Below are 45,475 nucleotides of genomic sequence, written 5' to 3' on the forward strand. Positions count from 1 at the left end.
AGACGCAAAAAAAGGCCGGAAATCATTAAGAAATCCGGCCCCTCTTCTCCTTTCGGCGTTTCTTCTTGGGACTTTAATTTTTTACCTCTTTCAAGAGCTCATCGAGGGTGAGTCCCTGCGCTTCCACCACGGCGAACGGCTCCTCGCCCTTGCGGTAGAGGTCGAAGCGGGGGGAACGCTCGCCGTCGGCGCCGGTGAGCTTGGAGGCGACGACGCCGCGCTCGGCGAGCTGCGGCTGTGCGCAGCAATTGGGACACCCGGAGATGGCCCAGGTCTTCAGCATCGCCTCGGCGCCCATCTGGGCGACCATGGCCTCGGCCACCTCCCGCGTCGGAGCGAGTCCCATCAGGCATTCGTGGGTGCCGGGGCAGACCCGGAAGCGTACCAGGTCGCGCGGGGTATCGCCGCCAAGCCCGGCTGCGCTTAAGGCCTTTTCCGCCTCGTCGCGGCGGTCTTCTTGTTCCAGATGGATCACCAGGTTCTGGTCCGACGTCACCAGCACCATGCCGCCGCCGAAGCGCTCCGCGACCGCCGCGACCAGGGCCAGATCCGCCGCCTTTACTTCTCCCGCGAAAAAGGGAATTTCCAGGCGCAACGCCGGCGAGGCCACCACGCCGACCACGGTTTCCGAGAGGGTCGGGGCCAGCGGGAGCTCCTCGGAGGCCCCAGTGTCGGCGAAGACCATCTGCCGGAAGACCTCGCGCCCGGTTTCCCGGACCAGGTGCTTCAGGCGCTTTCCCGCCGGGGTGTGGATCCGGTAGATCCTGAGCACCGCTTCGATGAGCGGGATGACGTTGGTTTCGGCAACCCCTTCGGCCAGCAGGAAACCGGGGCTGGGCTCGCGTCCGAGGCCGCCGGCGGCCCAGACGTCGTAACGCGGTACCTCCCCCTCGGGCTGGGTGGGGACCAGCGCGATGTCCTGGATCAGGTGTCGGCCGCTGGAAATATCGGGCTCGACCGCGATCTTGAATTTCTTGGGGAGGCTTTCAAAACGGGGATTGCCGGTGAAGTGGCGGTGCAGGCGGCGCACCATCGCCTCCAGACGCGGCGAACCGGCGGTGCCGATGCCGCTGCTGGTGACCCCGCGCACGGCGCCGCCGCAGGCGCCCCGGCTGACCAGCCCCACCATTGCGAACTGCTTCGCGACGGGAGCGAGGCCGTCCTCGGTAAGCCAGTGCAATTCGATGCTTCCCCGGGTGGTGAGGTGCACCATGCCTCGGGCGTGGCGCTCCGCGATGCCGGCAATGGCTTTCGCCTGGATGGCGGAAAGCATGCCGCCGGGAAGCTTGATGCGCTGCATGAGAAAGCCCTTCTGGCGTTGCAGGTAGATGCCGTCTAAACGATAGTGACGCTGAGCGTCGGACATGGTGCCTCCAAATGCAGTTGGTGAGGGAATTAACGGACTAAAGGGGCGCCGGGGACCTGTTTCAAGAGAGATTCCCCCAGCGCCACAGGGAGATGATGAGCACGATCAGAAAGACCGCACCCAGGTTGAGGTATGCCATGAGGTAAAAGACCCGCTCGTGCAGCGGCCTCTTGCTGCCGGAAAGGAGCTTGCCGACCTCCCGGCGCCCGAGCATCTTCTCCGCTCCGTGGGGGGCGAGCTTCAGCGCCTCGGTCAGGTCGGTGCCGGCCTGGTGCCTTCCCATGTGGACTCCGTCTTTCCAAGCCCGGCTTCCGGTGGCGTCGTAAATCGTTCCGTCAAAGGCGAAGTAGGCGGGGCGCCTCTCCTTGCCGTCACACGCAGCGAGTTCGTCGTCGGTGAGATCCCCGGATTCGGGTATGGCTCCGGGCGCCTTGCGCTTTGCCTTCAAGCGGGGACCGATCACCGTGACGACAACCAGGGCGGTGGTGACCATGAACAGGTAGATCCCGATCTTGACCAGCAGCAGGACCCCGAAGCGGGTGTGCAGCAAAACGTCCAGCGAGGGGATGCGGAAATGGGTGAGGATGGCCCCGGTGATGCCCATCACCACCATGGAGAGGAGGCCGACGCGGACTTCGCCGCGCGGCAGCCCACCGGAGGCGTAAGCAGGCTTCAGGACGAGATGGACGTACAGGATGGTGCCGAACCAGAGGATGGCGATCAGCAGGTGGAGGTATCCGGCGGCAAAGCGGATGGCGCTGCGGGCGGAAAAGGCGGGTCGCACTTCCGCTTTGGGGAGGCGCGCGGCGGCGAAGGTCTTGCCGGCCGCGGTGAGTTCACCGCCGCCCGACGGGTCAACGTGGCAGGCGGAGCAGGGTTTGCCGGTCTCGGCGGCAAACTGCTCGGTGGCACGGGCAGTGGGTACGTTGAGGAAAAGAGCGCAAAGGAGCAGTGCAAGGGATACCAGTCTCATGTGCGACAGGTATAACCAGAGTGACGCCCAAAGTCAACGCTTCTCAGCACTCACGCGGCGGCACAGGCCCCCTTGACCAGAGGTTGCTCGTCAGGACGCGCCGGTACCATGGGGAGGTGCAGCGCCTGGCGTACCTGGCGGTCCAGGTCGTCAAGCAGGGCGTAGCGCCGCTGATAGGCGGCCCGTTTGTTGCTGCGGATATCGGCGATGGGGCGGCGGGCATGCTGGATCGGGAGGGTGAACAGCCCGGCCTGTTGCGCCGGCTCTCCACCGATCTCTTCCCAGAACCGGTCGTAGTCGAACTTGATCCGGTCCCGTTTCTTGGCCGAGCCTCCATACACGTGGGTGCGGCAGCTTACCCCTCTCAGGTCCTCCACCCCCAGATGCCGGCACAGGCTCTGCAGCAGGAAAAATACCAGGTTCTGGGGGCGCAGGCCGTGCAGACTCTTGGTCAGCTGCCGGATGGCATCCAGGTCCTGTTCCGAGGAGGAGCCGGTCGTTTCCGGACCGATCAGGCAGCCGACGATGGCGCTGCGCCGGCGGGAGCCGGCGAGCAGGGAAAAGGTCGCCGAGTAGAGGCGGCGCTCGGTATCGTACAGAGCCAGGGTAAGTTCCCCCTCCTTTTCAAACCGGTCCTGGTAGTGGAGACGGACGGCAAGCGGCGCAGTACCGGGAAGGTCGAGGGTCGCCAGGGTAAAATCGCGCTCCACGAAGATCGACCGGATCCAGGAGGGGGGGAAGGACTCCTCCACGAACCGGTAGCTCTCCTCGATCATGCGGACCCGCTCGGCGAGGCCGGTTCCGGTGAAAAGGTAATCGCGGTAGGGCTTTTCCACGATCCGGGGATTGGCCGCCATGATCTGAAAAAGCGACGGACGGGCGAAGATTGCCTCCACCTTCCGGTGGTGCCGTTGGAACAGAAGCAGGCGCAGTAGGAGCTTGACCCGCTTCACCTGGATCGAGAAGTTCTCCCCCGGGTGGGCGGCAACTGCCCGCGACCATGCCGAAAAACCTGCCACACCGCTGGGAAAAACCTGGGGGGATGCCTTGGCGAACACCGGAAAACCTCGCTGGACTGCTGATGAAAAACACAACTGGGTATGGGGCGGGAACCCCGCTCGATCAGGGGCTCCGGGAATTAGTGCGCGCAATAGAACATATTTTTAATCAAGATGCAACTTACGTTTTTCCTTCTTTTTTCCTTTTTGATTACACATTTGCGGGCGTTCAGACTGCGGCTCTCGGGGAGGGGGTGGTGGGGGTGGGAAAGGGCGGAAGTTCCGTTGCAGCGGTCGGTTCTCTATCTGCCGTTGTCTTTACTGTGTGAGTGTCCACATCAAGAACATTGAAAGATTGAAAAGATGGGCGCACCCCGGTACAATTGCCCCTTTCCCACCGGCAGGCGTCATCGTTGTGACAGTCCCCTGAAAGCCTTCTGGGAGCGCCGCCGGCACTTCAATCGTGAGGATGACCCCATGTCCCATACCCATGCCCATGTCGAGATCCGCAGAGAGGACTACACCCCGCCCGACTACCTCATCGAAACCGTGGAACTGCGGTTCGAGCTGGACGCGGAGACGACCCTGGTTTCCTCCCGGCTTGCCCTGCACGCAAATCCCGACCGAGTCGGCCGGGCCCCGGAGCTCAGGCTGGACGGCGAGGAACTGAAGCTGATCTCGTTGCAGCTGGACGGTGTGGAGCTTGCCCCGGAACGTTACCGGGTAGAGGAAAAGCACCTGGTGATCCCGGATCCCCCGGAGCGGTTCATCCTGGAAGCGGTCACCGAGATCAGCCCGGCGCGCAACACCGCGCTCTCCGGACTCTACGTCTCCGGCCCCATGCTCTGTACCCAATGCGAGGCGGAAGGCTTCCGGCGCATCACCTATTTTCTGGACCGTCCCGATGTCATGGCGGTGTACCGGGTGACGCTGGTTGCGCCCAAGAGCAAGGCTCCGGTGCTTCTGGCCAACGGCAACCGGATCGAGACCGGGGAGCTTCCCGACGGGCGCCACTACGCGACCTGGCTGGACCCGTTCAAGAAACCTTCCTACCTCTTTGCGGTGGTTGCGGGGGATCTGGTCGCCTTGAACGACCGCTTCACCACCATGAGCGGCCGTAAGATCAACCTGGAACTCTACGTGGAGCAGAAAAACCTCGGCAAGTGCGATCACGCGATGGCGTCCCTGAAGCGGGCGATGCGCTGGGACGAGGAGAAATTCGGCCGCGAATACGACCTGGACACCTACATGATCGTGGCGGTGGACGATTTCAACATGGGGGCGATGGAGAACAAGGGGCTCAACGTCTTCAACTCGCGCTACGTGCTGGCCAGCCCCGAGACTGCCACCGACGACGACTACCAGGCGATCGAGGAGGTCATCGGCCACGAGTATTTCCACAACTGGACCGGGAACCGGATTACCTGTCGCGACTGGTTCCAGCTCTCCCTCAAGGAGGGGCTGACCATCTACCGGGACCAGGAGTTTTCCGCCGACATGCAATCGCGCCCGGTGAAACGGATCACCGACGTCCGCCTGCTCCGCTCGTCCCAGTTCGCCGAAGATGCCGGCCCGCTGGCGCACCCGGTCCGGCCCGATGCCTACCTGGAAATCAACAATTTCTACAGCATGACCGTCTACCACAAAGGTGGGGAGGTGATCCGGATGCTTGCCACCCTGCTGGGGCCGGACGGCTTCCGCAAGGGGATGGATCTCTACTTCGAGCGCCACGACGGGCAGGCGGTGCGGGTCGATGAATTCGTTCAGGCGATGGCTGACGCCGGTGGGAGGGATCTGGGGCAGTTCATGCGCTGGTATGACCAGGCGGGAACGCCGGTTCTGACGGTGACCGACCACTATGACGCGGCTACCAGGAGCTACCAGCTGATCGTGGAGCAGAGCTGCCCGGCGACGCCGAACCAGCCGGAGAAAAAGCCCTTCCACCTGCCGCTGGCGATGGGGCTTTTGGACCGGCAGGGGAGGGAGCTGCCGTTGCGCCTGTCCGGTGAAACCGGTGGCGATTCCCGGTCCCGGGTCCTGGAACTTCGGGAGGCGCAGGAAACCTTCACCTTTACCGGGGTCCCGGAAAAGCCGGTCCCGTCCCTGCTGCGCAACTACTCGGCGCCGGTGAAGCTCCGCTACGACTACACGGAAGAGGAACTGGTCCTTTTGATGACCCACGACTCCGATCCGTTCGTGCGCTGGGAGGCCGGGCAGGTTCGGGCCGGCCAGGTGATCCTCGACCTGGTGGCGGACCGGCAGCAGGGGAGGGGGATGGCCCTCGAAGACTCCTTCGTCGCCGCCTTCCGGACCCTTTTGACCGATGCGAAGCAGGACCGCGCGTTTCTTGCCGAGGCGCTCACGCTCCCGGCGGAAAGCTATCTGGCCGAGCAGATGGAGGTGATTGACCCGGATGCCATCTTCGAAGCGCGGGAGTTCGTCCGGGCCACCTTGGGCACTCGCCTGGCGGCGGAGTTCCAGCAGACCCGCGCCGCCTGTGCCCCTTCCGGTCCCTATCGTCCCGACGACGGGCTGTCGGGCTGCCGCCGTTTGCGCAACCTCTGTCTTTCCTACCTGATGGCACCGGGGAGCCAGCCGGCGATCGACGCCGCCTTCGGACAGTTCCGCAGCGCCGACAACATGACCGACAGCATCGGGGCGCTGATGCCTCTGGCCGGCTGCGACTGCCCCGAGCGGGGCGAGGCGCTGCGGATGTTCTACGAGAAGTGGAAGGGGGACCGCGGGGTGGTGGACAAGTGGTTCACGCTGCAGGCAACGTCGCGGCTGCCCGGGACGCTGTCCGAGGTGATTGCGCTTCTCGACCATCCCGATTTCGAGTTCACCAACCCGAACCGGGTCCGATCGCTGGTGGGGGCGTTCAGCCAGTCGAACCAGGTCCGGTTCCACGACGCCAGCGGCGCCGGCTACCGTTTCCTGGCGGACCAGATATTGAAGCTCAACACCATCAACCCGCAGATCGCGGCGCGGATGGTGACGCCGTTCAGCCGGTGGCGCCGTTTCGATGCCAAAAGGCAGGAGATGATGAAGAAGGAGCTGGAACGGATCCTGGCCGAGCCGGGACTGGCCAAGGATGTCTATGAGATAGCGGCAAAGTCGGTGTAGGCAATGAGCAAAACAGCAATGAACAATGAGCAGTAAAACGAAACGGGGCCGCCTCAACTCTCATTGACGCGGCCCCGTTTGTAGGGAAGCGTGCTCTTTGCTCACCTGCCCCAGAGTTCTTTCAGCCGCCGGTCGCGCCCGCAGTTGGTGCGGTAGAACTTGTAGCGGATCGGATTCTTCTTGTAATAGTGCTGGTGATACTCTTCGGCGGGATAGAAGGTGCTGGCCGGGACGATTTCGGTCTGGATCGGGCCGGCAAAAGGCTTGTGCTGCTCCAGCGCCCGCTTGGACTGTTCGGCGAGCCGTCGCTGCTCCTCGTTGTGGTAGAAGATCGCGCTCCGGTACTGGTGGCCGACGTCGCAGAACTGGCGGTCCTTCACGGTCGGGTCGATGTTGTGCCAGTAGACGTCCAGCAGTTTCTGGTAGCTGATCCGGCTCGGGTCATACACCACCTGTACCGATTCGGCATGCCCGGTCCCCCCGGCGGAAACCTCCTCGTAGGTCGGGTTCTTCCTGGTTCCCCCCGTGTAGCCCGAGGTAACCGATACCACACCCGGCAGCTCGTCGAACGGGTGTTCCATGCACCAGAAACATCCCCCGGCGAAGGTTGCCTTCTCCTGCGTCCGGGGCGGCCCGGCCGCTCCCGCCTCACCTATCGTCAACAGGCAGCCCAGCCCGAGCAACGCCAGCAAGACCGCGACTTTCATGGCGAACTCTCCTCATCAAGGAGGATCGGCTGCGCACCGCTTTTCTCCGGAAAAGGTGCTGCAAACCCCATCCTCACCCTGTCCCTCTCCTTGAAGGAGAGGGGACGTCATGGCCACTCTTTGCCTCGCTTGACTAAAGAGGTGATCCAGGTCCCCGACCCCAGATCCCCGACCCCTGCCTTTACTTGGTCGGCACGAACTCCAGTGCGGCGGAGTTCATGCAGTAGCGAAGCCCGGTAGGCTTCGGACCGTCGTCGAAGACGTGGCCCAGATGCCCGCCGCAGCGCCGGCAGTGGACCTCGGTGCGCGTGGTGAAAAAGCTGCGGTCGGTCTCGGTCCCGATGTTTTCCGGCGCGATCGGGCGGGTAAAGCTCGGCCACCCGGTCCCGGACTCGAACTTGTCCTCGGAACGGTACAGGTCAAGTCCGCATCCGGCGCAGCGGTAGATTCCGTGTTCGTGGTTGTTGGCCAGTTTTCCCGTGAACGCCCGTTCCGTACCCTTCTCCCTGAGCACGTGGAACTGTTCCGGGGTCAGTTGCATTTTCCACTGTTCCTTCGTTTTGACGACCTCGTCACTCATGACGTAACTTCCCTTTGCTGCGGAATAGACTCTTATCCGGGCGGCGGCGTGGACCGTGCCGGGTTCCAGGAGGCGGTTTGCCTCCAGCAGGCTTCCGGTCACCAGCCCTGCCAGCGCCAGTCCCAGGAACAAAACCAGGTATCTCATGCCAGCTCCCCGGCCGCTCCCGGTGCCCCGCGGCCTCAAGCTGGCGGGGAAAAAGGCGGAAACGGCCAGTACCATTTGGGTACAGGGTTCATTATCCGCTCTTTCAACTGTCTTGCCCAGACTCTTTGTGTGAGTGAGGCAGCACCCCTTTCCGGTCCAGAAAGTGTCGGTAGGCCTGGTCCTCGCTCTTGATGTGATTGTAGAGCCATCCCAACAGGAAGTTGCGCAGGTGAATGGTCAGCCCCTCCCGGTCGGTTTCATAGCGGTTCTTGAGCTCATCGATCTTCGAGATGAAGGCTAGATGCTCCTGCCGGTGGTCAATGAGATCCGGGTAGTTGTGCATGCGGAGGAGTTCCTCCTCGTCGCTGAAGTGGGTATTGGCATAGTTGTAAAGGTGTTCGATTATCGGATAAACGAAGTCGGGTCCTTTGTCGTATTCCACCGCGAGCTGAAGCTCGTTGATGATCGCCATGAGCTGCTTGTGCTGTTCGTCGATGTAATCTATGCCAATGCTCAGTTCGTCGGACCACTCTATCATGGACATCGGTACCTCCTTTGTCTGTCGGGAAAGCCGTTCATTCAGCGGGACGGATCAACCTTACAACCGTTAAGTCAAAAGACAAGTTCGCCGGCCCCTCGGGGCGGTGGAAAATCATCGCGCCCGGAAGGGCGCTCCCACAATCTGCGTGACCTGCCCCGTTACCTGCCGGTCTTTTCCTGAAGACCGGTTCCGTGAGCGGTTTTTTCGATTGAATACGCCGGCAATATCCTCAATAATGTAGGGTCTGTTGATTTGGGGGAGGGATCTGATGAGAAGAGCGCTGGCGCTTTCGCTTTTGCTGGTAACGGTATCGACCGCTTCGGCCGAGATATTCACCTGGACGGACCGGGGTATCAGGCACTACACCAACAGCATTCATGAGGTTCCGGCGCGGTTCCGGAGCAGGGTAAAGGTGCTCGACGTTCCGACCGGAAAGAAGCTGAATCCGACTGCCGCCCAACTCGCGGGACAGACCCAGCCGGACCAGCCCGGTGGCCAGTCCGCTGCGGCCGCTGCGCCCGCTCCGACGCTGCCGGCTCCGGTACCGGTGGCCACCCCGGCCCCGGCAGGGACCGCCACCGCTGCGGCCCCTGCCCCGGCGCCCGCAGCACAGGCGGCTCCTACCCGGGTACCGGCGGTGCCCTATCCCGTATCGACGCCTACCGCGGCACAGCAGGCCCGCAGGGCTCGACACCATCCCCCCGGTGGCAGCCGCGAAGAGTAATCCATAAGGAGGAACGACATGAAAGGTATGGCAGCGGCCCTGGCGGCAATCCTGCTTTGCGCTGCATCGGCTTCGGCTGATGACGATCTGGTCTGCAACGGAACGATTACCAGTATCCAGGGCGAAGGAATGGTGGCACGCACCTACCGGTTCGACGTACAAAACGTGACCGGCTCAGATGTTCAGGACGTGCTCGAGAAGTGCAAGAAGATCGCGGCGGATCGGCAGGGGAAGCTCTACCGCAAGGACGCCTCTTTGTTCTTCAGGAAGAATTCGCAGGTGGAGCTTGAGTGCAGGAAGGGAGTGGAGAAGCTGAACGTCAGACGTCAGATCACCGTGAAGTGAAACTGCGGCGAACCGGCCAGGTGCCGGTTCAGCCGCGGGTCCGCAGTTCCTTGATGATCTCGCTTTGCTGTTGGAAGATGAACTGGCCGATGATGTTTTCGATGCGGGTGGTCGGATTCAGCCTCAGGATGTACTTCTTCCCGTCATCATCCTCCAAGACCCGGAGCAGCTTCGCCGGAACGTCCACCAGGGACCCCGACACCGCAATGCTTGCTTCCCCCTCGATTTCTTCATCGACCTCCGGACATTCGGCGGTCACGAAGGAAAGCCCGGACAAGGATATGTCCCGCAGTCTCCCCCCGAACGAAAAACTATCCCCCCGAAAAAAGACGTCGTGATCCCCAACCACCTTCACCCGCACGCTCTCGCGCCGTTCCGACCGGATCTGCGCATAGCTGAAGCGGGAGACTACGGCCTGTTTCGCTTCCGGACGTACCTTCTGCACCTTGGCGACCACGTCGTGGGGGAGGTGCGAGCTCTTCAGGAAGGTCATCTTCTGGTCGATCATGGCGACCGCCTGCGAGGGGTGGACGGTGAGTTCGGCGAGGTCCCGGTCGACAAAATCGACCTGCGCCGGGAAGTTGATCGGGATCTCCTTGAAATAGTTCAAGAGGGTGAGGTCGTTGGACAGTTTCTTGTTCTTGATGTCCATCAGCACCTGGATGATCGCAGCCTCGTCCTTCTGGACGGTATCTACGTTGAAGATTTGGTAATACTCCAACATATTCTTTCCTTTGATTACCTTTGCTCTCTTTTATGCCGCCGGGGCTCAGCCATCCCGCCGTGCTATCTTCGATTACTACCACGAACGGGATGGCTGATCAAGGAAATAGGTTGTGACTCCGCCTGGTTATGTCGGGGCCAGGGTCAGCGGCGCACCACCAGGGTCAGCTCGGCCCGCTCGCTGTCCGGGAGGTGCAGCGGGAAAAAGACCGCGACGCTGCCGGAGGGGACCGGCAACCCTTCCGGACCGGGACGCTGGGAGAGCGGCGGCAGGATCTCGACATCCTGGCCCTGCTGGGCCGCCTTGGCTGCCACGTTGCCGCAGACGATGTTGACGAACTCGAGCACCGTATCGTCCAGGACCGCTTCCGATTCGCCGGCAACGTCCTCTTCCATGAGCACCCCTTTGGCGATCTTCTCGCGCAGGGAGTCGGAGACGGCGAGGTGGTAGCGGGCGGACACGCCGCCGGCCAGGTCGATTCCGGCGATGAGCGCGTTGCCCGGAATCTTGTCCACGAGCATGCAGTCACCCAGCCGGCACTGCACCCCGACCACGCGAATGAACATCTTGGCGGTAAGGTCGGCGCAGATCTCCCAGACCGCGGCGTTGGGCACCTCGGCCGGAATGACGATCCGGGAGGTGGCGTACTTCGCCTGGTCCGCCGAGAACTCCTTCAGGTACCCGGGGAGCTCCTCTGCGGTCAGGGCTCCGACCCGGACCAGTGCTTCGCCGATGCGCAGGTGCGATTTCTGCTGGTGCTCCAGGATCTGGCTGATCTGGTCCTTGGTCAGGATGCCCAGTTTCACCGCCATGTCCCCGAGCATCAGGTCTTCGCTGCGCTGGGCGTCATGGATCTTCTTGATGTCCTTTTCGGTGAGCAGCTTGAGCTCGAGCGCCGTCTCACCGAACTTGAGATTCACCGATTCCTGCAATTCGACCGCTTTTATGATTGCCTCCCGCGAAACAACCCCTTTTTCGAGCAGGAACTGACCGAAAAATTTGACTGCCATCTGGTACCCCCTCCCTGGCTACGTGCCGCTGCACGACAAGATTCATCAACTAGGACGCCCCCGGTTCAGACCGAGCGGAGCAGTTGCAACAGCTCCTCGGCCTCGAACGGCTTGGAGATGACCCCCTTGGCCCCGAGCCGAAGCGCTTCGGTGAACTTGTCCCCGACGCCCCCAAGCGAAGTGACCATGACGACCTTGGCGTTTTTGTCCAGGGCCACCAGGCTTCTGAGGGCGGTGATCCCGTCCATTCCCGGCATGTTCATGTCCATGCAGACGAGGTCCGGGTGGTGCTGCTGGTACAGCTTGATGGCTTCAAGGCCGTTGCGCGCCTGAGCGACGACTTCGAACTCCCCCGAGCCGACCAGGATCTTCTCCAGCTGGCGCGCTACGGCGATGCTGTCATCGGCTATGACGACTTTTTTCATCGTTGACTCCCTCCGGGATTTCGCGACGCAGCGAGGCGTCGTTGTATTTGATAAGTTACTGATTGGTATCGGCAGGAACGGTCATTTTCTTTATTAAAAAATTGGGGCAGCTCTGAATTCCCTTCCGGCCGGGCCAACGGCGACCGGGGGGAGGCGGAAAATGCGGCGGCGCCCGGCGTAAGCCCCGGCGCAGGCGGTCCGTCTCCGCAAAAATGGACCTATTTTGCGCTTCCTGTGCTATGGTAGGGGGCCGGCCGAAAGGTGGGTCCCCGCCGCCGCTCAATCGAAGGGACTCCGCGCCCGGCCGGCATCTCGCGCTGCATCCGTTTTTTCTTCCCCGAAGCTGCCCGGGCGCCCACCTGGCGCCCCTGCTTTGGGTGCAGGAGCCACCCCAGGTTAACGAGTCGTTGATGAGCATTGATCTCCCGCCGGGGAACATCCGCCCCGGTCCCCGCATACCCTCGGCGTTGCCGCGTCTTAGCATGCTGCTCCTGGTGCTGCTCCTGGCCGTCGCTTTCCCGCGCCCGGGCCACGCGGCCTACGACGAGGCCAAACCGGCGGGGCCGCCGATTCTGGTCGGCGCGAACTACGCCTATCCCCCCTACGAATTCCTCGACGCCAACGGCCACCCGGCCGGCTACAACGTTGACCTTACCCGGGCCATCGCCGAGGTGATGGGGGTGAAGGTGGAGTTCCGCTTCGGGACCTGGTCCCGGCTGCGCGACGAGCTGCGCGCCGGGCGGGTCGACATCCTGCAGGGAATGTCCTTCTCCGACGACCGGACCCATGAGGTCGACTTCTCTCCGCCCCACACCATCGTGCACCATGCCATTTTCGCCCGCCGCGGCACCAAGGTGGTCACCACCCTGGAGGAGCTGCGCGGGAAAAAGGTCGTGGTGTTCAAGGGGGGGATCATGCACGACTCCCTGGTGCGGCTCGGGCTGGGGCCGGAGCTGGTCCTTGCCAAGTCCCCCGCCGACGCGCTGCGCCTTCTGGCTGCCGGAGGATGCGAGTACGCCGTGGTGGCGGCGCTTCCCGGGATGTCCCTGATCAGCCAGCTGCATCTTACTAACGTCGTCCCGGTTGCCCGCAGCGTCGCCGCCGAGAAATACTGCTACGCGGTCCGCAAGGGAAATACCGAACTGCTCACCCGTTTCAGCGAAGGTCTCGCCATCCTGGAGCAGACCGGGCAGTACCAGGCCATCTACGACAAGTGGCTCGGGGTGCACGAGCAGCCCCGGCTGAGCCGGGACCGGGCCCTGAAGTACGGCCTGGCCGTCCTGCTCCCCCTGCTGGGCGTCCTCGCCGGGACGGCGGTATGGTCGCGGACGCTGCAGCGGCGGGTCGCCGACCGCACCGCGGAGCTGGCCCAGGAGGTGGCGGAGCGCAACCGCGCCCTGGAGGAGTTGAAACGCCACCAGGACAAGCTGATCCAGGCCGACAAGATGGCGACCCTGGGGACGCTGGTGGCGGGGGTCGCGCACGAGGTGAACAACCCCAACGGCCTGATCCTGCTCAACCTTCCGATTCTGCGCGACGTCTTCCGCGACACGGAGGAAACCCTGGAGGAGCGCTACCAAAAGGAGGGGGACTTTCCGTTGGGGGGGATCCCCTACAGCAGGATGCGCGAGGAAGTCCCCAAGATGCTGGAGGAGATGGGGGAGGGGGCGAGCCGGATCAAGCGGATCGTGGAGGATCTGAAGGATTACGCCCGCCAGGATACCGTGGCGCGCAAGGAGCCCTTCGACCTGAACGACGTGGTGCAAAAGGCGCTGCGTCTGCTCGAGCCGACGCTGCGCAAATCGACCAGCCGCTTCTCGACGCAGTTCGCCGAGAACCTCCCGCCGGCCCTGGGGGTCCCCCAGCGCATCGAGCAGGTGATCGTGAACCTGCTGGTCAACGCCTGTCAGGCCCTCCCCGCCCCGGACCGCGCGATCCGGCTCGCCACGAGCTACGATCCGGAGCAGGCGCTTTTGCGGGTCAGCATCCGTGACGAGGGGGTGGGGATCCCCCAGGAGTTCCTGAACCGCCTCACCGACCCCTTCTTCACCACCAAGAGGGAGAGCGGCGGGACCGGGCTCGGGCTCTCCATTTCCGCCGGGATCGTCCAGGAGCACGGCGGCAGCTTGAGTTTCGACTCCCCCCCGGGTGGGGGAACTACCGCGGTCCTGTCACTGCCGACCGGACCAGGAGAGCAGCAATGACGCAGACCGTCCCTTCTTTCGGCATCCTCCTGGTGGATGACGAGCCAGCTTGGCTCCGCTCGGTGAGCCTCACCCTGGCGCGCGCCGGGATCACCAATATCCTCACCTGCAGCGATTCCCGCGAGGTCCCCGGGATTCTCGCCACCCGCAAGGTGCGCCTGGTCCTTCTGGACCTCACCATGCCCCACCTTCCGGGCGAGGCGCTCTTGGCCCAGATCGCGGAGCGGCACCCGGAAATCCTCACCATCGTGGTGAGCGGGATGAACCAGATCGAGACCGCGGTCCGTTGCATGCGGCTGGGGGCGTTCGATTACTTCGTGAAGACGGTGGAGGAAGACCGCCTGGTGACCGGGGTGCTCCGGGCCATCCGGGTCCTCGACCTCGAGCGGGAAAACCGCGCCATCTCGGATCGGATCCTCTCCAGCGAGCTGAGGCACCCCGAGGCCTTCGTGGACATCGTCACCAACGACCGCGCCCTGCGGGCCATCTTCTGCTACATCGAGGCGGTGGCGAAGAGCCGCCAGCCGCTTTTGATCTCCGGGGAGAGCGGGGTCGGCAAGGAGCTGGTTGCCCGCGCCGTGCACACCCTGAGCGGGAACACCGGTCCCCTGGTCGCGGTGAACGTGGCGGGGCTTGACGACACGGTCTTTGCCGACACCCTGTTCGGTCACGTTCGCGGGGCCTATACCGGCGCCGACCAGGCCCGGCGCGGCATGATCGAGGAGGCGACCGACGGGACCCTGTTCCTGGACGAGATCGGGGATCTGAGCATCCCTTCCCAGGTGAAGCTCTTGCGTCTTTTGCAGGAGGGGGAGTACTTCCCGCTGGGGAGTGACCGCCCCAAAAGGCTCAAGGCGCGCATCATCGTGGCGACCCACCGGGACCTGGTTGCCAAGGAAAAGGAAGGGGCCTTCCGCCGCGACCTCTACTACCGGCTTCGGACGCACCGCGTCCTCATTCCGCCCTTGCGGGAGCGCCCGGGGGACATTCCGCTGCTTTTGGACCACTTCCTCGGAGAGGCAGCGCAGGCCCTGGGGAAGAAGAAGCCGACCCCGCCGCGGGAGCTGGCCCAGCTGCTCTGCACCTACGATTTTCCCGGCAACATCCGCGAGCTGCGCGCGATGGTGTACGACGCGGTGAGCCTGCACCGGGAGCGGATCCTCTCCATGGAGACCTTCCTGAAGGCGATCGGGCCTGCCGGCGCCAAGCGCCCCGCCGCCCCGGCACCGGAGCGGAACCTCTTTGCCGGGGCGGACCGGCTCCCGACCTTCACCGAGGCGGCCGAGCTCCTGGTGGCCGAGGCGATGCAACGCTCCGGCGGTAACCAGACGATTGCTGCTCGGCTGCTGGGGATCTCGCAGCCGGCGTTGAGCAAGAGGCTGAAGAACCGGGAGTAGCAAGGCTGAACCCCATCCTCACCCTGTGTTGCCAGCTTGCGCTCTCGCGCGCAACCCCCTTGAAGGGGAGGGGACGTATCGATCACCACCATCCGCCCGTCCACCTTGTTCCCACCTTGTCCACCTCGTCCACCTGATGTAATGGGTATAACCTCGGTTATGGATATAACTGCGGTTATACGTGCCGCAACTGGTTGATGTCACAAGGTTTTTGGCCCTCACCCCCCGTTCTCCCGCAAACCGGTTATACCCTTTCGCTCTTCCTCACAGTCCTTTCTCCCCTTTTTTCTACGCACTTCCGGCATGTTACAGATTCGTTACCGGGCGGCACGCGGGTTGCTAACATTGTTTTAAGAATTTCGTATACGGTTGCGGGTTTCGGCTGCCGCGCAACTCTCCGCGAGACGTTTAACCCACTACGGTATCGACATAAAAAGGGGTATGACATGAAAGGGAAAAAGTTTTATCAGCATCTGTATGTCCAGGTCCTAACGGCGATTGCCATTGGGGTTACGCTGGGGAGCCTCTACCCGCAGGTCGCCGTGGAGATGAAGCCTTTGGGCGACGGCTTCATCAAGCTGATCAAGATGATCATCACGCCGGTCATCTTCTGTACCGTCGTCACCGGCATCGCCGGGATGGAGGACATGAAGAAGGTCGGCCGCGTCGGCGCCAAGGCTCTCCTTTACTTCGAGGTGGTTTCCTCGGTGGCCCTGGCCATCGGCCTTGCCGTCGTCACCTTTCTCCAGCCCGGGGTCGGCTTCAACGCGGACGTCACCAAGATCGACACCAAGGGGATTGCCGCGATCACCACCCAAGCCAAGTCCGCCCACAGCACCGTCGACTTCATCATGAACATCATCCCCTCCAGCGTGGTCGATGCCTTCGCCAAGGGTGACATCCTCCAGGTGCTCCTCTTCGCGATCATGTTCGGCTTCGCCCTCTCTGCCCTCGGCGAGCGGGGCAAGGTGGTCTTCAAGTTCATCGACCAGGTCTCCCACGTCTTCTTCGGGGTGGTCGGCATCATCATGAAGGCCGCTCCGATCGGCGCCTTCGGGGCCATGGCCTTCACCATCGGCAAATTCGGGGTCGGTTCCCTCGCCAAGCTCGGCGCCTTCATGGGCTGCTTCTACCTGACCTGCCTCCTCTTCGTCTTCGTGGTGCTGGGGATTGTCGGCAAACTCTGCGGCTTCAACATTTTCAAGTTCGTGCGCTACATCAAGGAAGAGCTCCTCATCGTCCTGGGGACCTCCTCCTCCGAATCGGCCCTGCCGCGCATGATGGCGAAGCTGGAAAACCTCGGCTGCACCAAGTCCGTCGTCGGCCTGGTCATCCCGACCGGCTACTCCTTCAACCTGGACGGTACCTCCATCTACCTCACCATGGCGGCGGTCTTCGTGGCCCAGGCGACCAACACCCCGCTCACCTGGACCCAGACTTTGACCATCCTCGCGGTGCTGATGCTCACCTCCAAAGGGGCCGCCGGGGTCACCGGCAGCGGCTTCGTCACCCTGGCCGCCACCTTCACCGCGATCCCGACCATCCCGGTGGCTGGCCTGGCGCTGATCCTCGGCATCGACCGCTTCATGTCCGAGGCACGCGCCCTGACCAACCTGGTCGGCAACGGCGTCGCGACCGTCGTCGTCTCCCGCTGGGAGAAGGAGCTGGACCTGAACCGGATGCAGCGGGTACTGGACGGCGAGCCGGCCGAGGCGCAGGAAGAAGAAATCGCCCTCGATGCCTATGCCGGGGAAGCGTAACCTTCGGCAGCTTATCTGCTGAACCTGGGGGGCCCGGAAGGGCCCCCTTTTTTATTCCGGCTCCGGGACCCTGCAGCTCCAGGATTCACCCCTCCCTGTCAAGTCCAAAATTCGTATTCTCGTGCAAAATTATGCTTAAGTAACCGCGTTTGGCTCCGAAGAGACAAGCAAACTTCCGCCTTCGGCGAGCGACCTTCACATCCGTCGGGGCCAAGGCGGCCCTTCGGGAGCAATATGAACGCGATAACCAACCTGTATCTGAACCTCACTATCGGGCTGCGCCTGACCATCCTCTGCACCTGTTACAGCCTCTGCATCGTCGCCACGGCGATGACTGCCGAATCCCATTCGGTGCTGATCCGTTACGGCGCAGCGGCTTTGTTCATCGTCATGGGGGGGCTTTTCGGCTGGATCAACATCTGGTCCATCCGGACCCCGCTGAACCGGGCGGTCGGCTATCTGGAAACGATGGCCAAGGGGGATCTTTCCCAGGAGATCAAGATCCTCCGCCGCAACGAGATCAGCCGGATGCTGCACTCCATGCGGAAACTCCAGGAATCGATGCGCGAGATCCTGTCCCACGTTCAGCAGACCGCCGAACAGCTGAGCCGCGCCTCCAGCGAACTGAACACCACCTCCGCGAAGATATCGCAGGGGACGGAGGAAGCGTCGCACCAGTCCAGCGCCATCACCAGCGCGCTTTCCGACCTGGCCAGCGTGAGCAGCGACATAGCCCTCCATTGCCAGAAGATGGCGGCCAACGCCGAGGGGACCGGCCAGGCCACCCGCAAGGGGGAGGAGACCGTCGCCCACATGACCATGATCATGCAGGAAATCGAGCGGATGGTGGTGGGGACGATGGATGCGGTGAAGGCGCTGGGGGCGAACTCGGAGCGGATCGGCGACATCGTGGTGGCGATCGAGGACATCGCCGACCAGACCAACCTCCTGGCGCTCAATGCCGCCATTGAGGCGGCGCGGGCCGGCGAACAGGGGCGCGGCTTCGCCGTGGTCGCCGACGAGGTCCGCATGCTGGCCGAGCGCACCACCTCGTCGACCCGCGAGATCCAGTCGATCATCGGCGCGCTGCAGCGGGACGTGAAGAACGTGGTGGGGTCGATGGAACAGAGCGCCGGGAGCGTAAGAAACGGCAGTGAGGACGTGCGGCACTCCTCCCAGGCGATCGGGAGCATCAAGGAGCAGATCGCGCCGCTTCTGGAGTCGGTCGCCCAGGTGGCGACGGCGGCCGAGGAGCAGTCGGCGACCAGCGCCGACGTGACCAACAGCATGCGGCACATCGCGCAGGTGGTGCAGGATGCGGCGGCGGGGGCGAGCCACTCGGAGCAGTCGGCCGCGCAACTGGCGCAGTCGGCGCACCAGCTCACCGAGATGGTGAGCCGGTTCAAGGTCGGCTAGTGGGCTTTGCTGCCACAGCGGTAACGAAAAAGGGCGCCAGATTTTGGCGCCCTTTTTTTGCGAATGCTGCTGCCGGGGTCCGATTGGACCCGGCAGGCACCCTCCGACTAAACGTGGAATTTCCGGGCCAGGTCGTTGTCGATCACGTAGACGCAGATCTCCTTGGCCGCCTGCTTGGTGTACTTGAACTTCTCGGAGCTCAGGTTGTTGATCAGGAAGGTCACGTCGTCCCGGATCCGTTTGTCGTAGGTCTTGAACGCCTCGGTGTCGTAGTCCTTGATGGCGCGCCTGAAGTTCGCGTTCTCCAGGAACGGCTCGAGCACCTTCTCCTTCAGGTTGAAGACGTAGCGCTCATGCAGTGACTCGTAGAGATGGGTCTCCTTCGGGCTTTTGCCGTCCACCAGGATCTCCTGGGTGAGCGCCCTGCCGGTGTACTCCTTCTGGGTTTCCAGCCGAAACGCCATCCGGTTGTCGTAGTCGGCCTTGCCCCCCAAGAGCCTCCCCTCGATGCCGGTCAAAAACTCCTCGGTGATCTCCAGCTTTTCGCCGGTGAACCGGCAGATCTCCACGGACCCGATCTCGAAGTTGACGGCGAACATGTAGTTGAGGATGTCGCGCTCGATCTGCTCCTCGTTGTAGTAGTACAGCGACTCCTTGACCTCCTGGAGCACCTGGTAGTCGTAGTTGTGCACCAGCGAATCGAGGAACCCCTCCGGGATCGCCTCTTTCAGCTCCTTGTGCCAGCGGGTGAAGAAGGTCACCAGGTGGGACATGTTGATCATCTTGTCCTTCCTGGCGTAAGCGGAATAGAAGTCGGAGAAGATCTTGATCGACTCGCGCCCGGAGAAGCCGCGGTCCCCCTCGTGCTCGCTCTCGGCAATGATCCGCCGGCGCCTTTTCGCGGTCAGCCGCTTGCGGTCCTCCTCGGTGAGCCAGCTCGGGATGTGCCCGGTGTAGATCTCCATCTTGAGGATCTGCAGCTTTTCGTCGCAGTAGAGCCGGTACTTGGACGGGTCGCCGATCCATTCCAGGAGGGCGTCCGACTTGATGTTCATCCGGGTCGAGATGATCACCCGGGCGAAGTTGTGCAAAACCCGGGGGAGAAAGCTCGTGTCGATGTGTTTGCCGAAGATGTTCCGGTAGATCTCGACCTCGGTGTTGAGGTCCATGACGTAAGGGATGTTTATGAACTCGATCCGGTCGGTGAAGGACTGCACCCCCTCGATGGTCCGCTCGTCCTCCGGGTTCATCAGGGCGATGAAGAGGCTGCGCACGTTCTCCTCGAGGTCTTCCACCTTGTGGATCCCCTCCGAGATGATGTTGTGCAGGTCGAGGAGTCGCTCGGCGTTGTGCGCCTTGACGTCCATGAGCGCGTAGATCCCGTTGTTGGTCCGGGCGAGGTTCGAGTAGAGGTACTTCACCTCGTTGGAATCGCGCAGCAAAAGGTCGATCTTGCGCTGCAAAAGCTCGTTGGTCTGGATGTTCTGTTTCATCTGCCGGTCGCCCGGGTTGAACACCGTGATCCCTTCGCCCAGCCGCCGGTTGAAGCGGTAGGGGCGGACGTAGATCATCTTGAAGAGCTCGGACGGGTGGTCCAGCCGGCTCAAAAGCGCCTGCAAAAGCGAGGAGCAGATGGTGCAGGGGGAATCCTTGAAGACCCAGTCGAATTCCTTCTCGGTGAACAGGCGCCACTTGAACGAGTCGTTTTGGAACAGGTCGTCGAAGAACGCGCGGCGGTGCGCCTTGTTGATCATGAGGATCGGGCTGTCGTGGCTGGGGCAGGCGACCTCGACGTAGTCGCCGCTTCGGTGCAGCGCGCTCTTGTTGTCGGGAAAATCCTGCGGCTCCAGCTCGTACTCGTCGAGCAGGTGCGAAAGCTTCTCCATGAAGGCGCCGACCTGGTGCTCCTTGAACCGCCCCAGGATGCGCCGGTCCAGGCGCCAGACCACCTCGTAGCAGCGTCCCGCCTCGGTCGAGGCGTACTCCTCGAACTTCATCAACAGGTTGTTCAAAAAGGTGCTCTTCCCGGAACCGGGGGGCCCTTCGAAGATGTAGATCTTGTTCTGGCGCGCCCCGCTCTTCATGGCGGCGACGTGGTTCATCAGCCGGTTTGCGAAGAGCCGGTCGGCGAAGAAGGGACGGTCCGAGTTTTCCACGAAAAGCTTGCGGCAGTCGTAGTTCACGAAGTTGATCGATTCCGGGTCGTCGGGGTACTCGTCGGCCCCCTCCCCGACGTAGGAGTGCACCATGTCGTGGAAGATCTGGAAGATGTTGCGCATGACCGCCTGCGGGTTCGCGGTGAGGAGCTGCAGGTACTCCTCGAAAGTGAGGGGGGCGCGCACCTCCCGTTCCACCATCGCGCGGCTGAGCTGTCTGAGTACTTTCTCGGTGTCTGCCATGGTTTCCGTCCGTTAGAGCGTTTTGCGGGTCAGGACCTTTTCTTTCATGGTGTAGACCACCCGCTGCCAGGTGATCTCCGGCTCGGCCCCCTCGTCACGCGGTCCCGAGTGGCTGTGACTGGGCTGGGAGAATACCGCCTCGCTGGTCTCAAGCTGCACCGGTTTGCCCCACAGGTATTCGATCCCCACCAGGGTGTTGGCGATGTACTCCTGGACCAGCTGCTTCCCTTCGAAGTGGTGGATCAGGTAGAGCGCGCCTTCTTCCCCCTTTTCGGTGTCGATCTCGATGTTGGGCGGATGGTAGAGCGTGTTCAGACACATGTCGCGGTACTGCCGGGCGTCGCGGCTCTTGACGTAGTACTGCCAGACCATCCGCTGCTGGTCGAGCCTTTTGCCGGTGACGAAGAGGTTGTACTTGTTGGTGAAGTCCTGGTCGATGAAGTTCTTGAGGAAGAGGTAGTCGCACAGGTTCTCCCGCACCTGGAAGATGAAATCCTCTCCCGTGCCGTCGCCGCGGTCGTAGTTCTTCCGCTCTTGGGCGTCGGTGAGCCGGTGGAAGTCGTAGGTGGTCCGCCCCGCGTCGGCCGCCTCTTTCAGGAACCAGAAAAGCCGCATCCCGAGCGCGTACGGATTCATCCCGACCCGCGGCATCGAGGTGACCCCGGCGTGGACCCGGGCGAAATCGACCTCGTGCCCCTTGATCCGGTCGTCCTGCAGGAAGAGCTTTTCGTGCCAGTAGCTCGCCCACCCCTCGTTCATGATCTTGGTCCGGATCTGGGGCTGGAAGAAGATCGAGGTCATGCGGATCACCTCGAGGATCGACTTCATCCAGACGTTTTCCTCGCGGGCCAGAAATTCCGAGTTCTCCACCAGGAAGCGGAGCAGGTCGCGCCGCTCGGTGTGCTTCACCCCGGTTTTTTTCTGGAAGTGCGCCTCGAATTCCGGGTACTTGACCTCGATCTGGGCGAAGAAGGAGGTCTCGGCCTCCTCTCCCAGCCGGGCCACGAAGTCGTTGTAGCGGTTGATCTCCTTGAGGAAATCGCCCACCGAAAGCTTCTTCTCCACCTGGAGGAAGACGTCGAAGTAGTAGTCGAGCCGGCTCGAGGTGTGCTGCTTGGGAGAGGCGAACAGGGGGGAGAGTTCGGTGTGGTAGCCGACCAGGTTATCGATGGAGCGGGCGAACTCGATGATGTAGTCGACCCAGCGCCCCTTCTCGGCCCGCAGCTTGGCGATCACCCGCTTGTCGGAGAGCGCCTGCCCGGTGAAGTCGTACTCCCAGGTGTGGCGGAAGTAGAGGTTGTTCTGGAAAAAGTCGATGTGGCCGAGCACGTGGTAGAAGATCATCACGTTGAGCCAGTCCGGGTTGTTGTCGTTGTAAAAGGAGATCGGCGGACGGGTGTTGATGACCGTCTCGTAGGGGTTGTGGGGGTAGAGCTCGTATTCCCCCTTGCCGCGCAGGACCTCGACGTCATGCACCCAGTAGTCGTAGAGGGTCGGGATCATCACCTTGGGCGAGAGCTCGATCAGATCGCGGTTGGTGACGATGTACTCGAGGCTCTCGTCGGTGAAGGAAAGACCCGCCGCGCGTGCCCGCTCCTTGCAACCCTCCATGATCTCCTTGGTATGTTGGTTGATCAGTTCCATGCCTGCCTCTAAAGAGCGTTCAACGTTCTACGTTCAACGTTCAACGTTAGTCGTTCCACGTTAGTCGTTCGGCCCGTCCTGCGGGTTCAACGTTGAACCTTGAACGTTGAACCTCTTTTTAGGAAATAAGCTTCTTGATCCCCTCGATGATCCGCGCCTCGTCCGCGTCCTCGCTCATGATGTCCATCCGGATCAGGTCCGGCTTGTCGCGCAAAAGGCCCGAGTTCTCCATGTAACGCGCTACCTCGGTCCACTGGGTGCCGCTGTGCTCGGCGATGGTGATCCCCATACGGCTCGCGTAGGAAAGGATCTTCATGATCTCGGGTAGCGCCTTGTCGCCGCCGGTGTCCCAGTCGTCCCCGTCGGTGCCGTGGAAGACGTAGATGTTGTAATCGGCATCCAGGTGGTCCTTGGCCACGATCTCGTTCACCAGCTTGAGAGCGCTCGCCACCTCGGTCCCGCCGGCCACCCGGGAGTTGTAATAGGTGTAGAAGTCGGAGACCTCTTTCGCCTCGGTGTCGTGCAGGATGAAGCGCGACTCCACCTGCCCGCCGTACTGGAAGAGGAGCCAACTGTAGATGAGGACGTGCTGGGTCACCACGAGTTCGGTCACCTTGCCGGCCATCGAACCGGAGTAGTCGCGGACAAAGAAGACCAGCGCCTGCGGTTCGTAATCCTTTTCCGGGGAGAGGACGCGGTAGACCTTGTCCTTGGGAGCGATCAGGAACCGGACCGGGTCGAGATCCTCCAGGCTCGGGAGGTTCCCCAGCGCGATGTTGGTCTCCACGATCTGGCGCAGGGTGGCCTTTTTGTCCAGCACCTGCCCGCTGCCGCGGTTGCGGTCGGTGAGGTCGTAGGTGTAGCGGGTGAAGGAGCGTTTCTTCCCTTTCTCGCGCAGGTTCGGGAGCTGGAACTTCTCGGTGAGGGCGCGCCCCAGTTCATAGGCGGTGGCGTCCAGGTCGTGACCTTCCCCTTCCCCCTGGCCCGGGCCGGCGCCCGGCTCACCCCCGGTATCGCGTACCGGCTGCTCGCCCAGGATATCCCCTTCCTCCTCGCTTCCGGTCCCGCCGGTCGAGCCCCCCTCGCCGGGAGGACGCACCGTCGGGTCGTGGATCAGCTTCTCTTCCTCGGTAGAGGGGACGACGACCACCTTTCCCTTCCCCCCCTTGCCCGGCTTGATCAGCTTGCCGACCTTGATCTTGCGCGGAAAGCCGTCTTCCTCGCGCTGCCGGTCCCGTTCCAAGAGGTCGTCCAGCGACTTGAAGTGCAGGGTGTACGGGTTGGGCACCCGCTCCTGCCGCTGCAGCACGGCCTGATCCTGGAAGGAGTAGATGCTCCGGGAGAATCCCGGGAAAGGGCCGGGCTGAGCCGGTGCCGGGGGATTGTGGTCCGCCTCGGCCTGCTCCAGCTCGTCACGGAAGCGTTTTTCGCGCTCCGGGTCGAGGCCCTGTTGTTGCAGTTTAGTCAGTCGATTTTGCAAGTCGCTTTTGGCCATGGCCCTGCCGACCTCGTAGTGCGTGATTTGTTTGCTGGGCCTTCCCCGCGCGGGACCGATCCGACCCGCGCAGGGGAAGGAGGAGTCCGTTTAGCTCTCGTCCTCCTGGGTGCAAAAGTACTCGATGGTCTTCTGGGCGCAGGTGCGGCAGTAGCCGAGCTTGCCGAGCATGGTTACGATCATCCGGTCGTAGAGCTTCTGGTTTTCCTCGTTGGTCCGGTTGGCCAGGGCGCCGATCAGCGACCCGGCACCGGCGATGTCGGACTTGAGCCTCACGTCGGTTACCGCCTTGACCAGTTCGAGGTTGTCCATGAAGTCGTAGTTCGGATCCACCGAGATCTTCTGCCCGTAGATCTTCCGGATCGAGGTCCTAAACGACGAGCGCTGCTCCTCGGTCTTCAGCCCGATCCGCTCCTCGACGCTCTTCACGTAGCGCTCGTCGATCTTGAGCGCCTTGAGCTCGCCGGTCTGCGGGTCCTTGTACTTCCACATCCGGTCCGGTCCCAGGTTCTCCGCGTCGATCCCGATGATCATGTTCACGTAGTTCAGGACGTCCTTTCTGATGGCGAACGGCTCGTCCATGTAGGCGTTGAACATCTCGGTCATGATCCGCTCGCGGTAGAGCTGGCGTCCGGTCTTGAGGTCCTCCAGGTACTTGGCGCGCTCGTTGGGCTCGACCACGTAGTCCAGCACCACCCGCTCCAGCGACTTGAAGATGTCGTAGGCGGTCATGCAGCGCCCTTCGTTGGTGTCCGAGCTCTCCTTCAGGATCTGGATGCTCCGGCCCAGGCTGCGGTGGCCCAGCCCGCGCTGCCCGAACCGTTTGGTGATGTCCGGTTCCTGGCCCAAGGTGTCGATCACCTCGGCGAGCGCCTTGATGCTCTTCTCGCCGGCGACCTCGCCCGCGGCAAGCTTCATGGTCTCGATCGGGGTCAGTTTTTCCGAGCGCGGCAGACGGGTCAGCACCACCCCGACCGAAGCGGCGTAGTTCAGGTTCGGGTCCTGGTGCAGGGTTTCCTTGGCGAGGGTTGTCCGCTGTTCGCCCCCCAGGGCGTAGTTGGTCAGCCCTTCCTGCATCCGGTAGTTGGTGTTGTGCGATACGTAGCAGATCCGGCAGCGGTCGACGATCGGCGCCTCTTCCTTCTCGGAGAGGAAGCGGTTGAATTCCGAGTTGTTACTGGTGGCGATGATCATGGAGTCGATCGGCCACCGGTAGCCGTCGATTTCGATGGCCCGGTTCTGGATCACCCCGAGGTAGACCTGGACCAGGTCCTTCTTGTTCTTGAAGATCTCGTCCGAGAAGTGGATGCCGCCCCCGGCAACCCGGGCCAGCGCGCCGCGCCTAAGGTCGAAGCGGTACGGGTTGTTGGTGTCGGACAGGTGCAAAAGGCGCTGGATCGACTCCTCCCCCAACAGGTCGACCGCCGAGGAGGTGATCTTGTCCTTGGCGGGGTACTTGCCGGTCAAGGTCCCCAGGCTCTCGCTCATCGGCACCGGGATGACCTCGATGGAATCGAGCATCTTGTCGAGGTTCAAGTCCTCGAACTCGCGGATCTCGTTCCAGATGTAACCGGAGCACGCCCCGAGCGGGCGGTAGTTGCGGTACAGCGTCTCGAGCTCCTCATCGCTGAACCCCCCGGCCTCGGCGAGGAACTGCCGGTTGCGGTCGGGATCGTCGAAGAGGTTCATCGCCAGGATCATCGGGTCCTCGTAGGTCTGGGAGTCGATCTCCTTGATCTTGCCGTAGTGCCCGAACCGCTGCATGTCCAGGAAGCGGAAGGTGTATTTCCGGTTCCGGTCCTGGGAAAGGAAGTTGCGGTACTTGCCGCAGAGGAACTCCACGAAGAAGGTCTTGCCGTTGCCCGGCTCACCCACCAGGACAAAGGCCATCTCCTTGCTGGACCCCCCTTCGGCCGCGTCCTTCACGAACGAGACGAAGCTGTTGATTTCGTCGTACATCCCGATCGTGTGCTTCCGTCCGGTTCGAAAAATATTGAAGTCGTAGGTGGTCTTCGCGTTGACCACGACCTTTTCGAACCCCGGTTCCAGGATCATCCTGATGATCCCTTGGAAAGCGTTCTCAAAAACGCGTTCACCCGCCTTGACGGCTGCCAAGTGTTGCCGGAGCGTGTTGTTCTTCTGCGCAGTCATGATTCCCCTCCGAAAAGGTGGTCTTTAGTGCTTGATGTTAATATTCAACTTCATTGGTAAGTATAATCTACTACTGATTTTTTTAGCAACAGCAATGGCGAGAAGTACCGCATCTCCGCAGTATTGCTGAAATAGCGCTTTTTCGGGTCGAAGGCTCACTTATTTTACCGGCGGCAAATGAATCCGCAAGCATAATTAATTGTAATTAACTATGCTTGCGCAGCGATATTACTCAAAAAAAAGGTGACTGAATCAGTCTCTGGGGGTGGGGTTTGGCAGGTAAAGACGGCTTTGAGGGAGTGGCGGGAACACTCGATGTCAGGGGGGATGTCCCTTTGACGGGATGCTAAGTGGCTGAGAGTGTGATGAAATGTTGTCGCATTGCTTGGAGTGGAGCTGGTAGCTCGCGTCAGGGGCGGAAGACGCGACGGTTCCCGGTTCTGGCAATGGCAGCTCGACCAGGAAGCGTCCGGCGCTGACTGCGTCAGTACCGCCATCGATCATTGATTGTCGGTCATTGATCGTTGAACTTACTGCCTCGCCTTACGCTGAAACTTGTAATAGTACATGCGCGAGTCGGCAAGCTTCAAGGTGGGGAGCAGGTCGGCGCTGGTTGCGGCCGTCGCCGATCCGATGGAAAGGCTCAAAGTGTAGTCGCTGTTTTCCCCTTCGTTGATGCGTGCCTGGTAGTCCCGGACCCGCTTCACGGCCTCTTTCACGGCATCGGTGTCGGTATCGGGGAGGATCACGGCGAACTCGTCGCCGCCGATCCGCGCGATGACGTCCTCGGCGCGGAACGCCTCGCGCAACGCCTGGGCCGCCTGCTTGATCAGCCGGTCCCCTTCTCCGTGCCCGAAACCGTCGTTCACGTGCTTGAGCCCGTCCACGTCGGCGATGACGATGCTGACCGGATAGTGACGGCTGTGCATCACCCGGTCCAGCTCGGTGTCGAAATAGGCACGGTTGAAAAGGCCGGTCATGGAGTCGTGGGTGCTCACATAACGGAGGTTTTCCTCGATGTACTTCCGCTCCGTGATGTCGCTGCAGGTGCCGGCGACCCGAAGCGCCCTCCCGTCCCCTCCGCGGGCAACCACCTTGCCCCGCTCCAGGAACCAGACCCATGACCCGGTCTTGGTCTGCATCCGGTACTCCGCCTCGTAGGCGTGGGTGACCCCGGCGAGGTGCTCGTCCAGGACCGCCTTCAGTGCGGGCCAGTCCTCCGGGTGCACCAGGTTGCGCACCGCCTGTGCGGTCGACGCCACCTCTCCCGGCTCGAAGCCGAGGATCTCGAAGTAGCGGGCGCTGGCCTGAAGTTCCCCGGTCGCCACGTTCCAGTCCCAAAACCCGTCCCGGCTTCCTTCCAAAACCAGCTTCAGCCGCTCTTCGCTTTCCTGGAGGGCCTGTTCGGTCTGGGCCCGCTTCCGTTCCAGCGCGAAATTGTCCAGGGCAAAGGAGATGTTCGCGGCCATCTCCTGTAAAAGACCCACCATCTCCTTGTCGAAGAACCCCTTTTCCTGTGAGTACACCTTGAGCGCGCCGACCTCGCCCTCCTCCAGGACCAGGGGGAAGGTGGCCGAGGCGGCGATGCCGAAATTGCGGGCGGATTCGTGCCAGGGAGCGGTAGTGGGATCGGCGTGGAAGTCGTTGCAGATATAGGGGATGCGGGCGCGGAGCGCCCGGCCGGTCGGCCCCTGTCCCTCCTGGACCGACTCGTCGATGGAAACCTTGAGCGAGCGGACGTAACGCTCGGCCGTGCCGCTGAAGGCAACCGGGCGCAAAAGGCCGGTCGCGCGGTCCGGCAACCCGATGCAGGCGAGGCAGAACCGGCCGTACTTGACGGCGATCCGGCAGATCTCCTGGAACAGCGCGTCCCGGCTCTTGATCTTGAGGATGGCTTTGTTGGTATGGCTCAGGGTCTGGTAGAGATTGCTGAGGCGGGTCAGTTTTTCCTCGGTGCTCTTTCGGCCGGTAATGTCGCGCAGCATCTCGACGGCGCCGATGATGTTCCCGCTGCCGTCGCGCAAAGGGGAGGCGACGGTCTCCATCACCTTGAGGTCGCCCTGGACGGTGAGGCGCCGCTCCTCGACGCGGGTCTCGCCATCGTTCATGCAGGCGGCGATGGGACAACCGAAACAGGGGATCTCCCGGTTACTGTAGGCAAGGTGGCACTTTTCGCCGACGTGCTCCCCGAAAAGCCCCACCATGACCGGATTCTGGTAGATGATGCGGAGCTCCCGGTCGTGAACGCTGATCCCGGCCCCCACCGAAGCCAGGACCCCCTCGGCAAAGGCCTTTTCCTGCTCCATCTGGGAAAATTGCTCGATCAGGCGCCTCGCCTCGTCGTCTGTGGCTTTTCGTCCCAAAACGGCGAGCATCTCCCGCACTTTCTCCTCGATTAGAGCGAGGGTTTGCTGGCTCAGCGGGTATTGAGCGTGAATGTTGCCGGACCACACGGACGCCGCTGTACTCATAGTGCCTCCCTCGGAAGCGTTTTCGCTGCTCTGACGGCGGAAACCGAAGTCATTGCATCGGAGAATTCCCTCGCGATCCGAAAATGAATAGTGAGGGGTATTATATCTCAAACATCCAAGTTGTGAATATCCTGTTACTGCTGCGACGGATTATTTAACCTGACGCGACGGGGACGCACTTTTATCGGATGAATCATCACGGCCGCTGAAGTACCGGCAAAACAGACAGCAAAACGTGACCAAAAGTCCAGTTTGAAGAGCCGGAATGGTAATTGGTAACAGTTTAGTTGATCGATTGACATGAATCTCTTTTTAAGTACCATTTGCCTCTGTGCTGCACCGAACCGCCCTTGAATCAGGAAGTACCATCAGTCAGGCATTCCCGTCCTTTCCGAGCCCAGCCATGTCCAAAACCGTCTCCGTGATGACCTACAACGTGCACAGTTGCATCGGCATGGACGGCAAAGCGGCCCCGCTGCGGATCGCCGAGGTCATCGACCGGTGCAATCCCGACCTGGTCGCCCTCCAGGAGCTCGACCTGGGGCTGGCGCGCACCTCGCTCATCGACCAGGCCCACGTGATCGCCACCGCACTCAACATGTCCTACCACTTCCACTCGTCCATCCGCCTCGAAGAAGGGGGATACGGCAATGCGGTCCTCAGCCGTTTTCCCCTGCGCCTGATCAAGGCGGGGCCGGTGCCCACGACCCCGTGCCGGGAATGCTTTGAGCGGCGCGGTGCGCTCTGGGTGGAAATCGAAGCGGAAGGGGGGCTTTTCCAGATGCTGGCCACCCACTTTGGCCTCAACCGAGCCGAGCGGCTGGCCCAGGCCGAGGCAATCGTCGGGCCGGAATGGCTGGGGCATCCGGACTGCCGCACCCCGGTGCTGCTGTGCGGTGATTTCAACGCCCTGCCCGGCTCGGGCGCCTATCGCCGCATCACGTCCCGGTTGCGCGACGGCCAGCGCCTGGCGCGCCGCCTCCCGTGGCCGACCTGGCCGGTACGTTTGCCCTTCATGTGCATCGACTACGTGTTCGTCTCATCCGAGGTACGGGTAGTGAGCGTCGCGGTCCCGCGCAACCCCTTGACCCGGGTGGCTTCGGACCACTTCCCGCTCCTGGTAACGGTGGAGTTGCCATGACGATTCTCAAGGAAGGGGTGAATTGCCTGGGAACCTTCCCCACCGACCGGTGCAGCCTGCTGGTCGACGGCGCCGACTACTACCGCGCCTTCTACCTTGCCGCGCGAAAGGCCCGCCGCTACATCCTGCTGGCGGGATGGCAGTTCGACACCGAAGTCCGCCTGCTCCGCAATTCAGAGGCCGAGGGTAAGGATGTGCAGTTTCTGCACGTGCTGGAACGGCTCTGCGCCGAGACACCGGAACTGGAGATTTACCTTCTGGCCTGGGATTTCAGCCTGGTCTTCACCATGGAACGGGAGTGGTTCCAGAGCATCGTCTTCAACTGGACCACCAACCAGAGAATCCACTTTCTCTTCGACGCCAACCACGCGGTCGGTGCCACGCATCACCAGAAGTTCGTGGTCATCGACGGGGAAATCGCGTTCCTGGGGGGGATGGACATCTGCTCGGCGCGCTGGGACGATCGGTACCACCGGGAGGAGAATCCGGGCCGCACCGACATTGACGGCAACCCCTACGGCTCCTACCACGATGTCCAGACCTACCTGACCGGGGCGGTGGTTCGGGAACTGGTAGATTTGTTTGCGGAACGCTGGGGCAATGCCGGGGGAGGAGCCCTTTCCTTCCCGGCGGTTCCGGAAGCGTCTGCCCCGGAAGAGCCGCCCGGGGCGCTGCCGATGGGCGCGGAGCGAGTTGCCCTCAGCCGGACCCGCGCCCGCTGCAGCGTCCCGCCTCTGGAGCCGGTCCACGAGATACGGCGTCTCTTCATCGACGCGATCCTGGCGGCGGACTCGCTCATCTACCTGGAGAACCAGTATTTCAGCTCCCACGCCATCTACTGGACCCTCATCAGCCGGATGTCCGCTCCCGGCCGGAGCCGTCTGCAGATCGTGATGGTCCTGCCGGAGCGGCTGCCGTTCACCGAGGAGCTGTTCCTCGGGGTGCCCCAGATGAAGATGCTTCTGGCCCTGCAACGGATTGCCCGGGAGACCGGGCACCGGCTCGGCCTGTACTCAACCCGCTGCTCGGTGCCGGAGGAGGGCAAGATGACCTTCATCCATTCCAAGCTCCTGCTGGTGGATGACCGCTTCCTGACCGTGGGATCGGCGAATCTCACCAACCGGAGCATGGGACTGGATACGGAGCTGAACGTGAGCTGGGAGGCGGATCCGGAGCGGGAGCCCGGGCTGGCGGCATCGATCCGGCAGGTGCGTTGCTCGCTTTTGGCGGAGCACGCGGGATGGTTCGGGATGGGGCGGGAGGATGAGTTCAGCTCGCTGGAGGGGCTCTGGGCACGACTCGAAAAACTGGCCGACGATCCCCAATGCCGCCTTTGTCGCTATGCCCCGGAGAAGGGGCTGGAAGGGAAGGATCTTTACCAGGTGCTCGAGCCGGTAACCCGGGTGGTAGACCCGGAAAGGCCGTTGGACGAGGAGTTTCTTTTCGAGGAGATCACCCGCCAAAACGGTGCCTTCGCCAAGGGGATCCTGGTGCTGAGCCACCTGATTTCGGTGCTGTAGCCCGTCTTGGCGAAAACGACCGGAAGGTTTGCTTCGGCAAACGTAAAGCGGCCGCCCGAAATGCTCGGGCGGCCGCTTGCGTCTTTGGCGGGTTGATGGCGGTCAGATGACGTCCAGGGTGGCTCCCCAGTTGTCGCGCATCTGGATGCGGTAGAGAGCGTTTACCCCCTGCACTTCGTAGGTGATCTGATCCGCCTCTTCGGTGGTCAGCCCGATTTTGGGACGCACCCCCATCCAGTGGGTTTTCTCGCCCGCAGGGCTCTCCAACGGCCTGGGGAGGGGCGGCCCGGGCTTGTACTTATGCTCCATGAACACGGCGGCCTCGTACTGGTTGCCGTGCCTCACGACGCAGATCTCGAGTAACGCCCCGGTATTCTGGAGCACCCTTTCGAGAATGACTTCCCGGACTTCCATGTCCGCAGGCATATCCAAGTAAATACTCATTTTGGTCTCCCCTACCTTTCAAACAGTAGTCGTGCTGCTAGGTGATATCGGCTGAAACGATCCCCGGCTTTAAAAAAAAATTCCGTTCCGGTACCGTTGCCTAAAGTAAATGCCCCACCTGTTACCGGTCCGGCTTCAGCCGGTCCCGCAGCCGGTATACCTGCCACAGCTTCGATGCCTGCCGGATGAAGTTCAGGGCGCGATATTTGATCCACTTTGCCTCGGTCATAGGTGTCCCCTCTCAATGCCTTGCTGCAGGAGAACTCATTCGTCGCTGGCGGTGCCCGGGATGGGTAAAAAAGCGCCGTGGGAGAGGAGGACTCCGTTCACGGCGCAGGTACGGTATGGGACGAACCCCTTTGGCAGCTCATTGTCATTTGTCTGTACAACAAGGATGCCAAGATCTCGCGGCCGACGACTTTTGCGTAAGTTATTGACCTGGCAGATGATTTGCGCCAAGGCCGTCGATGTGCCGGGCCGGGTGGTGACAACGGTTGAACAGCACGCAGGAGGGGTTTCCTCCCTGGGAGGAGGGGGGACGTGGAAGTTTCTCCCGGTATTTCTGATATTTGCCCGTATGCCTGGGCGGTACCAAGTTTTGAACAGCCGGCGGGTTTTGAACACAAGGGGGGCACGAGTTCACGAGCAGCACTGTGGGGAAATTTACTATTGGTGCCCCGGAATGGACGGAAGAACCAAAAAAAAGCGCCGTGGGAGAGGAGAACTCCTTTCACGGCGCAAAAGTTGTTAGTTCGGTTCTTGCTCGTCGTTTCGTCGTCGACAGCTATCTCACTACAAGTTAGGTGCCAATTCGGCCGGCATTGGGGGTGATCGTGTAAGTTGCCGTTTGGGCGAAGTTTTTGCCTGGTCCCGTTTCCGCCTTCAGTATGGCGGTCTTTATCCCCCTTTGAACAGCCCGCCCTTTCTCATGGGACGTTCAGCCGTGTTTTTCAGCTAGTTACGTTCATGATGCCGGTAGTCACGTTTTGAACAGGTGAGCAGAAGATGAGCAGCTCCCCTCTTTGCAGCGACATTCCGGAAATAAAAAAGGTGAGCCCTCGCGGACTCACCTCATGACCACCCTGTGCTGCCGGGACTGTTCCCGCTACACCCGTACCAATTCGTACTGGCGCGATCCCATCCCGATCTTTTCCGCGTGTTCCAACTGGACTTCCCAGTCAATGTCGGGGTGCACCCCGCGGAACTTGTCTCCCCCCGGCTCGTGGCCGCTGGCCAAAGCGGTGTCCTGGTTGCCGCGCGCGTTGTTGACCAGGTCGGCGCAGGCCTGGTCCAGGGCGACCGGATCGGTCGAGGCGGTGATCCCGATGTCGTTGACGATCGGGGCGTCAGCGTGGCCGTAGCAGTCGCAGGCCGGGGAAACCTGGGTGATGAAGTTCAGGTACAAAACCTTTCCCTCCTTGCCCAGAACCGCCCCCTTGGCGTACTCCGCCATCTTGCGCATGAGCACCGAGGCATTCTCGTTCCATTGGATGTTGATCGCCTTCTGCAGGCAGGCGGTGACGCAGCGCCCGCAGCCGACGCAGGCCTTCGGATCGATCTGGGCGCCCCCTTCGAGAACCGCGATGGCATTGTGGGCGCAGGCCTTGAGGCAGAGGCCGCACCGATTGCAGAATTTCTGGGCGACCTTGGGTGCCACGGTGGAGTGCTGTTGCAGTTTGCCGGTGCGGCTCGAACACCCCATGCCGAGGTTCTTGAGCGTGCCACCGAAGCCGGTCAGCTCGTGGCACTTGAAGTGGGAAAGCACCACCAGGGCGTCCGCCTCGACGATCTCGGTGCCGATGCTCACCTTCTTGAGCAGCTCTCCGTTGATTTCCACGTCCACCGCCGTGTGGCCGCGCAGCCCGTCCAGCATGATGAGCGGAGCCCCGACCACCGCATAGGCAAACCCGTTTTCCACGGCGCAGCTCAGCGCCGAAACCGCCTCCTTGCGCTCGCCTACGTAAAGGGTGGAGGAGTCGGTGAGAAACGGCCTGGCGCCGGTGGCCTTGATCTCCTCGACCACCCGGCGCACGAAAATCGGACGGATGAACGTATGGTTGCCCCGCTCGCCGAAGTGAAGCTTCACCGCCACCAGGTCCCCCTGGGCCAGACTCTCGCGGCAACCGGCCTCTTTCATGAGGCGAGCTATCTTGTCGAAAAGGTTTTCCCGGGCGCCGGCGCGCATGTCGGCAAAAAACACTTTGCTGCTCATAAAATTCCCCTTTCCCTTTGTTTACTTAAGGTCAGCGCTTTGTATCACATATCTGCCAGCGCTTCAATGAGGATGCCGCCCTGGATCCTTCTGTTTGAGGCGTTGAGGTTAGCTCAATGATGTACGGGAGATAAAGATTAGCGCGGCGGCGGTCTTGTTTTAAGTTTTTGTTGCGGCGTTTGACAAATATGTTATTTATTAAAAATCTTCCGCGGGGGTGGTTTTAATGATTGAGTGTGATGAGCGTGAATTCTGGGTGATGGGCCTGGGGGCCAATGTGGAGCGGGGTGCGATCATCTGCAGTTACCTCGCCGAGGGGGGGCACCGCTGCCGGACTGCGAAACTCCCGGAGCTGGGCACCTGCACCCCGAGGGCGATCCTGCTCGATATCTCCCCGTACTCGGATGACGGGTGGGGGATGCTGCTGGAGATCAAGAAGAACCCGCAGACCCGGGACATCCCGGTCCTTCCGGTTTATCTGAGCGAGGCGGGGCAGGTTGGCGTGGTTTTCCCGGTGGCGGGCTTTTTCACCCTGCCGATTGAAAACGCCTACGTGAACAAGAAGCTGACCAACCTGGGGCTGACCGACGAATCCGAGGACTACGACCTCCAGGTGATGCTGGTGACGCGCCGCGGCGAGGAGCCTTTGCAAAAGGTGCTGGAGAAGACCGGCTTCGAGATCGTCAACGCCTATACCGGCAAGGAAGCCATTGCGGTCGGCACCACCGTGCATCCATACATGGTGTTCAGTTCGCTGATGCTGCCGGACATGGCCTCCTTCGAGCTGTTGGAGCGGCTGCGGCTTTACCCGCAGACCCGCAACATCCCGTTTTTCGTGCTTTTGAAGGACACCATGGAAGAGGGGGAGAAGCAGGCGATGAGCCGTGCCATCGACCACCTGGTCCGCAAGAACTGGCTCACCCGGGCCGAGTTTCTGGCCTTCTTCAAGAAGTCCGCGTAAGCGGGCATCACGACAGAAGCAAAAAGCCCCGGAGGTTTCGCCTCCGGGGCTTTTTCTTAGGCGGAATAAGTATGGATTCGGGCAAAAAAACATGTTATAAACCGGCCTCATGAACTGCACCGACGCGCTTACGGCACTTAATATTATCGTTGCTACCCTCGGTCTGATGTTCATTGGCATTACGATCTACGAATACGTGCGCCTGAAAACGATCAGGAACGACTTCGAAAACCTCAGCAAGCGCCTTCGTGAGGAAAACATTGCCGCCCAAAAGGCGATGCACCGTATCATAGCGAGTTACTCTCTTTCTGATCCTTTGGGTAAGATTGAGCTTTTAGAGTCGGCCGAAAAGATAGATCCGACAGCATTCAACCTCTATAACAGCATCGGATATGCCTGGTTGAGCAAGGGTGAGCAGGTCCGTGCGGCTAATGCCTTCCGGGAAGCCACGCGGCTCCATCCCAACGACAAGGCAGGATACTTCGATCTGGCGTATGTGTATGTCCTGATGAACCAGCCTGACCTGGCTCTGGAATGCCTGGAACGGGCGGTGCAGGTAGATCCCTCCTCGGCGGCAGATCTCAAAGACAACCCGCAATTCGCTGCAATCTCGGCAGAAACACGCTATCAAAGGCTGACCGCGCGACCGTAGGAAAAAGCCCCGGAGAGACCGACTCCCGGGGCTTTCGTGCGCCGTTTTGCCATCTTGGTTATATCTTCACCGTCTTGTACAGGAAATTCTTGAACCTGAAGAACCGCTTCCGTTCTTCCTCGTCTCCTTGCGGATCCCCGGTCACCGCCTTGAGCGCCCGGGCGATCTCGGGCATGCTCTTGCCGGCCTGGGCCCGGCACTTCTCCACCACCAGCCGCACCACGTCGCGCGAGATCTGGCTTTTGGAATACGGCTCGTACACCGCCATCCAGAAGTCGCTTCCTGCCGCGATCTCTTCCATGATCCCCTGCGCCACCTCCCCGGTCAGCCGCTCCGACGCCGGCGGGCTCTGGTCCCGCATCCCGTCGCGGATTGCCTGCATGATGTTCTCACCGGTCACCACTTTTCCGGTCCGGAAGAAAAGCGCCCGCAAAAGGATCGAGCGCAGTTCGCGGATGTTCCCCTTGTAGTGGTGGGCCACCAGCGCGTCTTTGGCCTCTTTCGAAAGCAGCGGTGCGTCTTCGCGCGCCTCTTCGCGGCTGCGGTAGGTGCGGTAGAGCTTGCCGAGGAAGTGGGTGGCGAGGTCGGGGATATCCTCGCGCCGCTCGTTGAGCGAGGGGACCACCACGGAAAGCTCGGTGAGGCGGTGGTAGAGGTCCTCCCGGAAACGCCCCAGGCTGATCTCCTTCTGCAGGTCCTTGTTGGTCGCCGCGACGAGGAGCACGCGGCTGATCCGCTCCCGGTTCTCGCCCAGCCGGACGAAGCCGCCGTTGTCCAGAAAGCGTAGCAGCTGCACCTGGGTCTTCGGATCGGCGTCGCCGATCTCATCCAAAAAGACGATCCCGCCGCTTGCCTCCTCCAGGATCCCTTTCCGGTCGCTGTAGGCCCCGGTGAACGCCCCCTTGATATGCCCGAAAAGCTCCGAATAGGTGAGGTCCCCGCCGTAGGCGGCGATGTTGGTCTTTTTCACCGGGAGCTCGCCCCCCGGGTTGATCTCCTGCCGGTAGAGCTCGTTGAGCTTGTTGTAGAGGTTGTTGAAGAAGAACTCCTTGCCGGCGCCGGTCTGCCCCTGCACCAGGATGGAGGGGAGCCCGATGGTCGCCTCCTGCAGCACGTTGCGGCTCCAAAGCGCGATCCGGTTGGAGAGCGGGCGGGAAACCGTGTTGATGAACTCGACGATCTCCTGTGATTTTCGGCTGTTGCCGATGATGTTGCCCAGCCGGTAGGAGGAGACCTGCGGGTCCTTGTAGGCGACGTCGGTCTGCAGCCGGTTCACCTCGTACTGCAGGCTCTCGATCCTCTTGAGGTCGGAGATGTGCCGCGAGGTCAGCCGGTCGATGAGCTGCAGGATCCGCTTGTGCTCCTCGGTGAAGTACCCCTCGTGCAGCGAGTTCAGGCAGATGACCGCGATGACCTCGTCGTCGGCGATCACCGGGACCGCCATCTCGCTCTTGATCAGCTCACTCATCAGGCGGTGGAACCCCTCGTGCTGATCCACGTCCCACACCCGGCCGATCATCTTGGGCTGCTTGGCCCAGGCGACGAACCCGGTAAGGCTTCGCTCGGAATCGGAGAGTTCCGGCCCCCCGACCTTGAAGGGGGGGATCTTCTTCTTGAGCCATTCCTTGTTCTTCGCCCCGACGATGTTCCCTTCCTCGTCTTCGACGATCAGCCACTTCTCCCCCTCGCGTTCCTCGACGATGGCGATACTGCCGGTGTCCGCGCCGATCAGCTCGGTCGCCTTGGAGAGGACCTTGGTCAGGAAGGGGTGGAGCCCCTCGTTGCGCTCCTGCAGCAGGTCGGAGATCTCGGAGAGGACCTTGATCTCGAGGTGCTCGCCGCCGACCTCGTTGATGACCCGCTCCACCATCTCGGCGTGGGTCTGCAGAAGCCCCATCTCGAAGTCGTTGAAGCGGCTCACTTCGCGGGTGTAGTAATTGATCAGGCAGATGAGCCGGCGCGTCTCGGGAACGTAGCGCGGGACGAGATAGAGGGTGCGCAGCCCCATCTGTTCGATCAGGGCACGGCGCTGCAACTTCTCGTCGCGCAGGTCCTCGATGAAGAGCGGCTTGAGGAGCCGCTCGTCGGTGATGATCCCGTGTTCGTTCACGTAGCGGGAGACGAGCGAGCTCCCCTCGGTGAGGTCGATCCCCCCGACCGTTTCGTAATGGGCTTTCAGCTCCGGGTCTTCGGCGTGGCTGGCCAGTACCTCCATCCCGCGGTCGGCGGGAACGAGCACCGACGCGAGGGTCAGCCCGTCGATGAGCCTTACCGCCGAGCGGACCATGAAGCCGGCCGCCTCGCGCCGCTTGTAGAGTTCGACGCGGCGGGCAAGGAGGAGCTGCTGGTGGTATTTGCGGGCTTGATCGACCCGCTCGCCGGCCTGGTTGAGGAAGGGGCTGAGCTGGGCGATCTGATCGGAGGGGAGAGACGGGCCGTCGACGCAGACGACGCCGATCGATTTCCCCTGGCTGGTGACCGGGAAGAGCGTGGTGCCGTCGATGCCGAAGCGGCCGGAGAAGTCCCGGTCCATGGGAAGCCCTTTTTCTGCCGGGTTGCGATAGTCGCCACGCTGCTGGGTCACGAAGGTATGGGAGACCGCCGCTTCGCTGGAGATGATGGGGAAGGTTTCCTCCCGGATCTCCGAACTGAAGGGGCCGCAGCAATAGGCGCAGGAGAGCGCGCCGCGGGTGAGGTCTTCGAGGTAGATCCGCACCCGTTCCAGGGAGGAGACCAGGCGCACCCCTTCCCCCACCATGTGGAGCATCTCGTCCAGATTCTCTTTGCCAAAGGAAGCGATCTTGTCGGCGATTCTCGCCAACTGTCCGTCAGTAGCCGTCACGGGAACTCCTGAGTAGAAAAATTACACACTGGGTAACTTTACCCGAAAGCGCAAACGAGATGCAAGGGCAATGAGCAACCTGATTAGCGGCAATCTTCAGATGATCCCTCTCCCCCCGGGAGAGGGTGCCCGAGGGGCGGGTGAGGGAAGGTGCTCCGTGGCAGATCCCCTCACCCCGACCCTCTCCCAGAGGGAGAGGGAGGTGTCGGTGGCCTGGTATGAAGAGACGCTTAGCAGCAAGAGCAATGTGGAATATAGGGGGGGAATGTGGGATGTGCGGGGATGTCGGAGTCGTCAGGAAGGTGTTGTCGCGATGGGAGAAGGGGGGGGGAGGTACCGTCGGCCATCTGAGTTACGGCAAACAGGCTTGGCTGTGCTGCTCTTTGCTCATCGCTTACTGCTCATTGTTGAAGAACTCCCGCTCCAGCTCTTCGATGTAGAACCGGTCCAGGCCGGAGTTCTGGAGGAAGTCCTCGCGCAGCTCGTTGTTTTTTTCCTCGATGATCCGGGGGAGGAGGTTCTGGATGTAGAAAACCTCCTTCTGCACCGTCAGCACCGCCTCGTGGAAGAGGTGCTGTGGGATCTCGGCGTTGAAAACTCCCTTGTGGGCGAGCTCGCGCGCCACCTCGCGGCGCAGGGCCTCCTGGTCGGCGGCGGTGCTGTAGCGCGAGTAGAAGGTGCGGATCCGCTCCTTGATCTGCTCGCGCAACGTGATGTGCAGCCGCTCCTCGAAGTCGATTCTCAGCAGCTTTTCCACCAGGTCCTTGATGGAGAGCCGGCTTTCCTGGATCAGGGCGAGACCCTTGGCGAGCTCGGTGATTTTCTTGCGCCCGTAATTGCCGAGGTAGCGGTCTTCCAAAACCCCGGTCAGGAAGAGCTGCTCGAATATCTTGGGGGAGAGCTCGTCGAAGGCGTTTTTGTGCCCCAGGACGGAGCGGATGTGGTCCTCGGTGACCTTCACGTTTTCCATGAAGGCGAGGTTGTTGATCATCGAGGCGGTCGAGTCGTAGCGGTCGAAATAGGTGATGATATAGGAGAAGCCGTCCAAAAGCGAGATGTCGGCTCCGTCCCGGATCTTCTCGTCGCAGCTTCGCCCCGCCTCCAGGAGCATCTCCTCGAAGGCGCGGTCGCGGCTGTCGGCGGCCTTTTTCTTCGCCCAGAGGAGCTTCAGCATGTCCTCGGTCTCGATCGAGCTCTCGATCTCCCGCTCGGAGAGGAAGATCCCGGCGATGATCTCGCGGGTCTCGGTGAGGTAGCTCTTTTCTTCCTGGTGCTCCGGCTTGGGCTCGGCCTTCAACATCGAGTCGATGGTGTAGAAGAGGGCGCCCGGAATCTTCTTGCGCACCGAAAGGGTCTTCAGGCGGGTCAGCCGCGCGTTGTCGAACTTGCCGACCTCCCCTTTCAGGTGACAGGCGGTCAGCACCTTGCGGTATTCGTCCACGATGCGCCGGTTGTCGGGGTGCCGGTACATGACGTCGATCCGCATCCGCTCCTGCTGGTATCGGTCGATCCGGTGCCGGTCGGCGACCTCGGTCAGGCTCCGGAATTCCGGTTCGGGGATCTTCTTGTTGGCGAGGTAAAGCGAGCGGAAGGCGTCCCGGTATTCCCGGTGCCCGAGATGGATCAGCTTGAAGAGGAGCAGGTGGGCGGTCGGGTCGTCGAGAAGATAGAGGATCTCCCGCACGATGGCGTCGTCGTTGCCTTCCCCCACCGCCGGGGAGCGCTTGAGCGCCTTACCCAGGACCCGGATGATCCGTTCCTGCTGTTCCTGGATCGTGCCGGAGAAACCGGCGGCGGAGACGGTGAAGAAATAGTTGAGGACGGCGTTGCCGTCGAAAAAGATCTTCTCGTAGCTTTGGTGCCCCTCGGTGGTGGGGCTGAAGCTCAGCGTCCCCCCGTCGCGGTATCCGGTGCCGTAGAGGACGAGGCGGTTGCTGACGTCCTCCTTGACCAGGTCGGCCAGGGGTTGTTCCACGCCGAACATGTACTCGCAGCAGAAGCCGCCGTTGCCGCGGTAGCTGACGCCGGAGCGGTCGATGATGAATTCGTTTCCCGGGGAGAAAAAGCGGATGCCGTCGGCGTCGCTTTGGCCGGCGTTATAGAAATAGCGGCCGTAGGCATCGGCGCCGGCGGCGATTGCCGTGAATTCGATGACCTCGTTGGCGTAGCCGTGCAGTCTAATGTCTTTGAACATCAGCCGTCTGCCTTTCCCGCGGGACCTAAAGCTCGATCCGCATGCCGTCGTAGGCGAACTCCACCCCTTGCGGGAGCCGTTCACCATCGGCGTGCAGAACTTCGTGGGTCAGGTGGGTGAGAAGGGCGCGCCGCGGGCGCAACTTCTCGATCACCTGGAGGGCCCCCTCGACGTTGAAATGGTTCGGATGGGGGGTGTAGCGCAGGGCGTCGATAACGAGGAGATCCAGCCCTTGGAGCAGCTCCATTGAGCGGTCGGGAATGGAACTGCAGTCGGTAAGATAGGCGGCGTTGTCGAACCGGTAGCCGGTCGCCGGATAGGCGCCGTGGTTGAGCGGGATCGGGACGATGTGGCAGCCGAAAAGGTCGAGCGCCGTCTCGATCGGAAACGCTTCGAGCAGGGGAGAGTACCCCTCCGAAGTCAGGTCGTCGAAGATGTAGTTGAAGGTGGCCCTGACCTTCTGCAGCGTGTCCGCGCTTCCGTAGCACGGGATGAGCTTGCGGTGCAGGAAATGGAAGCCGCGCAGGTCGTCGATGCCGTTGATGTGGTCGGCGTGGGTGTGGGTGAAAAGGACGGCGTCGACGCGCGGGAGCCCCTCCCGAAGCGCCTGCCTGCGGAAGTCGGTGCAGGTGTCCACCAGTATGTACTGCGCCCCGGACTGAACCAGGATGGAGGCGCGGGTCCTGTTGTCGCGCGGATCGTCGGAGCCGCAGACCCGGCAATGGCAGCCAACCATGGGGACCCCCGTGGAGGTGCCAGAGCCGAGGATGGTAATGATCATGAGCGCACCTGTCCCTCGGGATTCGGCTCAAACTAGCATGAATGGCGGAGGCTAGGCAAGGGCTTTATCCCTTGCGCCGCGCGGGTTTTGCCGTTACTATGAGGCTCTCCGTGCTTACTCGGTGCATATAACGGTCCGCCTCAAGGCTTCGAGGTCCTATGCGTATTGCATTCATCGCCCCGTTTTACTATCCGGCCCAAAGCGGCAATGCCGTAACCGTCCGCCGGATCGCCGCCGAGCTTGAGCGGCTGGGCTGTGCCGTGGAGGTATTCTCCATCGACCAGTTCTCCTCCGAGGAGCTCGTTGAGCGCCTGAAGCGCTTCCGCCCCGATTTTCTCCATGCCTTCCATGCCTACCGCGGCGGGAGGATGGCCCACGCCCTCGCTCGCGAGCTGCGGCTTCCCTTTCTGATCACCCTGACCGGTACCGACGTCTACCAGTCCCTCATCGACCAGCATGCCTTCATTACCCGCGAGGCGTTGCAGGGTGCGGTGCGCCTGGTGGCGTTCCATCCCAGCATCAAGCGCCGGGTCGCCGAACAGCTCCCCACGGTGGAGGACAGGATCGTGGTGATTCCGCAGGGGGTTCCGATCCCGGAAAAGACGGTGTCGGACCGCAAGCCGGCCGAGGTGGTCTTTCTCCTCCCGGCGGGGGTGCGGCGGGTAAAGAACGTCCTTTTCCCGCTGAAGCCGCTGGCCGAGCTTTATCAGCGGGAGCCGGGGATCCGTTTCGAGCTGGTCGGGCCGGTGCTCGACCCGGAATACGCCGTCGAGGTGCTGGATGCGATGGAGTCCTGTCCTTTTGCCCACTATCAGGGTGGCGTGCGGCATGACGAGATGACGGAACTCTACCGTGACGCCGATATCGTGATCAACTGCTCTCTGTTTGAGGGGGGGATGGCAAATGCCGTCCTCGAAGGGATGGCATATGGAAAGGCGCTGCTGGTTTCCGACATCGAAGGGAACCGGTCGCTGATCGAGGACGGCGTCACCGGTCTCCTCTATCGTGACGCCGCCGAGTTCGTGGAGAAGGCGCAGCGGCTCGTCACCGACCCCCGGCTGCGCGAGCAGCTCGGCCAGGCCGCCCGGACCTTGGTACAAACGAAATACCCTCCGGAACAGGAGGGTAGGGCATATTACGAGCTGTATCGGGAGATCTTGGGCAAGCCGTAGGCTGGTTTTCCAGCCAGCCGTCGACAGCGATGTCGCTCTTTTAACCGGTGGAGTGCCCTTTTCTGTGGGAGCGCCTTACCAGGCGCGATCCGCCGAAGGCGGTGACAACAGTTGTTAATCCCGCGTGGAAAGGCGCTTTCGCCGGGGAGTTGAGTTCTCCGGCTTCCAGAAACAGCTCTACCGCAGGTCAACCTTCCTCTTCCACGATCTCCGCTTCCACAACCGCTTCCATCCCCAATAGATCCCGGCTTTCCTGCCCGGGCAGTTCCTCGATCCCCTTCAATTTCTTCCCGATGCGCCTGGTCCGGCTGGCGGCGGTGTCGATGCTCGACGACGCCTCGTCGAGCTTCTTCCTGGTTTTGTCCAAAAGTACGCCGAACCCGGCAAACTCGGTCTTCACCGCGCCCAAAAGGCGCCAGACCTCGCTGGTGCGCTTCTCGATGGTGAGGGTCCTAAAGCCCAGGCTCAAAGAGGAGAGGAGGGCGGCGATGGTGGTGGGGCCGGCGACGATGACCTTGTATTGCCGCATCATGGTGTCGAAAACGCCGGGGCGGCTCAGCACGGTGGCGTAGGTCGCTTCGTTGGCCAGGAACATGATGCCGAAATCGGTGGTGTCGGGGGGGGAGAGGTACTTATCGCAGATGAGTTTGGCCATCAGGAGCACGGTCTTGTCGAGCTGGCGCGCCGCTTCCTGGACCGCCACCTGGTTCCCCTGTTCCTGTGCCTCGATCAGGCGCAGGTAGTCCTCCTGGGGGAACTTCGCATCGATCGGGAGCCAGAGCGGGCGGTCGTCCTTGCCCGGCAGGCGGACGGCGAACTCGACCCGCGCGTCGCTTCCCGGCTTGGTCGCCACGTTTTCCCGGTACTGCTCCGGTGTCAGGATCTGGGACAGGAGGTTGTGCAACTGGACCTCGCCCAGCGTGCCGCGCGTCTTTACGTTGGAGAGGACCCGCTTCAGATCGCCCACCCCGGAGGCCAGCGACTGCATTTCCCCCAGCCCCCGGTGTACCTGCTCCAGCTGCCCGCTCACCTGCTTGAACGATGCGCCCAGCCGTTTTTCCAGCGTCTCGTGGAGCTTCTCGTCGACCGTGGCGCGCATCTGTTCCAGCTTCTTCGCGTTGTCCTCCTGAAGCCATTTCAGCCGCAGCTCCACGGTTTCCCTCAGCTTGTCCATGCGCTGTTCGTTACTGGTGGTAAGCCCGGTGAGCTGCTGGGTGAACCCCTCCAGTTGCCCCTTCTGAAGCGATGCGATCTCAATCATCCGCTTTTGCACCGACTCGCCGAAGTGGCGGAAGTTCCCGGTGAGCTCCTCGCGGTTGCGCCCCAGCTCCGCAAGAAAGGTGCGCTCCAGGCGCTCCAGCCCCTTTTCGAGCTGGTCCAGACGCGGGTCGGCTGCCGGGCGTGCCGACTTGACCGCGCGGAAGCAAAGCAGGATGCCGGCCAGGATGGCAAGAAGCAGCAGGAGGACGATCAGCTGAAAGATGTCTGCGCTCATACCAGGTTGGCACCGTGGAGGAAAGCGATGAGTGCGCGGTTGAAGACGTCGGGGCGTTCCATGTTGACCATGTGGCCGGCCTTTTCGATGACGGTTATGCCCAAGCAGTCGGGAAGCCCCTTCTGGAACACCTCTCCCGAGTGGGGTGAGCCGGCCCGGTCCTCCGCTCCCCCTATGAAGGCGGTTGGCTGCTGGAAGCCGGGGAGAAGCGGAGTGTAATCTTTGCGGTCCCGCATGGCGAGGAGGCCGCCAGCCACCGCCTTGGGATCGGTGGCGCGCATCCAGGAGATCACCTGGGCGACCAGGTGGGGATTGGTCTCGACCGTGTCCGGTGCGAAGAGGAGCTCCGCGAAAAGCTTGGTGATCGGGTTGGAGCCCAGGCGTTCCGCCTCGGTGGCAAGCGCCGTCCGGCGGGCCTTGCCAGCTTCGTCGTCCGCGGCGCTTTTCGTCGCGATGAAGCAAGCCGCGGCGATCCGCTGCGGGTAGCGCTCCAGGAGGTTCTGCAGGATATAGCCCCCCATGGACATCCCGGCGATGGCAGCTTTTTCGATGCCCAAGGCTTCCATGAGGCCGACGGTGTAATCGGCGAAGGAGTCAATGGTAGGAGTTGCGCTAGGTAATTCACTTTCGCCGAAACCCGGAAGGTCAAAGGCAATGGCTCTAAAACCCGCCTGCGCCACGGCATTCAGCTGCGGCTGCCACATCTGACGGTTCAAAGGAAAGCCGTGAATGAGAAGTACCGCCGGGCCGGTACCTATTTCGTCGTAGGCAAGTTCTATCTCTTTGGATTTAACTCTCATAGTGAGGTCCTCTGTATCTGTAGAGGCTGTTTGGGTACGGGCTGGAAGGGCAAATCCCCCTTTTTCAAAGGGGGACTTCCAACCCTGCCTTAATTCAGCCAACTCGCCCTTTTTCAAAGGGGACTGCAAGGCCAGACTCCCCCCTTTGAAAAAGGGGGGCTGGGGGGGATTTGCCCTTAGCAATCTAATTCTCTAATCGGTTCATTCTTTCGAGAACCACCTGTAAGATCCGCTCGACAACCGCATCCGTTTCCAGCAACGCCTGCCTGTCATCAAAACGCAGCACCAACAGCCCCTCATTTGCCATCGCTTGGTCTCTGAGTTCATCAGTTTGCAAATGTGACGGTTCCTGATGCTGGCTCCCATCCAACTCAATGACAAGATTTGCCTTTGGGCAGTAGAAATCGGCGATGAAACCAAGAAGAGGTTTTTGGCGGTAGAACTGTGCTCCCGCAATCTGCTTATCTCTGATCCTCAGCCAAATGGATCTCTCTGCATCGGTCATTTCATTGCGTAGTTGTCGTGCGAGTCTTTTGAGGTTGCTGCCGTAGGGTTTCATATGATCCTCCGGCTATGGATCTGGAAGGCAAATCCCCCTAAATCCCAGTGTTGTCCGGTTAGCTTTTTGCTTTAAAAAAGTTGTTCAGTACAGTCATTTTTT

At 61.8% G+C, this 45,475-nt stretch carries 34 protein-coding genes; 12 read left to right on the forward strand and 22 right to left on the reverse strand.

Annotation, left to right across the window (positions count from 1 at the left end; genetic code table 11):
• Window positions 1-73: 73 nt before the first annotated feature.
• The 3 genes from JFN93_RS17290 to JFN93_RS17300 all read right to left on the reverse strand — a co-directional run bounded on the left by JFN93_RS17290 (window position 74) and on the right by JFN93_RS17300 (window position 3,397).
• Window positions 74-1,366, reverse strand: coding sequence for a nitrite/sulfite reductase (locus JFN93_RS17290; RefSeq protein WP_199385381.1), 1,293 nt, complete (start codon window positions 1,364-1,366; stop codon window positions 74-76).
• 61 nt (window positions 1,367-1,427) lie between these two features.
• Window positions 1,428-2,339 carry a CopD family protein gene (locus tag JFN93_RS17295; RefSeq protein ID WP_199385382.1) on the reverse strand — a complete coding sequence of 304 codons (912 nt, stop codon included), beginning with the start codon at window positions 2,337-2,339 and terminating at the stop codon, window positions 1,428-1,430.
• Between the two features lie 50 nt (window positions 2,340-2,389).
• Window positions 2,390-3,397: a VirK/YbjX family protein gene (locus JFN93_RS17300; RefSeq protein ID WP_199385383.1), complete on the reverse strand. Its 1,008-nt coding sequence runs from the start codon at window positions 3,395-3,397 to the stop codon at window positions 2,390-2,392.
• Window positions 3,398-3,814: 417 nt separating this feature from the next.
• Between JFN93_RS17300 and pepN the strand changes: the two genes are divergently transcribed.
• A complete protein-coding gene (gene pepN / locus JFN93_RS17305; RefSeq protein WP_199385384.1) occupies window positions 3,815-6,460 on the forward strand; it encodes an aminopeptidase N in 2,646 nt (881 codons plus the stop codon).
• Between the two features lie 101 nt (window positions 6,461-6,561).
• On the opposite strand, the gene msrA is transcribed toward pepN, so the two are convergent.
• From msrA to JFN93_RS17320, 3 genes are all read right to left on the reverse strand, one after another.
• A complete protein-coding gene (gene msrA, locus JFN93_RS17310; protein ID WP_199385385.1) occupies window positions 6,562-7,167 on the reverse strand; it encodes a peptide-methionine (S)-S-oxide reductase MsrA in 606 nt (201 codons plus the stop codon).
• A gap of 181 nt (window positions 7,168-7,348) precedes the next feature.
• Complete coding sequence (gene msrB, locus JFN93_RS17315) at window positions 7,349-7,894, reverse strand: peptide-methionine (R)-S-oxide reductase MsrB (protein WP_199385386.1); 546 nt, start codon at window positions 7,892-7,894, stop codon at window positions 7,349-7,351.
• A 103-nt stretch (window positions 7,895-7,997) separates the two neighbouring features.
• Window positions 7,998-8,438, reverse strand: coding sequence for a bacteriohemerythrin (locus JFN93_RS17320; RefSeq protein ID WP_199385387.1), 441 nt, complete (start codon window positions 8,436-8,438; stop codon window positions 7,998-8,000).
• Window positions 8,439-8,703: 265 nt separating this feature from the next.
• On the opposite strand from JFN93_RS17320, the gene JFN93_RS17325 reads away from it, so the two are divergent.
• Both JFN93_RS17325 and JFN93_RS17330 read left to right on the forward strand, forming a co-directional pair.
• Window positions 8,704-9,159 carry a hypothetical protein gene (locus tag JFN93_RS17325; protein WP_199385388.1) on the forward strand — a complete coding sequence of 152 codons (456 nt, stop codon included), beginning with the start codon at window positions 8,704-8,706 and terminating at the stop codon, window positions 9,157-9,159.
• Window positions 9,160-9,177: 18 nt separating this feature from the next.
• Window positions 9,178-9,504, forward strand: coding sequence for a hypothetical protein (locus tag JFN93_RS17330; protein WP_236021783.1), 327 nt, complete (start codon window positions 9,178-9,180; stop codon window positions 9,502-9,504).
• 28 nt (window positions 9,505-9,532) lie between these two features.
• Here the strand turns inward: JFN93_RS17330 and JFN93_RS17335 are convergent, their stop codons facing one another.
• The 3 genes from JFN93_RS17335 to JFN93_RS17345 all read right to left on the reverse strand — a co-directional run bounded on the left by JFN93_RS17335 (window position 9,533) and on the right by JFN93_RS17345 (window position 11,663).
• On the reverse strand, window positions 9,533-10,228 hold the full coding sequence (locus JFN93_RS17335) for a PilZ domain-containing protein (protein ID WP_199385389.1): 696 nt from the start codon (window positions 10,226-10,228) through the stop codon (window positions 9,533-9,535).
• Window positions 10,229-10,371: 143 nt separating this feature from the next.
• Window positions 10,372-11,238 (reverse strand): chemotaxis protein CheX, encoded by an 867-nt coding sequence (locus JFN93_RS17340; protein WP_199385390.1) that lies wholly within the window; start codon window positions 11,236-11,238, stop codon window positions 10,372-10,374.
• Between the two features lie 65 nt (window positions 11,239-11,303).
• Window positions 11,304-11,663, reverse strand: coding sequence for a response regulator (locus JFN93_RS17345; protein ID WP_199385391.1), 360 nt, complete (start codon window positions 11,661-11,663; stop codon window positions 11,304-11,306).
• Window positions 11,664-12,073: 410 nt separating this feature from the next.
• Here JFN93_RS17345 and JFN93_RS17350 point away from each other — a divergent pair, with 410 nt between their 5' ends.
• The 4 genes from JFN93_RS17350 (at window position 12,074) to JFN93_RS17365 (ending at window position 18,440) form a co-directional block, all read left to right on the forward strand.
• A complete protein-coding gene (locus tag JFN93_RS17350) occupies window positions 12,074-13,867 on the forward strand; it encodes a transporter substrate-binding domain-containing protein (protein WP_199385392.1) in 1,794 nt (597 codons plus the stop codon).
• Window positions 13,864-15,264 (forward strand): sigma-54-dependent transcriptional regulator, encoded by a 1,401-nt coding sequence (locus JFN93_RS17355; protein WP_199385393.1) that lies wholly within the window; start codon window positions 13,864-13,866, stop codon window positions 15,262-15,264. The genes JFN93_RS17350 and JFN93_RS17355 overlap by 4 nt, the downstream gene beginning before the upstream one ends.
• A gap of 446 nt (window positions 15,265-15,710) precedes the next feature.
• On the forward strand, window positions 15,711-17,024 hold the full coding sequence (locus JFN93_RS17360; protein ID WP_199385394.1) for a dicarboxylate/amino acid:cation symporter: 1,314 nt from the start codon (window positions 15,711-15,713) through the stop codon (window positions 17,022-17,024).
• Between the two features lie 234 nt (window positions 17,025-17,258).
• The gene (locus JFN93_RS17365) at window positions 17,259-18,440 is read left to right on the forward strand and encodes a methyl-accepting chemotaxis protein (RefSeq protein WP_199385395.1); all 1,182 of its coding nucleotides are present in this window, start codon (window positions 17,259-17,261) and stop codon (window positions 18,438-18,440) included.
• A gap of 107 nt (window positions 18,441-18,547) precedes the next feature.
• Here the strand turns inward: JFN93_RS17365 and JFN93_RS17370 are convergent, their stop codons facing one another.
• The 5 genes from JFN93_RS17370 to JFN93_RS17390 form a co-directional block, all read right to left on the reverse strand.
• A complete protein-coding gene (locus JFN93_RS17370) occupies window positions 18,548-20,839 on the reverse strand; it encodes a serine protein kinase PrkA (RefSeq protein WP_199385396.1) in 2,292 nt (763 codons plus the stop codon).
• A 12-nt stretch (window positions 20,840-20,851) separates the two neighbouring features.
• Window positions 20,852-22,483, reverse strand: a complete 1,632-nt coding sequence (locus JFN93_RS17375) for a SpoVR family protein (RefSeq protein ID WP_199385397.1) — start codon at window positions 22,481-22,483, stop codon at window positions 20,852-20,854.
• 118 nt (window positions 22,484-22,601) lie between these two features.
• Window positions 22,602-23,978: a DUF444 family protein gene (locus JFN93_RS17380; protein WP_199385398.1), complete on the reverse strand. Its 1,377-nt coding sequence runs from the start codon at window positions 23,976-23,978 to the stop codon at window positions 22,602-22,604.
• Between the two features lie 90 nt (window positions 23,979-24,068).
• The gene (locus tag JFN93_RS17385; RefSeq protein ID WP_199385399.1) at window positions 24,069-26,129 is read right to left on the reverse strand and encodes a serine protein kinase PrkA; all 2,061 of its coding nucleotides are present in this window, start codon (window positions 26,127-26,129) and stop codon (window positions 24,069-24,071) included.
• Between the two features lie 530 nt (window positions 26,130-26,659).
• Window positions 26,660-28,600: a sensor domain-containing diguanylate cyclase gene (locus tag JFN93_RS17390; protein ID WP_199385400.1), complete on the reverse strand. Its 1,941-nt coding sequence runs from the start codon at window positions 28,598-28,600 to the stop codon at window positions 26,660-26,662.
• 403 nt (window positions 28,601-29,003) lie between these two features.
• On the opposite strand from JFN93_RS17390, the gene JFN93_RS17395 reads away from it, so the two are divergent.
• Together JFN93_RS17395 and JFN93_RS17400 are read left to right on the forward strand one after the other, a co-directional pair.
• Complete coding sequence (locus JFN93_RS17395) at window positions 29,004-29,741, forward strand: endonuclease/exonuclease/phosphatase family protein (RefSeq protein WP_199385401.1); 738 nt, start codon at window positions 29,004-29,006, stop codon at window positions 29,739-29,741.
• Window positions 29,738-31,261 carry a phospholipase D-like domain-containing protein gene (locus tag JFN93_RS17400; RefSeq protein ID WP_199385402.1) on the forward strand — a complete coding sequence of 508 codons (1,524 nt, stop codon included), beginning with the start codon at window positions 29,738-29,740 and terminating at the stop codon, window positions 31,259-31,261. Before JFN93_RS17395 ends, JFN93_RS17400 begins: the two co-directional genes overlap by 4 nt.
• A 102-nt stretch (window positions 31,262-31,363) precedes the next feature.
• Here JFN93_RS17400 and JFN93_RS17405 read toward each other — a convergent pair whose 3' ends face one another.
• A complete protein-coding gene (locus JFN93_RS17405; protein ID WP_199385403.1) occupies window positions 31,364-31,705 on the reverse strand; it encodes a hypothetical protein in 342 nt (113 codons plus the stop codon).
• Between the two features lie 1,105 nt (window positions 31,706-32,810).
• Window positions 32,811-33,917 (reverse strand): DUF362 domain-containing protein, encoded by a 1,107-nt coding sequence (locus JFN93_RS17410; protein ID WP_199385404.1) that lies wholly within the window; start codon window positions 33,915-33,917, stop codon window positions 32,811-32,813.
• Window positions 33,918-34,143: 226 nt separating this feature from the next.
• On the opposite strand from JFN93_RS17410, the gene JFN93_RS17415 reads away from it, so the two are divergent.
• Both JFN93_RS17415 and JFN93_RS17420 read left to right on the forward strand, forming a co-directional pair.
• A complete protein-coding gene (locus tag JFN93_RS17415) occupies window positions 34,144-34,878 on the forward strand; it encodes a response regulator (RefSeq protein ID WP_199385405.1) in 735 nt (244 codons plus the stop codon).
• Between the two features lie 109 nt (window positions 34,879-34,987).
• Complete coding sequence (locus tag JFN93_RS17420; RefSeq protein WP_199385406.1) at window positions 34,988-35,530, forward strand: tetratricopeptide repeat protein; 543 nt, start codon at window positions 34,988-34,990, stop codon at window positions 35,528-35,530.
• A 58-nt stretch (window positions 35,531-35,588) separates the two neighbouring features.
• Here the strand turns inward: JFN93_RS17420 and JFN93_RS17425 are convergent, their stop codons facing one another.
• The 3 genes from JFN93_RS17425 to JFN93_RS17435 form a co-directional block, all read right to left on the reverse strand.
• Entirely contained in the window at window positions 35,589-38,372 is a 2,784-nt protein-coding gene (locus tag JFN93_RS17425; protein ID WP_199385407.1) for a GPMC system transcriptional regulator, read from the reverse strand.
• Between the two features lie 394 nt (window positions 38,373-38,766).
• Window positions 38,767-40,566, reverse strand: a complete 1,800-nt coding sequence (locus JFN93_RS17430; protein ID WP_199385408.1) for a TIGR04442 family protein — start codon at window positions 40,564-40,566, stop codon at window positions 38,767-38,769.
• A gap of 25 nt (window positions 40,567-40,591) precedes the next feature.
• The gene (locus JFN93_RS17435) at window positions 40,592-41,347 is read right to left on the reverse strand and encodes a GPMC system MBL fold metallohydrolase (protein ID WP_199385409.1); all 756 of its coding nucleotides are present in this window, start codon (window positions 41,345-41,347) and stop codon (window positions 40,592-40,594) included.
• Between the two features lie 158 nt (window positions 41,348-41,505).
• On the opposite strand from JFN93_RS17435, the gene JFN93_RS17440 reads away from it, so the two are divergent.
• On the forward strand, window positions 41,506-42,519 hold the full coding sequence (locus tag JFN93_RS17440; RefSeq protein WP_199385410.1) for a GPMC system family 4 glycosyltransferase: 1,014 nt from the start codon (window positions 41,506-41,508) through the stop codon (window positions 42,517-42,519).
• A 187-nt stretch (window positions 42,520-42,706) separates the two neighbouring features.
• Here the strand turns inward: JFN93_RS17440 and JFN93_RS17445 are convergent, their stop codons facing one another.
• The 3 genes from JFN93_RS17445 to JFN93_RS17455 all read right to left on the reverse strand — a co-directional run bounded on the left by JFN93_RS17445 (window position 42,707) and on the right by JFN93_RS17455 (window position 45,373).
• Window positions 42,707-44,014, reverse strand: coding sequence for a DNA recombination protein RmuC (locus JFN93_RS17445; RefSeq protein ID WP_199385411.1), 1,308 nt, complete (start codon window positions 44,012-44,014; stop codon window positions 42,707-42,709).
• On the reverse strand, window positions 44,011-44,814 hold the full coding sequence (locus JFN93_RS17450; RefSeq protein WP_199385412.1) for an alpha/beta fold hydrolase: 804 nt from the start codon (window positions 44,812-44,814) through the stop codon (window positions 44,011-44,013). The genes JFN93_RS17445 and JFN93_RS17450 overlap by 4 nt, the downstream gene beginning before the upstream one ends.
• A 184-nt stretch (window positions 44,815-44,998) precedes the next feature.
• On the reverse strand, window positions 44,999-45,373 hold the full coding sequence (locus tag JFN93_RS17455) for an endonuclease domain-containing protein (RefSeq protein ID WP_199385413.1): 375 nt from the start codon (window positions 45,371-45,373) through the stop codon (window positions 44,999-45,001).
• Window positions 45,374-45,475 lie beyond the last annotated feature (102 nt).

This window comes from Geomesophilobacter sediminis (assembly GCF_016458275.1).
Taxonomy (GTDB): Bacteria; Desulfobacterota; Desulfuromonadia; order Geobacterales; family Geobacteraceae; genus Geomesophilobacter; species Geomesophilobacter sediminis.

What these genes read in the sequence shown, in the direction of transcription:
- JFN93_RS17345 (WP_199385391.1), bottom strand. Translation starts at nt 11,663, where the DNA reads ATGAAAAAAGTCGTCATAGCCGATGACAGCATCGCCGTAGCGCGCCAG.
- JFN93_RS17400 (WP_199385402.1), top strand. Translation starts at nt 29,738, where the DNA reads ATGACGATTCTCAAGGAAGGGGTGAATTGCCTGGGAACCTTCCCCACC.
- JFN93_RS17335 (WP_199385389.1), bottom strand. Translation starts at nt 10,228, where the DNA reads ATGTTGGAGTATTACCAAATCTTCAACGTAGATACCGTCCAGAAGGAC.
- pepN (WP_199385384.1), top strand. Translation starts at nt 3,815, where the DNA reads ATGTCCCATACCCATGCCCATGTCGAGATCCGCAGAGAGGACTACACC.
- JFN93_RS17365 (WP_199385395.1), top strand. Translation starts at nt 17,259, where the DNA reads ATGAACGCGATAACCAACCTGTATCTGAACCTCACTATCGGGCTGCGC.
- JFN93_RS17390 (WP_199385400.1), bottom strand. Translation starts at nt 28,600, where the DNA reads ATGAGTACAGCGGCGTCCGTGTGGTCCGGCAACATTCACGCTCAATAC.
- JFN93_RS17330 (WP_236021783.1), top strand. Translation starts at nt 9,178, where the DNA reads ATGAAAGGTATGGCAGCGGCCCTGGCGGCAATCCTGCTTTGCGCTGCA.
- JFN93_RS17450 (WP_199385412.1), bottom strand. Translation starts at nt 44,814, where the DNA reads ATGAGAGTTAAATCCAAAGAGATAGAACTTGCCTACGACGAAATAGGT.
- JFN93_RS17415 (WP_199385405.1), top strand. Translation starts at nt 34,144, where the DNA reads ATGATTGAGTGTGATGAGCGTGAATTCTGGGTGATGGGCCTGGGGGCC.
- JFN93_RS17325 (WP_199385388.1), top strand. Translation starts at nt 8,704, where the DNA reads ATGAGAAGAGCGCTGGCGCTTTCGCTTTTGCTGGTAACGGTATCGACC.
- JFN93_RS17295 (WP_199385382.1), bottom strand. Translation starts at nt 2,339, where the DNA reads ATGAGACTGGTATCCCTTGCACTGCTCCTTTGCGCTCTTTTCCTCAAC.
- JFN93_RS17395 (WP_199385401.1), top strand. Translation starts at nt 29,004, where the DNA reads ATGTCCAAAACCGTCTCCGTGATGACCTACAACGTGCACAGTTGCATC.
- JFN93_RS17445 (WP_199385411.1), bottom strand. Translation starts at nt 44,014, where the DNA reads ATGAGCGCAGACATCTTTCAGCTGATCGTCCTCCTGCTGCTTCTTGCC.
- JFN93_RS17320 (WP_199385387.1), bottom strand. Translation starts at nt 8,438, where the DNA reads ATGTCCATGATAGAGTGGTCCGACGAACTGAGCATTGGCATAGATTAC.
- msrA (WP_199385385.1), bottom strand. Translation starts at nt 7,167, where the DNA reads ATGAAAGTCGCGGTCTTGCTGGCGTTGCTCGGGCTGGGCTGCCTGTTG.
- JFN93_RS17370 (WP_199385396.1), bottom strand. Translation starts at nt 20,839, where the DNA reads ATGGCAGACACCGAGAAAGTACTCAGACAGCTCAGCCGCGCGATGGTG.
- JFN93_RS17360 (WP_199385394.1), top strand. Translation starts at nt 15,711, where the DNA reads ATGAAAGGGAAAAAGTTTTATCAGCATCTGTATGTCCAGGTCCTAACG.
- JFN93_RS17380 (WP_199385398.1), bottom strand. Translation starts at nt 23,978, where the DNA reads ATGGCCAAAAGCGACTTGCAAAATCGACTGACTAAACTGCAACAACAG.
- JFN93_RS17385 (WP_199385399.1), bottom strand. Translation starts at nt 26,129, where the DNA reads ATGACTGCGCAGAAGAACAACACGCTCCGGCAACACTTGGCAGCCGTC.
- JFN93_RS17455 (WP_199385413.1), bottom strand. Translation starts at nt 45,373, where the DNA reads ATGAAACCCTACGGCAGCAACCTCAAAAGACTCGCACGACAACTACGC.
- JFN93_RS17350 (WP_199385392.1), top strand. Translation starts at nt 12,074, where the DNA reads ATGAGCATTGATCTCCCGCCGGGGAACATCCGCCCCGGTCCCCGCATA.
- JFN93_RS17340 (WP_199385390.1), bottom strand. Translation starts at nt 11,238, where the DNA reads ATGGCAGTCAAATTTTTCGGTCAGTTCCTGCTCGAAAAAGGGGTTGTT.
- JFN93_RS17355 (WP_199385393.1), top strand. Translation starts at nt 13,864, where the DNA reads ATGACGCAGACCGTCCCTTCTTTCGGCATCCTCCTGGTGGATGACGAG.
- JFN93_RS17420 (WP_199385406.1), top strand. Translation starts at nt 34,988, where the DNA reads ATGAACTGCACCGACGCGCTTACGGCACTTAATATTATCGTTGCTACC.
- JFN93_RS17375 (WP_199385397.1), bottom strand. Translation starts at nt 22,483, where the DNA reads ATGGAACTGATCAACCAACATACCAAGGAGATCATGGAGGGTTGCAAG.
- JFN93_RS17290 (WP_199385381.1), bottom strand. Translation starts at nt 1,366, where the DNA reads ATGTCCGACGCTCAGCGTCACTATCGTTTAGACGGCATCTACCTGCAA.
- JFN93_RS17410 (WP_199385404.1), bottom strand. Translation starts at nt 33,917, where the DNA reads ATGAGCAGCAAAGTGTTTTTTGCCGACATGCGCGCCGGCGCCCGGGAA.
- JFN93_RS17405 (WP_199385403.1), bottom strand. Translation starts at nt 31,705, where the DNA reads ATGAGTATTTACTTGGATATGCCTGCGGACATGGAAGTCCGGGAAGTC.
- JFN93_RS17435 (WP_199385409.1), bottom strand. Translation starts at nt 41,347, where the DNA reads ATGATCATTACCATCCTCGGCTCTGGCACCTCCACGGGGGTCCCCATG.
- JFN93_RS17440 (WP_199385410.1), top strand. Translation starts at nt 41,506, where the DNA reads ATGCGTATTGCATTCATCGCCCCGTTTTACTATCCGGCCCAAAGCGGC.
- msrB (WP_199385386.1), bottom strand. Translation starts at nt 7,894, where the DNA reads ATGAGATACCTGGTTTTGTTCCTGGGACTGGCGCTGGCAGGGCTGGTG.
- JFN93_RS17430 (WP_199385408.1), bottom strand. Translation starts at nt 40,566, where the DNA reads ATGTTCAAAGACATTAGACTGCACGGCTACGCCAACGAGGTCATCGAA.